General features: G+C 33.3%; 42 protein-coding genes, 1 tRNA gene and 1 pseudogene (2 of these 44 cut by a window edge). 14 read left to right on the plus strand and 30 right to left on the minus strand.

Translation table 11 applies throughout. From position 1 onward, the window contains the following. The 4 genes from BUA99_RS02580 to BUA99_RS02595 all read right to left on the minus strand — a co-directional run. Window positions 1-2,636 carry the 5' portion of a VCBS repeat-containing protein gene (locus BUA99_RS02580; protein ID WP_072987881.1) on the minus strand. It extends 685 nt beyond the left edge of the window, so the window shows 2,636 of its 3,321 coding nt (coding positions 1-2,636); the start codon lies at window positions 2,634-2,636; its stop codon lies off the left edge, out of view. A 165-nt stretch (window positions 2,637-2,801) separates the two neighbouring features. Next, window positions 2,802-4,385 carry a RagB/SusD family nutrient uptake outer membrane protein gene (locus BUA99_RS02585; protein WP_072987884.1) on the minus strand — a complete coding sequence of 528 codons (1,584 nt, stop codon included), beginning with the start codon at window positions 4,383-4,385 and terminating at the stop codon, window positions 2,802-2,804. Window positions 4,386-4,396: 11 nt separating this feature from the next. Then, entirely contained in the window at window positions 4,397-7,366 is a 2,970-nt protein-coding gene (locus BUA99_RS02590; protein WP_072987887.1) for a SusC/RagA family TonB-linked outer membrane protein, read from the minus strand. A 731-nt stretch (window positions 7,367-8,097) separates the two neighbouring features. Beyond that, window positions 8,098-10,104 carry a kojibiose hydrolase gene (locus BUA99_RS02595; protein ID WP_072988689.1) on the minus strand — a complete coding sequence of 669 codons (2,007 nt, stop codon included), beginning with the start codon at window positions 10,102-10,104 and terminating at the stop codon, window positions 8,098-8,100. A 306-nt stretch (window positions 10,105-10,410) separates the two neighbouring features. Here BUA99_RS02595 and BUA99_RS15545 point away from each other — a divergent pair, with 306 nt between their 5' ends. Next, window positions 10,411-10,617 carry a LacI family DNA-binding transcriptional regulator gene (locus BUA99_RS15545; protein WP_394333237.1) on the plus strand — a complete coding sequence of 69 codons (207 nt, stop codon included), beginning with the start codon at window positions 10,411-10,413 and terminating at the stop codon, window positions 10,615-10,617. A 965-nt stretch (window positions 10,618-11,582) separates the two neighbouring features. Continuing rightward, window positions 11,583-12,614, plus strand: coding sequence for a LacI family DNA-binding transcriptional regulator (locus tag BUA99_RS02605; RefSeq protein WP_072987894.1), 1,032 nt, complete (start codon window positions 11,583-11,585; stop codon window positions 12,612-12,614). A gap of 8 nt (window positions 12,615-12,622) precedes the next feature. Here BUA99_RS02605 and queG read toward each other — a convergent pair whose 3' ends face one another. From queG to BUA99_RS02655, 10 genes are all read right to left on the minus strand, one after another. After that, a complete protein-coding gene (queG, locus tag BUA99_RS02610) occupies window positions 12,623-13,543 on the minus strand; it encodes a tRNA epoxyqueuosine(34) reductase QueG (RefSeq protein WP_200778638.1) in 921 nt (306 codons plus the stop codon). Between the two features lie 92 nt (window positions 13,544-13,635). Next, window positions 13,636-14,658: a Holliday junction branch migration DNA helicase RuvB gene (gene ruvB / locus BUA99_RS02615; protein ID WP_072987900.1), complete on the minus strand. Its 1,023-nt coding sequence runs from the start codon at window positions 14,656-14,658 to the stop codon at window positions 13,636-13,638. Window positions 14,659-14,738: 80 nt separating this feature from the next. After that, window positions 14,739-16,535, minus strand: a complete 1,797-nt coding sequence (locus BUA99_RS02620; protein ID WP_072987903.1) for a cytochrome c oxidase subunit I — start codon at window positions 16,533-16,535, stop codon at window positions 14,739-14,741. 30 nt (window positions 16,536-16,565) lie between these two features. Next, window positions 16,566-17,726, minus strand: a complete 1,161-nt coding sequence (locus BUA99_RS02625; RefSeq protein WP_072987906.1) for a cytochrome c oxidase subunit II — start codon at window positions 17,724-17,726, stop codon at window positions 16,566-16,568. A 19-nt stretch (window positions 17,727-17,745) separates the two neighbouring features. Then, window positions 17,746-19,218 carry a cation-translocating P-type ATPase gene (locus BUA99_RS02630; RefSeq protein ID WP_072987908.1) on the minus strand — a complete coding sequence of 491 codons (1,473 nt, stop codon included), beginning with the start codon at window positions 19,216-19,218 and terminating at the stop codon, window positions 17,746-17,748. Window positions 19,219-19,245: 27 nt separating this feature from the next. Further along, complete coding sequence (locus BUA99_RS02635) at window positions 19,246-19,794, minus strand: c-type cytochrome (protein ID WP_072987910.1); 549 nt, start codon at window positions 19,792-19,794, stop codon at window positions 19,246-19,248. An 8-nt stretch (window positions 19,795-19,802) separates the two neighbouring features. Next, window positions 19,803-20,327, minus strand: coding sequence for a DUF3341 domain-containing protein (locus BUA99_RS02640; protein ID WP_072987913.1), 525 nt, complete (start codon window positions 20,325-20,327; stop codon window positions 19,803-19,805). Continuing rightward, window positions 20,320-21,723 (minus strand): NrfD/PsrC family molybdoenzyme membrane anchor subunit, encoded by a 1,404-nt coding sequence (gene nrfD / locus BUA99_RS02645; RefSeq protein WP_072987915.1) that lies wholly within the window; start codon window positions 21,721-21,723, stop codon window positions 20,320-20,322. Before nrfD ends, BUA99_RS02640 begins: the two co-directional genes overlap by 8 nt. A 37-nt stretch (window positions 21,724-21,760) precedes the next feature. After that, complete coding sequence (locus tag BUA99_RS02650) at window positions 21,761-24,817, minus strand: TAT-variant-translocated molybdopterin oxidoreductase (RefSeq protein ID WP_072987918.1); 3,057 nt, start codon at window positions 24,815-24,817, stop codon at window positions 21,761-21,763. Between the two features lie 29 nt (window positions 24,818-24,846). After that, window positions 24,847-26,184: a c-type cytochrome gene (locus tag BUA99_RS02655; protein ID WP_072987921.1), complete on the minus strand. Its 1,338-nt coding sequence runs from the start codon at window positions 26,182-26,184 to the stop codon at window positions 24,847-24,849. Between the two features lie 211 nt (window positions 26,185-26,395). Here BUA99_RS02655 and BUA99_RS02660 point away from each other — a divergent pair, with 211 nt between their 5' ends. After that, the gene (locus tag BUA99_RS02660; protein ID WP_072987924.1) at window positions 26,396-26,785 is read left to right on the plus strand and encodes a sporulation protein; all 390 of its coding nucleotides are present in this window, start codon (window positions 26,396-26,398) and stop codon (window positions 26,783-26,785) included. Window positions 26,786-27,439: 654 nt separating this feature from the next. Here BUA99_RS02660 and infB read toward each other — a convergent pair. The 3 genes from infB to rimP form a co-directional block, all read right to left on the minus strand. Further along, a complete protein-coding gene (gene infB / locus BUA99_RS02665) occupies window positions 27,440-30,355 on the minus strand; it encodes a translation initiation factor IF-2 (protein WP_072987927.1) in 2,916 nt (971 codons plus the stop codon). Between the two features lie 111 nt (window positions 30,356-30,466). After that, window positions 30,467-31,720 (minus strand): transcription termination factor NusA, encoded by a 1,254-nt coding sequence (nusA, locus tag BUA99_RS02670; protein ID WP_072987931.1) that lies wholly within the window; start codon window positions 31,718-31,720, stop codon window positions 30,467-30,469. Window positions 31,721-31,733: 13 nt separating this feature from the next. Then, complete coding sequence (rimP, locus tag BUA99_RS02675) at window positions 31,734-32,198, minus strand: ribosome assembly cofactor RimP (protein WP_072987934.1); 465 nt, start codon at window positions 32,196-32,198, stop codon at window positions 31,734-31,736. A 178-nt stretch (window positions 32,199-32,376) separates the two neighbouring features. On the opposite strand from rimP, the gene BUA99_RS02680 reads away from it, so the two are divergent. Further along, the gene (locus BUA99_RS02680) at window positions 32,377-33,201 is read left to right on the plus strand and encodes a universal stress protein (protein ID WP_072987936.1); all 825 of its coding nucleotides are present in this window, start codon (window positions 32,377-32,379) and stop codon (window positions 33,199-33,201) included. An 82-nt stretch (window positions 33,202-33,283) separates the two neighbouring features. Here the strand turns inward: BUA99_RS02680 and BUA99_RS02685 are convergent. Then, window positions 33,284-33,354, minus strand: a tRNA-Gln gene (locus BUA99_RS02685). A 237-nt stretch (window positions 33,355-33,591) separates the two neighbouring features. Here BUA99_RS02685 and BUA99_RS02690 point away from each other — a divergent pair. Both BUA99_RS02690 and BUA99_RS02695 read left to right on the plus strand, forming a co-directional pair. After that, on the plus strand, window positions 33,592-36,903 hold the full coding sequence (locus BUA99_RS02690; protein WP_072987939.1) for a glycosyltransferase family 117 protein: 3,312 nt from the start codon (window positions 33,592-33,594) through the stop codon (window positions 36,901-36,903). A 127-nt stretch (window positions 36,904-37,030) separates the two neighbouring features. Next, window positions 37,031-37,672, plus strand: a complete 642-nt coding sequence (locus BUA99_RS02695) for a polysaccharide deacetylase family protein (protein ID WP_072987941.1) — start codon at window positions 37,031-37,033, stop codon at window positions 37,670-37,672. On the opposite strand, the gene BUA99_RS02700 is transcribed toward BUA99_RS02695, so the two are convergent. From BUA99_RS02700 to BUA99_RS02710, 3 genes are all read right to left on the minus strand, one after another. Next, on the minus strand, window positions 37,673-37,969 hold the full coding sequence (locus BUA99_RS02700) for a thioredoxin family protein (protein WP_072987944.1): 297 nt from the start codon (window positions 37,967-37,969) through the stop codon (window positions 37,673-37,675). A gap of 74 nt (window positions 37,970-38,043) precedes the next feature. Next, window positions 38,044-39,279 carry a metallophosphoesterase gene (locus BUA99_RS02705; RefSeq protein WP_072987947.1) on the minus strand — a complete coding sequence of 412 codons (1,236 nt, stop codon included), beginning with the start codon at window positions 39,277-39,279 and terminating at the stop codon, window positions 38,044-38,046. A gap of 138 nt (window positions 39,280-39,417) precedes the next feature. Further along, on the minus strand, window positions 39,418-40,920 hold the full coding sequence (locus BUA99_RS02710; RefSeq protein WP_072987950.1) for a hypothetical protein: 1,503 nt from the start codon (window positions 40,918-40,920) through the stop codon (window positions 39,418-39,420). Window positions 40,921-41,235: 315 nt separating this feature from the next. Between BUA99_RS02710 and polA the strand changes: the two genes are divergently transcribed. Next, the gene (gene polA, locus BUA99_RS02715; RefSeq protein ID WP_072987952.1) at window positions 41,236-44,073 is read left to right on the plus strand and encodes a DNA polymerase I; all 2,838 of its coding nucleotides are present in this window, start codon (window positions 41,236-41,238) and stop codon (window positions 44,071-44,073) included. Window positions 44,074-44,231: 158 nt separating this feature from the next. Here the strand turns inward: polA and BUA99_RS02720 are convergent, their stop codons facing one another. Further along, window positions 44,232-45,257, minus strand: a complete 1,026-nt coding sequence (locus tag BUA99_RS02720) for a LacI family DNA-binding transcriptional regulator (RefSeq protein WP_072987954.1) — start codon at window positions 45,255-45,257, stop codon at window positions 44,232-44,234. Window positions 45,258-45,598: 341 nt separating this feature from the next. On the opposite strand from BUA99_RS02720, the gene rplM reads away from it, so the two are divergent. The 4 genes from rplM (at window position 45,599) to tsf (ending at window position 48,429) form a co-directional block, all read left to right on the plus strand. Continuing rightward, window positions 45,599-46,054 carry a 50S ribosomal protein L13 gene (gene rplM, locus BUA99_RS02725; RefSeq protein ID WP_072987957.1) on the plus strand — a complete coding sequence of 152 codons (456 nt, stop codon included), beginning with the start codon at window positions 45,599-45,601 and terminating at the stop codon, window positions 46,052-46,054. Then, window positions 46,054-46,440, plus strand: coding sequence for a 30S ribosomal protein S9 (gene rpsI, locus BUA99_RS02730; protein WP_072987959.1), 387 nt, complete (start codon window positions 46,054-46,056; stop codon window positions 46,438-46,440). Before rplM ends, rpsI begins: the two co-directional genes overlap by 1 nt. Before the next feature lie 194 nt (window positions 46,441-46,634). Further along, window positions 46,635-47,468: a 30S ribosomal protein S2 gene (rpsB, locus tag BUA99_RS02735; protein ID WP_072987962.1), complete on the plus strand. Its 834-nt coding sequence runs from the start codon at window positions 46,635-46,637 to the stop codon at window positions 47,466-47,468. Window positions 47,469-47,604: 136 nt separating this feature from the next. Beyond that, window positions 47,605-48,429 (plus strand): translation elongation factor Ts, encoded by an 825-nt coding sequence (gene tsf, locus BUA99_RS02740; RefSeq protein ID WP_072987965.1) that lies wholly within the window; start codon window positions 47,605-47,607, stop codon window positions 48,427-48,429. A 392-nt stretch (window positions 48,430-48,821) separates the two neighbouring features. Here the strand turns inward: tsf and BUA99_RS02745 are convergent. Further along, a pseudogene (locus tag BUA99_RS02745) lies at window positions 48,822-49,727 on the minus strand (IS1595 family transposase). A gap of 595 nt (window positions 49,728-50,322) precedes the next feature. On the opposite strand from BUA99_RS02745, the gene BUA99_RS02750 reads away from it, so the two are divergent. After that, the gene (locus BUA99_RS02750; protein ID WP_072987971.1) at window positions 50,323-50,916 is read left to right on the plus strand and encodes a DNA-3-methyladenine glycosylase I; all 594 of its coding nucleotides are present in this window, start codon (window positions 50,323-50,325) and stop codon (window positions 50,914-50,916) included. A 112-nt stretch (window positions 50,917-51,028) separates the two neighbouring features. Here BUA99_RS02750 and aat read toward each other — a convergent pair whose 3' ends face one another. The 3 genes from aat to BUA99_RS02765 form a co-directional block, all read right to left on the minus strand. Beyond that, window positions 51,029-51,667, minus strand: a complete 639-nt coding sequence (gene aat / locus BUA99_RS02755) for a leucyl/phenylalanyl-tRNA--protein transferase (RefSeq protein WP_072988692.1) — start codon at window positions 51,665-51,667, stop codon at window positions 51,029-51,031. A 102-nt stretch (window positions 51,668-51,769) separates the two neighbouring features. Beyond that, complete coding sequence (locus BUA99_RS02760) at window positions 51,770-52,147, minus strand: DUF3127 domain-containing protein (RefSeq protein ID WP_072988695.1); 378 nt, start codon at window positions 52,145-52,147, stop codon at window positions 51,770-51,772. Between the two features lie 29 nt (window positions 52,148-52,176). Beyond that, complete coding sequence (locus BUA99_RS02765) at window positions 52,177-53,052, minus strand: flavin reductase family protein (protein WP_072987974.1); 876 nt, start codon at window positions 53,050-53,052, stop codon at window positions 52,177-52,179. Window positions 53,053-53,225: 173 nt separating this feature from the next. On the opposite strand from BUA99_RS02765, the gene BUA99_RS02770 reads away from it, so the two are divergent. Continuing rightward, entirely contained in the window at window positions 53,226-54,374 is a 1,149-nt protein-coding gene (locus BUA99_RS02770; protein ID WP_072987977.1) for a sensor histidine kinase, read from the plus strand. Here the strand turns inward: BUA99_RS02770 and BUA99_RS02775 are convergent. From BUA99_RS02775 to greA, 3 genes are all read right to left on the minus strand, one after another. After that, the gene (locus BUA99_RS02775; RefSeq protein ID WP_072987981.1) at window positions 54,371-55,543 is read right to left on the minus strand and encodes a transglutaminase domain-containing protein; all 1,173 of its coding nucleotides are present in this window, start codon (window positions 55,541-55,543) and stop codon (window positions 54,371-54,373) included. The two genes, BUA99_RS02770 and BUA99_RS02775, sit on opposite strands and share 4 nt — an antisense overlap. A gap of 88 nt (window positions 55,544-55,631) precedes the next feature. Further along, a complete protein-coding gene (locus BUA99_RS02780; protein ID WP_072987984.1) occupies window positions 55,632-56,018 on the minus strand; it encodes an HIT family protein in 387 nt (128 codons plus the stop codon). A 109-nt stretch (window positions 56,019-56,127) separates the two neighbouring features. Further along, complete coding sequence (gene greA / locus BUA99_RS02785; protein ID WP_072987987.1) at window positions 56,128-56,604, minus strand: transcription elongation factor GreA; 477 nt, start codon at window positions 56,602-56,604, stop codon at window positions 56,128-56,130. A gap of 161 nt (window positions 56,605-56,765) precedes the next feature. Here greA and BUA99_RS02790 point away from each other — a divergent pair, with 161 nt between their 5' ends. Next, window positions 56,766-57,179, plus strand: coding sequence for a Rieske (2Fe-2S) protein (locus BUA99_RS02790; RefSeq protein ID WP_072987989.1), 414 nt, complete (start codon window positions 56,766-56,768; stop codon window positions 57,177-57,179). Window positions 57,180-57,233: 54 nt separating this feature from the next. On the opposite strand, the gene BUA99_RS02795 is transcribed toward BUA99_RS02790, so the two are convergent. Next, a protein-coding gene (locus tag BUA99_RS02795) for a TonB-dependent receptor (RefSeq protein ID WP_072987991.1) crosses the window boundary here: on the minus strand, window positions 57,234-57,671 show its 3' end. The gene runs 1,773 nt beyond the window's last position; 438 of the gene's 2,211 nt are visible here — the last part of the coding sequence; the start codon falls outside the window, past its right edge; the stop codon is at window positions 57,234-57,236.

Raw genomic sequence — 57,671 nt, forward strand, 5'->3', positions numbered from 1 at the left:
TCTACACATGTAATAGCATTCCAGAAACCATTATAATCACTAAGGTTTGATTTATAAGTCGTCAAGCGACGCCCACTATTCTTGAATATCATGGGAGAAGTCCAATCACCTACAATTATTAAATCTTTCTTAGCGTCATTGTCAACATCTTCCCATACGGCAGCTGTAATCATTCCTACCGCATTTATTTTGAATGCAATTTTATCAATGACATTTATAAAATTTCCTTTACCATCGTTTTCTAATAATAGATGTTTAGGGTCTATTCCATAGACACCAGCTACGCTTCTACTTGCAATAAAAACATCAATATCACCATCATTATCAAAATCATGTGGTGCAATTATAGAGACGTTGTTATTTGTCGTTGGAATATTCGCTTTACTTTTTAGAAAAATACCTTTTCCATTGTTCAAGTACAATCTATTTTTATAATTTGCCTTGTCCTCTTTTTCGTTTCCACCGGAACCTACTAAAAGATCTATGTCGCCATCATTATCTACATCAAAAAAACTTGCCGCTGTGTCTTCATAACTTGAATCGAGATCGAGATCTTTTTGAGAAGAAGCTGAAAAACCTCCTTTACCATTATTGAAATATATTTTCCCGCTTTGCCCTTTGGCTCCGCCAATAAAAACATCATCATTTCCATCACCATTAACATCATTAACAGCAAGTGAAGGTCCTTCTTGTGAAATCATTTTCGAAATCAGACCCTCATGATCAAAGTCTATATAATCGTTCTCTTTATGTGCTGCAAATGAACTTTTAGTTTCTGTGAATAATGGTTTGAAAGAATTAATTCTTGGAACAAAATCTAATTTAGCATCTCTAATCTTTAAGGTTTGAGTAGAATTATTTTTTAACTTATTTATGGTTTGAAATTTACCATTTGGCCATATTACACGCAACGAATCAATCTTTTTAGTTCCAATTCCAAAAGTCATCACATAATCAATAGACGATTGAAAACCTCTTGACGGGATTAGTTCCTGTCTCAAAATTTCATTAGCCGAAAAAAGTTCAACCACACTTCCGATCGCAAATCTATTTTGACCGTCTCCTTTTAATTTTATTTTTAAAAAGTGGTTGTTTTTGTTTTTCTCTGAATTATTGCGATAAACAAATGATTCCATATTCACGTTATTTACAACTAAATCTAAATCGCCATCATTATCTAAATCACCGTAAGCCGCACCATTAGAAAAACTAGGAGTATCAAATCCCCAATTCATCGCTTCATTATTAAAAGTTAAATTTTTATTATTTCTAAAAGCATAATTAACAATAGGAGTGGTTGGCATTTTACTAATAATAGTTTGAATTTCTTCTTTTTTACCAGTCACTACCATTTTTTGCATAAACTCATTTGCGAAAAAATCAACAAAATCTTGATTGGTTAAATCATTGTAAATTCCATTACAAACAAAAATATCTTTGTAACCGTCGTTGTCCATATCAAATAATAATGCGCCCCAACTCCAGTCTGTTTTTGCTACCCCAGCATAGTTTGCAATTTCAAGAAAATTTTTGTTACCAGTATTAATTTGCAGAGTATTTTGCATATATTGCGTGTAAAAATCAAGATTTATTTTTCTAGTAAATAAATCATAATTTTCAAAATTTGTGGTAGTTTTTAAACGATCATCCGGTTCTGGTAACATATCCGTTACAAAAATATCAGCTTTCCCATCATTATTGACATCGGCCATGTCAGCTCCCATAGAAGATTGACTTATGTGTGATGTCCAGTCTTGAATTTGCTCCGTGAAAGTCCCATCTTTATTATTTATATATAAATAGTCCCTTTCATAGAAATCATTTGAAATATAAATATCGGCATATAAATCTCCATTTACATCGCCCACAGTAACGCCAAGACCAAAGCCTATTAGACTGCCGTAAATTCCTGCTTCTTTACTTACATCAATAAATTTACCGTCATCATTGCGCAGTAATTTATCACCACCACCTTTTAATATTTGAGCAACATCCCAGTCTTTATCTCTTAACTCGCGTTTATTTGAATAATTGAGACTACTTACTGGAATAAAACTATTATTTAAAATATAAACGTCCAAGTCACCATCTTTATCATAATCAAAAAATGCTGCATGTGTGGTTATTCCCGTATCAGCTAAATTGTACTCTGCTGCTTTTTCAGTAAAAGTAGTATTTCCATTGTTGATGAAAAGTTCGTTTTTTTGTTGATCTCCTAAATTATTTCCTGCGTTACAAACATAAATATCAAGTAGGCCATCTGCGTTTAGGTCTACCATAACAACTCCTGTTGACCAAGTTTTGGTTCCCTCAACACCAGCTTTTTTAGAAATATCTTCAAATTCAAAATTTCCCTTGTTAATGTAAAGTTTATTTGTACCAAGATTTGAAGTGAAATACACATCTGAAAGTCCGTCATTATTGACATCTCCGATAGCAACTCCTCCACCATTATAAAAATTTCTATATTTAAAAATATTCATATCAGCACCGTTTTTAACCTCATTTACAAAATTAATCCCTGTTTTAGAGGCAGCTAATTTAGAGAACAAAGTATCATTGTTTGCTGAATTTTCTTTTGAACAATTTAAAAAGAAAAAAGGTAAAAGTAGAAATAAAAAAAAACGAATAAACATATTATATTTTAGTGTTTTAGTGTTTTAGTTGGAAATTGCGAATGTATGAATTGCCTAAATTATATAATATTGACACAAAAAAGAATAAAAATAGTTATAAAATAAAGAGGATAATAAATACCCTCTTTATGACTAACTCAAAAAACACCTTGTGATAAGAAAAAATTAATAACCAGGGTTCTGCTTTATATTTGCATTGAACAAAGCATCTGCTGGAATTGGAAACAAAATATATTTATTAGCTGAAACATATGTTTTTAATTCTCTAGCTTCTAAATATTTACCAAAACGAACCATGTCATTTCTTCTCCATCCTTCAAACCATAACTCTTTCCCTCTTTCTGTATAAATAGCAGCTAAAGTTGTTGGAACTGTACCAGCGACATTCGTTCTTGTAACTAACTGTGCAAGTTTTACAGGATCATTTATACCACTTCCCCCTCTTAAAATTGCTTCTGCCTTCATTAATAATGCGTCAGAATAACGCATAAGTACGTAGTCATTTTCAGGAGCACCTAAATCAGCTTCATCTGGAATATATTTTTGACTTCTAATACCCGCTGATTCAATCGCTTTAGCGTCTGATATAACAAGTTTTAATGCAGGAGTGAATATTAGCAAATTTCCTTTCCTATCTTTAAGATTAATTGTTCCGGCGGGCAAATTAGTATATGCAACACCATTTGCATCTTTATCTTTTCCTTCTGCATCACGATTTTTTCCGTTTTTCATTTGACCAACTTGAAAACCAACATTATTTCCAAATGCATTAATAATATATTGATCAGAATTTTTTATACGTCTATCATTTGGATTAAATCTGTTGTAGTATTCTGCTACAGTTGCAAACCCATTCCAACCATCAGGTGTCTGTTGATAATGCATACCCATTCTCCATCTTGACTGTATTCCACCACCAGAGGTTCCTCTCACATTTTTAGAAGAGAAAATAATCTCTGGTGAAGTATTGTTCGTTGGCTTGAAATTATCCCAATAATCAGTTGCCAATGAACTATTTATAGCATCAACATTAGTCACCACTTTTGTCATATCTGCAGCATCAAAAGTATATGGACCAGCAGGATCAACAGCATTAAAAACGCCTTTATTCAAATACAATTTTGCTAGTAAAAAATGCGCAGCATCTTTATTGACAAGACTTGCATCATTGATAATTCTAGCTGGCAGATTTCCAATAATAGCCTCTAATTCACTTATAACAAACGCAGTAGCCTCTTGTCTTGTCCAAACTTTTGGATCTGATTCTACTGCACTTCCGGCTTCTCTATATGGCACTTGCCCAAATAAATCGATAACATTATAGTAATAGAAAGCCCTCAAAAATCGAGCTTCAATAATTTGTCCTGCAGTACCATTCTCTATAACTAAGTTACAGTTATAAACTTGAGACAACAATGAGTTCCAAGCGTTTCTAATCTCAATATTATCGGGTGCCCATGTATGATTGTGCAATTGCCTCCACTTAGCGGCATCATCCCAGTCACCACCTCTTGTAGGTCCAACTAATGCATCAGTTGACATCTCATCTAGGGCAAACATCTTATCTTGATCTTGAAAACCGCGCAATCCTTCATTTGCAGTCTTTAAAAGTGAAGCAGTATTTACTGTTCCACCAGTTTCCTTGAGTACTACACCGTCTAATACTTCCTCGTCTAAATTTGTACAACTTACTCCTAGCACAATGGTACTAGTATACAAGATGCTTTTAATAATATTAATTCTTTTCATTGTTTTTTTTGTTAAAATGTTACGTTAAGTCCAAGTGATACACTTTTATCTCTAGGATAAGACAAATACTCCATTCCTGCTGAAGGCACACCGTTTAATGATTTATCAGTATCGACCTCTGGATCAGAACCTGAATAACTTGTAATTATAAATAAATTAGAAGCATTTACAAAGAAACGAGCTGATTTAATTCCGAATTTCTCCAATGAATTTACAGTATAACCAAACGTTAAGTTACCCATTCTTAAAAAATCTCCTTTTTCTAAATACTTAGTAGAAGGTGAATTTGGATCTGTTGCTGATTGAGGAGATGTTGCAGCTTCTAAAGTTGTATTTCTACCTCCAAGGAACGCTGATTTAAAAAAATAAGCATTAGTTGTGTTATTATAAATATAATGACCAAAAGCGCCATAAAATGAAGCACTCGCATCAAACCCTTTATAAGCTAAACTTGTAGTGAAACCTACATTAATTTTCGGTAAAGGCTGTTTGTCCAATAACTTTTTAGCAGCTCCACCTAAACTCGCATCGTTTCCATCTGCATCTGCATAAATCGAATTTCCATCTACATCATAGCCTCTCCACTCATACAAAAAGTAGGTATAAGCAGGAAGATTATTTGTAATTACCTGAGCATAAGCATCCGTTAATCCCTGACCGTTTAATCCTCCTGTGGCAACAAAACCAGTAAAGTTTCTTACTTCATTATTTAAGAAAGAAGCATTTGCAGAGATGTCCCAAGTTAAATCTTTAGTATCGATAACTTTATAGTTCAACGAAACTTCCACTCCTTTATTGATTAAATTTCCAGGTAAATTTTTAAAACGAGGAGATGGCGCTCCGGGCTGCGTCGCCGCTGCCGGGATAGGAAAAATTAAATCCTTAGTATCTCTTTGAAAGTAATCAACTGATCCGGATAACTTATTATTAATTAATTCAAAATCAGCACCAACTCCATATGATTTAGTTGTTTCCCATTTCAAATCAGCGTTCGAGTTTGTATCAACATTCAAGTTGCCATTATTACCGTAAGAGGCTCTAGCAATTGCAGAGTTTGGAGCAAATTCTTGATTTCCTGTAATACCGTAATTTGCTCTAATTTTAAAAGTATTTAAAAGACCCTCTTTATCCTCTATAAATTTATATCCCAAACCTACAGAAGGGAAATAATCATATTTATTATTTACTCCTAATTTTGTTGAGCCATCAGCTCTTAGGGTAGCAGTAAGTAGCAATTTTTTAAATATGGTAGCATTGATCCTACCAAAATAAGATTGTAATTCAACTCTATTTCTATAGGATGAAACTCTATATTCTCTTTGAAGACCTCCCTCAATATTATCAATCAAATTTACCTGGTTTATATTATAACCTTTCCCACTTGAAAAATTTCCGTCAGCATTATAATCATAGTAAGAATATCCAACTAATGCATCTAAATTTAAATTATCTCCAAAATCATTATTATAATTAAGTGTATGCTCAAAAGTCTTATTAAATTTATTTTGATTATTGATAAAAGCTGATCCATATTTTACCTCTTGAGTATCAGGATCAGTTCCTCTAAAGGCATCTCCTGAAATTATCATTGTCGGTAATAGTTGGCTTTTTCTACTAGAGGTTGAACTTTCAATACCAAGTAAAAACTGGTACTTCAGTTTACTAGTAATTTTCCATGTTGTATTAATACTGCCTAATAATTTATTCGTGTTAGTATAATCGTTATAAGATTCTAATAATTGAACTGGATTTAAATAATCATCTCCAACTACGTTAAAAGAGCCATTTGAATTTCTTATAGGAGAGGTAGGGTTCCAATATAAAGCAGTACCAATTACATTACCAATAAAACCAGCGTTATTTGACAATAATGTTGCTTGATCTTTTAATGATGCGTAAATAATTCTTGATTCAACTTTAACAGCGCCTCCAAAAAAGTCATTTGAATTGTAAAACGAAGCAGTATACCTGTCCAAACCAGTATTTCTTACGATACCGTCAGTATTAGAGGCTCCAAAAGATACTCGAGTATTAGAATTTTCCGTAGATTTTGTGAAAGACAAATCATGATTCATAACAAATCCGTTTCTCAATACGGCATCCTTCCAGTTGTAAGATCTTGATCCAAGATCAGTGCCTCCCGCAGCGGCAAACTGGTCTCCATTCATTACGTCTAGTTTACCAGATAATTTACTAAACTGGAATGAAGTACTATACGTTAATTGCGGTACGTTAGACTTCCCCTTTTTTGTGGTGATTACAATAACTCCGTTGGCACCACGAGATCCATAAATTGCCGTTGAAGAAGCATCCTTTAATACTGAAATACTTTCAATATCATTTTGATTAACAAAATTTAAAGGATTCCTTGAAGATGAGCTTCCAAGTAATTCTGCTCCTCCTGCTGATACATTTCCTCCATCTAACGGCACACCATCAACAACAATAAGTGGCCCATTACCAGAGCGAATAGATGAATTTCCGCGAACTCTAATAGCTACACCTGCACCGGGTTCACCACTTGATTGTGTAACTTGAACACCAGCAACTTTACCTCTTAACAATTGAGCTGGTGAGGGGGCTGCCACGTTGTCAAAATCTTTAGATCCAATTTGATCAACCGCACCAGTAGCATCTTTTTTTCTAACACTACCGTAACCTATAACTACAACTTCTTTTAATTCAGCTGAATCTTCTTTTAAAGCTACGTTTATAGTATTTCTTCCTGCTACGTCTACCTCTTGCGTTTTAAGACCTATGTAACTAAATATTAAAACGGCATTTGCACCCACATTTCTGATGGTGAATTTTCCATCGAAATCGGTTTGCGCACCGTTTGTCGTTCCTTTAACTAAGATAGACGCACCTGGCAATGGCCCACTTCCATCAGATACTGTACCAGACACATCTTGAGAATACGCCACACTTGTACAGAGCATCAATAGGAATGCCACTAAGGATTTTATTAAAATATTTTTCATACGTAGTAAATAAGTTGGTTAATAATTTTTTTTAATATTGGTTTGTTTACTTCTAATATCAAACATAAGGATAATATTAAGATAAATTTAGCATTTCATTAAACTATAACGTTTTCGCAACACCGAAAACGTTTTCGATTTAAGTATTAAAACTTTAAAAAATTATAATAAAAATTACATTAGCTACAAAAAAGTATTTAAAATTATAATAATACTCAAGTAAAATCTTTATTTAAGCTTTCGACATTACTATAACAAAGATTAGTACTAATATTTTTTTAAAATGATAAACATCTTCTCTTTTTACAACTTATATTGTTGTACATGCAGTTGAGAATCTAGTTAAAACTTTAAATATTCGCAGATAATAATAAATGATAAAATTGAAAATTGAATAAAAAACAACTGTATAAAAACTGAAAGAATAAGTAAAATTTTGATGAGTTAAAACTTGTAATTTTTACAACTTTTTTGAACAAGATGTCGAATTGAATACCCTTTTTAAATATGTTGCTTCACCTGCACATTATATCATATTACGAATTTTTATGCGTATCATCAACTTCAAATTATTTAAAAAAAAGTAATTTGCCAATTTGGGAGAATATATTACGCGAAATAAAATGAATGAAAAACTAGGCTAATTCATAAGAAAACGAGTTTAATTATTGTACTAAACCTGATTATAAATCACACAAAACGCAATCTAAAATAAATGAATCGTTTAATAATTATTTTATTTCAATTGTCTTATTATCAACACCAATTCCGATAATTTTTAAAGATTTCCATTGTTTTGGAAGCAATCCTTTGTTATATTTTAGTCCTGTATCTGTTAGTTCAACACCGCCAAAACCATAAATAACTGCTTGTAACATGGCGCCTGCACCAGTTGCAAAATAGGGATTATTACTATTTGCTGATTCTGAAAATACTCCAAATGGAGGACGACTATTAGGCAAGTACGCTTTTACAAAATAATCATAAGCTTTCTCTCTATTGCCTAAACGGGCATATAAGACAGATAGAACTCCCGATGCCATTGCAGGACCGTCTTTTTTATCGATTTTTTCTGCATAGTATTCAAGATCTCTCTCAATTTGTCCTTTATCGGTAATTACATTCAATGGATAAGCTAACAAATTCACATCTGCCTGTTTTATCATTTGTCCCTCGTATCCTTTATAATTTTGCGTAATACCATTTTTAGTATGAATTAACAATTTGTTACTTATGGTAATCCACTTTTGATTGATTGGCTCATTTAATATTTTGGCGGCTTTTATAGTGTTTTTTAAAGATTCAATTGCAGATGCGTTTGTAAAAGCATTATCATCCACGTGTTGAGCGTACTCATCAGCGCCTACAACGTTTAAGATTGAGAAACTACCATCTTGGTTTTCAACAACACGACTTACCCAAAAATCAGCTGTTTCTTTGAGTACTGCCCACTCTTTTCTTAACCAACCCTTATCCTGTGTGTATGCATAATAATTCCAGAATGCTATCGAAACATCAGCTGTAATATGCTGTTCATAAATGCCAGTTAATGCCCACGTTGGTGTAGCTTCTTCACCTGTATCATCTGATTCCCACGGATACATAGCTCCTTTGTAGCCATAAATAAAAGCTTTTTGTTTTGCTTTTTGTAAGCGGTCTGAACGATAATCTAAACATGATTTTGCCATCTCAGGTTGCATGGCCAAAAGTGTTGGATACATCCATAGTTCAGTGTCCCAAAATATATGACCGTTATACCCTTGTGAGGACAATCCCATAGGTGCAATGCTTTGTCTAGTGTCTGGTCGAATAAAGGAATATAAATTATATAACGCAAAACGCACACGTTGCTGCGCATCTAAATCACCTTTAATTTGGATATCTCCAGTGTTCCATAACTCTGCCCAAGCTTGTTTATGTCTATTTAAAAGTTTGTCAATTCCCTCTTGTAAAGCATATATCGGTTGTCTCTCCGATTCATTTAAAGGATCAGTAACATCCTTAGAAGTACAAATTCCTCCAGCTATAGCAAAACGATATTTTTTTCCCTTTTTCAATTTTTTTGTAAAACCAACTTCATTATTAGTTTGCTTTAAAGCCACATAATCTCCATCAAAAAGAAATGTAGTTGACGCGGCAACTGTGTATTTACCCGTTAAAGTTTTAGCGACAGTACCAAAAACTGGCATTAAATATTGGTTGTCTTTTAGTACACGAAACTGACTTTTAGCCTCTTTTAATTCGTCAGGAACTGTCATGTAATTATTAGCACTGATCTCTATATCTTTAGATGGAATGATTTCGACTATTGCCATTGCTGAAAATGGTATCGCTCTGTTAGCTAAAATTGTGTAATTAATAGTCGCTAAATCTTTAAATGAAAATAAAGTGGTGCTTGTTCCCTCTTTCATTGAGACAACTTGAGACCAATTACTAATATTATCTGATTTAATATCTTGATTATTAATAGTCAAACGTAGATTTAAAAATTCTATCCCGCGCACAACTCTACTGATACCATTTTCAGGGCTTCCATCATATACACCATTCAAAATAATTTCTTTTGTTTTTAGCGGTGTATCATCTGTAACAATTCCTATTTGGCCGTTTGCCATAGATACTCCATAATAATTTTCTCTTGAAGTGGCTAATAAATGCCACTCGTCTGACTTAGTTTGACTAAAAACTAAAGGGCCAATTAAAAGAAAGAAAAATAAATATTTATACGTTGATATCATAATTGGATTATTTAATTTATTAAATTCAAACATAAATAATATAATCTGTAAAAAACTTGTTGCACATCTATATCACTATTATTATATCTCGAAAACGTTTTCGAGCATTTATGATTTGAATAAAAAATCTTTACATTGCTGAAAAAATAAAATAATTCGTGAAAATTGCTTTTAATTGAGAATTTATTTAATCAGCTTTCTACATGTTAAAGTACAGTCCATAAATTGTAAATTCGTTTTTGAGATATTTCCAAATTTTGCTATTATTGTTTAGAAAATAATACCAACAATCCAACTCTTAAAGAAATTGCAGCTCACCTAGGAGTTTCAACAACAACCATCTTAAAGGTTTTAAAAGGATATGGTGACGTAGGCCCTCTAACAAAAGTAGCAGTTATGAATATAGCTAAGAAATTGACTTATTCTCCTAACAATTTTAAAGTAAATTTAAGAGCAAAAGAGTCAAAAACCATAAGATTAATAATTCCAGTGCTTGCGCACTACTTTACCTAAAATATAATAAAAGGAGAACTAACTGCAGCAGAGAAAAGAGATTATTTAGTTCTAATTTTACAGTAAAATAAAAAATTTGAATTCGAAAAAAACAAATTGAATTATTAATAAATAAAAGAATAGACGGAATATTGATGTCTTTTTCCAATAAATTAAACAATTAGACACTTAAATCCCATAATTTTACAAGGTGTACCATTAGTTCTATTTGACAAAATTGCAAAACTAATAAATTGTTCTAAAGCGAATTGTAATGACAAAAAAGCAGCTTCCGATACAATTTGCTGTATAATAATAAAGTTCACAAAAAAATTGCCCATTATTGAAGTTCCTGTCTGCATCTCAATGCAATTGATCAATTTTTAGGATGTAAAAAAGCGCTAGAGGACAATAACCTTCAATATGATTCATTCATGTTTATTTGTGATCATAATGCCAATTTTCGAGATGGCTATGAGAACGCTAAAAAAGTAACTGCTAAACATCCTGAGATAGATGCAATTTTTGCCGTCAAGGATTTAGTAACGATCTGAATTATTAAGTATAGTAATAAAACTAGAATTTTATACCTTACCAAATTATAGTTTTAGGATTTACCAATAGGTTTACGTCAAGCATGGTAGGTCCTAAACTTTCAATAATTAATGAACTTGGGTGTGAAATAGATAAAAAAGCAGCTACATTTTTTTTGATAATATAAATTTAAAACGACACTATTGACTAGCGGTTTTTAATTTAATTAGAAACTCACATTCACAAACGAGAGTTATCGTACATATTTGAAGTTTTATAGCTTGGAATGAAAATATTACCTTTAAAATAAAATTAATTTACAATGAATATTATCTAAATAAATTAAAATCAATATTTTCGTCAAGTCGTTAGAAGAAAATTGTTTACGCACTTCACTAACAATTAAACAAAGATTTACTAATTTTCAACATTTAACTGCATATAATTGATTTATGAAAGACATCACTCTCAAAGAAATTGCATTTCAATTAGGTATTTCTATTACAACAGTTTCAAAAGCACTTAAGGATTATCCAGATGTAAGCCCGCAAACAAGGAACGCTGTAAAAAAGCTTGCCCAAGAATTACATTATACACCCAACAGTTTTGCAGTAAATTTGCGAACCAAAGAATCAAAAACAATTGGATTAATCGTACCTGAACTGGTTCATCATTTTTTTTCAAATGTCGTTAATGCAATAATCAATGAGGCAGAAAAAAATGGATATTTAGTAATAATTTTACAATCTAATGAGAGTTTAGCTTTAGAAAAAAAACAAGTGGAACTGCTTATCAATAAAAGAGTTGATGGAATAATAATGTCGCTTTCTAACGACTCTAATAATGACGATCACATAAAAGGTATTTGTGCAAGAAATATCCCGTTTGTAATGTTTGATAAGATTTCAAAATTATCTACCTGTTCCAAAGTTGTCATTAATGATCAAAAAGCAGCTTTCAATGCCGTCCAGCATTTAATTGACATGGGTTGCAAAAAAATAGCGCATATTAGAGGACCAGCAAATCCACAAAATTCAGTAGATCGCTTTATCGGTTTTAAAAAAGCACTTGAAAAAAATAATATTGTTTTTGATCCATCTTTAGTTTACACATGCGAAAATGTAAGTTTTGAAGAAGGGAAACACTTTGCTGAGCAAATTATTAATGACCATAAAGACATTGATGGCATTTTTGCAATTACTGATTTAGTTGCTGTTGGCGTTTTAGCATACCTTAATGAAAAAGAAATAAAGATCCCAGCTCAAATAGCTGTAATTGGATTTAGCAATTGGTTTATGTCTCAAGTACTTTCTCCAAAATTAAGTACAGTTGATCAACCTAGTCGAGAAATGGGAATTGAATCATTTAATTTATTGCTGGAAGAAATGAACTGTCACAAGGAGGGAAAAATATTTAAACCAAGAACGATAGAGCTAAAAACAAGTGTAATTATAAGAGATTCGACCATGAAAATAGTGATTTAGTGACGAAACTATGTTAAAAAGTCGATATTTCTTTTTATACCCTGAAATTTAGCACGTTTTATTGGCGAATTTTTAAAAACAGCTTTAAACGTTTCTTCAGTTATCTCGATCCAATCTTTTTTTGACATAGATAAAATTTCAGAATTAGCATTAAATAATGGCTCAGAGTGCGGTTTTGCAAACCTATTCCAAGGACAAACATCCTGACAAACGTCACAACCAAAAGCCCAATCATTAAACAGTCCTTTCATCTCGACAGGAATATTTTCTTTTAGCTCTATGGTAAAATAGGAAATACATTTACTTCCATCTACCACATAAGGGGCAACAATAGCTTGTGTAGGACATGAATCAATACATGCTGTACAACTTCCACAGTGATCCGTAACAGCATGATCGTATTCTAATTCAAGATCAATTATAAGTTCAGCGATAAAATAAAATGAACCTACTTTTTGAGTCAGTAAATTACTATTTTTTCCTATCCATCCTAGTCCGCTTTTCGCGGCCCATGCTTTATCTAAAACTGGTGCAGAATCAACGAATGCCCTGCCAGAAACTTCACCTATAGAGGATTGAATTGAAAATAAAAATTCTTTTAATTTATCTCTGATAACCAAATGATAATCTTCCCCAAAAGCATACTTAGATATCTTATACGAATCAACGTTCTGCAATTGATGTGGATAATAATTAAGTAATAAAGATACTACGCTTTTAGCATCTTCAACAAGCAATGTAGGGTCAAGTCGCTTGTCAAAATGATTTTCCATGTATGACATTCCACCATTTTGATTGTTATTTAACCATCTTTCCAGGCGTGGTGCTTCTTGTTCTAAAAAACCTGCTTTCGATATTCCACATGATAAAAATCCAAGGCGTTTAGCCTCAGATTTGATAAAATTAGTATGTTTTTGTTTAGAATTTATGACAATTTATAATATTGGAAATTAGCAAAAAATCCAGTTAGCTCAATTAATATAAGAGAAAACAAGTCTCTTCAATCTTAAAGATAATCAATTTAAAACAACCCTCCTTGAATGTTAGTATTTGATTTACCTAAATGTTTATAAGCCTTTTCAGTGACTTCACGACCTCTAGGAGTTCGCATGATAAAACCTTCTTGAATAAGAAAAGGTTCGTATACTTCTTCTATAGTTTCACTACTTTCTGATACAGCTGTCGCCAATGTAGATAGACCAACTGGACCACCTTTAAATTTATCAATAATGGTGTTTAAAATTTTATTATCCATATCATCTAATCCATAAGCATCTACATGCAATGCTTTTAGCGCATATTTTGCAATTTCGATATCTATTGTGCCATTCCCTTTTATTTGAGCAAAATCTCTTACTCTACGTAATAACGCATTTGCAATACGAGGAGTCCCTCTACTTCTACCAGCAATTTCTATAGCCGCTTCAATCGAGATTGGCATTTTAAATATAGAAGCGCTTCTTTCCACAATTGTAGTTAGAAGTTCAGTAGTGTAATATTGTAAACGCGAAGATATTCCAAAACGTGCCCGCATCGGCGCAGTAAGCAAACCGGATCTTGTCGTAGCGCCAATTAAGGTAAAAGGATTTAAATTAATTTGCACTGTTCTCGCATTTGGTCCCGACTCTATCATGATATCAATTTTAAAGTCCTCCATCGCTGAATATAAATACTCTTCTACTATTGGACTTAAACGGTGTATTTCATCAATAAACAAAACATCTCTCTCTTCAAGATTAGTTAGTAGGCCAGCTAAATCTCCCGGCTTGTCTAAAACGGGGCCTGAAGTAATTTTAATTCCAACTTGTAATTCATTAGCAAGGATATTAGCTAAAGTAGTCTTACCTAACCCAGGAGGCCCATGAAATAATGTATGATCAAGCGCTTCATTTCGTTGATTAGCTGCTTGTACAAATACTTTTAAGTTTTCCAATACTTGATCTTGACCAGCAAAATCATCAAAAGACAGCGGCCTTAATTTTTTTTCAAGATCAAATTCCTCACTATTAAAAGCGTTTGAAGTAGGGTCTAAATTTTCATTCATAAAACAAAGATAATGTAAAGTTAGAAGTAAAAAAAAATGCCTTCCAGAATAGAAAGGCATTTTAAAAATATTATCTTGATCTAGTGGTGTAACACTTCTTCACCAGGTTTCATAGGTACATTTTGTGGCACAAAATCAACATCGTGATGAGGATTGCTATAATCGTAAGGCCATCTATAAACTACTGGTAGAGCGCCGGGCCAGTTACCATGAATATGTTCAACAGGAGCTGTCCACTCTAACGTGTTTGATTTCCAAGGATTCTGCACTGATCTTTTTCCGTAAAAAATACTAGCGAAAAAGTTGTACAAGAAGATTAACTGGAATGCACCACCAACTAAGGCAAACATTGTTATTAATACATTTACATTTTGTAAGTCGTCAAATAGTGGAAAGTTAGTATTTGTGTAATAACGTCTTGGTAATCCGGCTAATCCTATAAAGTGCATAGGGAAAAATACACCATAAGAACAAACTGCAGTTACCCAAAAATGTATGTAACCTAAATTCTTATTCATCATTCTTCCGTACAGTCTAGGAAACCAATGATAAACACCAGCAAACATTCCATACAAAGCAGATATACCCATTACCAAGTGGAAGTGAGCAACAACAAAATACGTGTCATGAACATTGATATCTAAAGTACTATCTCCAAGTATAATACCTGTTAAACCACCAGTAATAAACGTCGAAACCATACCAATAGAGAATAACATAGCGGGGTTAAATTGTAAATTCCCTTTCCACAAAGTCGTTATCCAGTTGAAAGCTTTTACTGCAGATGGAATTGCGATCAAAAGTGTTGTAAAAGTAAATACTGATCCCAAAAAAGGATTCATACCAGAGACAAACATGTGATGACCCCACACAATCGTGGATAAAAATGCAATCGCCAGTGTAGAAATAATCATCGCTCTGTATCCGAATATTGGCTTACGAGCACTAGTAGCTAAAACCTCAGAAACAATTCCCATTGCAGGAAGAATCACAATATACACCTCAGGGTGACCTAAAAACCAGAATAAGTGTTCAAACAATACCGGCGAACCTCCTTGATAATGTAACACTTCACCAGCAATATATATATCTGACAAGAAAAATGACGTACCAAAACTTCTATCAAATATTAGTAATAAAGCTGCTGACAAAAGCACAGGAAACGACACCACTCCAATAATTGCAGTAACGAAAAAAGTCCAAATTGTTAATGGAAGTCTAGTCATAGACATGCCCTTAGTTCTTAAATTAATTACTGTAACAATATAATTCAATGAACCCATTAATGACGATGCAATAAAGATTGCCATAGAAATTAACCAAAGTGTCATTCCAGTTCCTGAACCAGGAATAGCTTGTGGCAATGCACTTAAAGGTGGATAAATTGTCCAACCAGAAGATGCAGGCCCCGCTTCAACAAATAATGAACTTAACATGATTACTGCTGATATAAAAAACAACCAATATGAGATCATGTTCATAAAACCAGAGGCCATATCTCTTGCGCCAATTTGAAGTGGAATAAGTAAATTACTAAAAGTTCCACTTAAACCCGCCGTTAAAACAAAGAACACCATTATAGTTCCATGAATAGTAACGAGTGCTAAATAAATATCATTAGCCATAACTCCGTTTGGAGCAAACTTATCGCCAAGTAAAATATTGAATATTTTAAATGATTCCTCAGGCCATGCTAATTGCATTCTAAATAGTAATGACATCAATATACCGATGACTCCCATGAATATACCAGTAATTAAGTACTGCTTGGCAATCATCTTATGATCTGTACTAAATATATATTTAGTAATAAAAGTTTGTTTATGGTGGTGTTCGTGCTCGTGATCCATTGCGTGATCGTGACCTTCTGCTGACATATATCTTTACTTTAAATTTTCTTAATATTATTATTTCATTGCCACTTTAGCAACAGTTGCAGTATCAATAGCTTTAGTAGAGTCTGACTTGATTTCCCCATCAACTGCAGTAGGAGGAGCGTTCGCTTCTTTAACCTGATTTACTAATAAAGCTTGTTCACTTAACCATTTTTTGTAATCTTCAGGAGTGTCAACGATAACTTTCATTTGCATATTGTAGTGTGAAGCTCCACATATTTTGTTACATAAAAGTAAGAAATCAAATGTATAAGGATCAAGCGCAGCCTCCCCTTTTGCAACAAGACCAACACTCTTCTTTGTTCTCAAATCATTAATGTGCGCTACTTTTTCTATCATATACGGTAACTCTCTGTACTCATCAGTAGTTAGTACAGGCGTAAAAGCAAATTGAGTAATCATACCTGGAACAACATTCATCTGGGCTCTAAAATGCGGAAAATACGCAGAATGTAAAACATCTTGAGATCGCATTTTGAATTGTACTTTTTTACCTTTCGGGATATGCAATTCAGTTGTTACCACAATATCATCTTGAGAATAAGGATCCGCCATATCCACACCAAGACTATTCACACCTTCAATCAACCTAACATTTGCTTTTCCTAAAACATTATCCTCTCCTGCATATCTAATTTTCCAATTAAATTGCTGCGCATATACCTCAATAATAATTGTATCCTCATCTTCATCAACAAACATAATATTTGTCCATGCGTACAAGCCGTACAAAATTAAACCCGCAAGAACAACAGCCGGGATTCCACTCCATATCGCTTCAAGCTTATTATTATCTGCAAAATACAAAGCCTTTCTGTCTTTTTTACCTCTGTATTTGAAAGCGAAATAATGCAATAATACCTGAGTAATAGCCTGCACAATAAAAATCAAAAGCCAAGTAATATTCATCAAACGATCAACCTCAAAACCATGTTCCGATGCTGGTGTATGAAGAACTAAAGGACCCCACTTAAATAAACCGTAAATTGTGAATATGTATAAAAATGCTAAAAAACCAAACATTAAGTAACCTTGTACATTGTTATCCTCATCAGTAGCTACTTCTGAACGATCAGGGTTTGATCCAACTTGCGTAAGGTCGAATATTTTAGTCAATTGCCATAAAGCAACAGCTAATAAAACTAAAACTATAATTACCAACAAACTTGTCATCTGTTATTTACTTTAAATATTAATAATGAAAATGTTTACTCTCTTCTATGAAAGGATTTCTTTTTGGCAATAATGGCACCTTAGTCATAGCAGTGAATACAATATAAATGAACAACCCAAGGAAGAATAAAACTGACGCTATTTCAGAAATACCAATAAACCATCGATCACCAACTGTTCCAGGCATAATCATTATAAAGAAATCAAGATAATGACCAATTAAAATGACAACCCCAGCCATAACAAGAATCCAGCTTATTCTTTTAAAATCTGTGTTAATTAATATTAGTAATGGAAATACAAAATTCATCACAACTGCTCCAAAAAATGGCAAATTATACATCTCTATTCTAGTGATATAATAAGTCACCTCCTCAGGAATATTTGCATACCAAATAAGCATGTACTGTGAAAACCATAAGTATGTCCAAAAAACGCTAAAACCAAACATGAATTTTGCAAGATCATGAATATGACTTGTATTCACATGTTCTAATGCCCCTTGAGACTTAAGATATAATGTCACTAGAGCTATGGTAGTTATCGCACTCACAAAGAAGCTAGAGAAAACATACCATCCAAACAAGGTACTAAACCAGTGGGGATCAATTGACATAATCCAATCCCACGACATTATCGATTCGGTTACAATAAAAAATACTAAAAATATAGCCGAAAGTTTAAAATTCTTTTTATAAAAAAGATTATCATTAGCATCATCTTGAGCCAAACAGTTTTTTCTTGAATAGTATCTGTAAAGATTCCAACCTATTAAAAATATCGCTGCTCTAATTATCCAAAATGGAAAATTTAAATATCCTGCTTTGTTTGCTATGAGTTTATCTGTTGCAACTACTTCAGGATCTAACCATACGAAAAGGTGATTTAAATGAAAACCACACAGAAGTAAAAAGATAAAGAATATAATTGAACCAATAGGCAGATAAGCAGTGATCCCTTGCATAACTCTAAAAAGTACAGGAGACCATCCAGCTTGAGCCACTTGCTGAATAGCATAAAATGCCAAAACACCGAGTGAAATAAGCATAAAAAATATACATGCGACATAAAAAGCAGACCAAGGTTTATTTTGTAACTGGTGCAAAACATGAGTCAAGTGTTCCGTATGTTCTTCTTCTGCAGTCAATACATGAGCTTTTTCTCTTCCGGCAGTTAAATCAGTTAAAACTAAAACTTCATTTTCTTTACTAACTTTTGTAGAATCATCTGCGGTTGTAACTCCTTTATTTGAAACCACAACACTTTTATCAATAGATGCTTTTTCATCACTTGAGGAAGTTTCATGATGCTCATTCTTGCTAGCATCATCGTGATTTGAATCGCCATGACCACCATGACTTTCTGCTGCAAGAAGCTTCTCAACCTCTTGAATATCTTTAGGTGCAGCATAAAAACCATACCCTATACCTAAAATCCCTAAGGTCATTAAGATGAAAGACAGTGTTTTTAATTTACTTGAAAATGTATACATATCTATTACGATCAGTTTGTTCAACAATTATAATTTTTCTTTAAGCTTTACAACATAAGCAGCAACTAACCAGCGTTCATGCTGATTTAACTGATTTGAATATGCTCCCATGGAATTTAATCCGTAAGTCATTACATGATAAATGCTACCTTCATTAATCACTCTATCTTTATAACTCGGAATACCTAATAATTTACCTTGAGTAACTAACTTACCTTTACCATTACCCTCATTACCATGGCAAATCGCACAGTAAATTTCGTACAACTCCTTAGCCTTTGCAAAATCTTTCTCTACTATAGTATCTAATGGTGACTTCGAATTTAGCTTTGCAAGATCGTAACCCTCTGTTGAGTTTTCAAAACCATAAGGAACGAAACCTCTTTTAAGAGAACCATCTGCAGGAAGTTGTCCTTCTTTACCATTCTTAAACGCAGTAGACTCTGAATAAGTATCATATCCAATATGTTCATACATATTTGGAAAATACTGATAGTTTGGCGCAGTAGTATTATGGCATGACGAAACTAAAATCGAAATTCCAAATAGAAGTGTTATTTTATATATGCTTTTCATATCTCTAATTAATGCTTATCTATTACTTTAACTTCTATTGCTCCCGTATTTTGAAAAAAAGTGATTAACTCTTCCTCATTATCTCTTACAGCCACTTCCATTAAAAAATGATCATCTGTTGTTCGTACGTCTGGATTTTCTGCCTGTTTAAAAGGCCATAATTTACTTCTCATATAAAAAGTAATTACCATCAAATGCGCTGCAAAAAAAACTGTAAGTTCAAACATAATTGGAACAAAAGCTGGCATATTTTCTACGTAACTAAAACTTGGTTTTCCACCAATGTCCTGAGGCCAATCTTGAATCATTATGTAGTACATCATCCACGTGGCAAATGCTAGACCAACACATCCATATAAAAAAGAACAAATAGCTAATCTTGTAGGCGCAAGACCCATAGCCTTATCCAATCCGTGAACTGGAAAGGGCGTGAAAACTTCTTCAATATGATGACGAGCTGCTCTAGTTGTTTTAACCGCGTCCATCAAAATATCATCGTCATTATAAATGGCGTATATTACTTTATTACTCATGGTGTGAATCTTTATTTGCTTCTCTTTCTCTCTTATAATTTTCTCCCGTAGCTTTCAAAATTGTTTTTACCTCCGCTTGTGCAATTACTGGGAAAGTTCTAGCGTATAACAAAAATAAAACAAAAAAGAAACCAATTGTACCTATAAAAATACCTATATCAACGAACGTAGGAGAAAACATCGTCCATGAGGACGGTAAATAATCTCTGTGTAATGAAGTAACTATAATAACAAAACGTTCAAACCACATTCCTATGTTTACAACAATTGAAATTATAAACGAGAACATGATACTTGTTCGCAATTTTTTAAACCACATGAACTGCGGGGAAAAAACATTACAAGTCATCATTGACCAGTAAGCCCACCAATATGGACCTGTCGCTCTATTTAAAAAAGCGTATTGCTCATATTCTACACCTGAATACCACGCTACAAATAGCTCTGTTATGTAAGCAACACCTACTATTGAACCAGTAATCATAATTACAATGTTCATTAATTCAATATGTTGCACTGTTATATATGCCTCTAAATTAGACACTTTTCTCATAATAATAAGCAAAGTATTTACCATTGCAAACCCCGAGAAAACAGCTCCTGCAACAAAATATGGAGGAAAAATGGTAGTATGCCACCCAGGAATTACAGATGTAGCGAAGTCCATCGAAACAATTGTATGTACCGAAAGAACAAGAGGAGTAGCTAAACCCGCAAGAACCAATGAAACTTCTTCAAAACGCTGCCAGTCTTTCGCTCTACCGCTCCAACCAAAACTTAAAATTGAATAAACTCTTTTATTAAATGGTGTGATAGCTCTGTCTCTTAGCATTGCAAAATCGGGTAGTAAACCTGTCCACCAAAACACCAATGAAACAGATAAATAAGTTGAAATTGCAAAAACATCCCATAGTAATGGAGAATTAAAGTTTACCCATAAAGAACCAAATTGATTCGGAATAGGAAGTACCCAGTACGCTAACCAAGGACGACCCATGTGAATTATTGGAAACAACCCCGCTTGAATGACTGAAAATATGGTCATAGCTTCGGCTGAACGGTTGATTGCCATTCTCCACCGCTGACGGAAAAGTAGCAACACTGCAGAAATTAAAGTTCCTGCATGTCCAATACCAACCCACCAAACGAAATTGGTAATATCCCAAGCCCATCCAACAGTCTTATTTAATCCCCAAGTTCCAATCCCAGTTGAGACGGTGTAAATGATACAGCCAAGTCCCCAAAGGAAGGCTATTAATGCAATTGAAAATACAATCCACCAATGTTTGTTTGCCTTTCCTTCAACAGGTGCGGCTACATCTATAGTTACATCGTGATAAGATTTATCACCTATAACTAAGGGTTTTCTAATGGTTGCTTCGTAGTGAGACGACATAATCCTTTATATTGATTCTTAATTAATTTACTTTGTACTAGGTATTTCTAACTTTAACGTGATAAATCACATTTGGTTTTGTTCCAACATGCTCTAAAAGATGATACATCCTGTCATCTGCGACTAATTCTGTAATGACAGCATCAGTATCGTTTATATCTCCAAACTTCATTGCTCCTTGTGCACAAGCATTTGAACAAGCAGTCTGAAATTCACCATCAACTACTGGTCTTCCTTCATTTTTCGCTTTCAAGATAGTGGCTTGTGTCATTTGGATACACATAGAACATTTCTCCATAACACCACGCGAACGAACATTTACATCTGGATTTAGTACCATACGACCTAAGTCATCATTCATATGATAATCAAATTCACTATTTTTATTATATAAGAACCAGTTAAAACGACGTACTTTATAAGGACAGTTATTAGCACAATAACGAGTACCAACACATCGATTGTAAGCCATGTGATTTTGACCTTGACGTGAATGTGATGTTGCAGCAACAGGACATACAGTCTCACAAGGTGCGTGATTACAATGTTGACACATTACCGGTTGAAAAGAAACTTGAGGATTTTCGCCAGCTTTTTCCATTTCATTGAAAGTTGAAAGAGAACTACTTAAACCTGATATATTTTCTTTTCTTTCGTTATCACCTGCAAACGTATCTTCCGAAGAATAATACCTGTCGATACGCAACCAATGCATATCACGACTTCTTCTAATTTCCGCTTTACCAACTACTGGTACATTGTTTTCAGCATGGCACGCAATCACACAAGCACCGCAACCCGTGCAAGCATTCAGATCTATCGAAAGATTAAAATGATGCCCTACAGATCTATCAAAAGGTTCCCATAAATCGACTGTAGTCGCTTCAACCTCTTTGTGATCCAAAGAAACCACTGGTTGTTTATTCCAAAACTCAGGTTGTTTTGTATTAAAAATCTCTAATGACGTTTCTTTAATAATATCTCCTCTACCCATTAAAGTTTTTTGACCTTGAACACATGCAAACTCGTGCTCTCCACCCGCATTTTCTAATGTAATATTTTGAATATTATCGAAATTTTTATATAACGGGTAAGCATTCAATCCTACTATCATTTCTTCTTTCATCGCTGATTTACGACCATAACCAAGAGCTAAACCAACTGTCCCAACAGCTTGTCCTGGTTGAACTATCACCGGAACATTCTCTAGTTTTAATCCGTCAACTGTTGTAATTGTGGCATAACTTCCGTTCAAACCACCGTTTGCAACAATTTCATTTGACATTTCATATTTATCAGCATCTGCTTTAGAAACAGTTAAATAATTATCCCATGAAACTCTAGTTATTGGGTCAGGAAATTCCTGTAACCAAGGGTTATTGGCTTGTTGTCCGTCTCCTAAACCTGTTTTAGTATACAAAACAAGTTCTAAACCTTTTCCACTTTTTGACTTTGCTAAGGTAGTAGCAGCACCATTATAATCAGCTGAACCCACTGAAATATTTACACTACTTCCAACAAAAACACCATCATGCAAAACTTGATTCCATGTAGAACCAGCTATTATTTCTGATGAGTTTAATTTTATATAGTCATAAAAAGAACCTGTTTCACCATTCAATGAAAGCAAAACATCTTGAAATTGTTTAGTAGTAAAAAGAGGTCTGATTGTAGGCTGAGTAATACTGTAATTACCCTTAACAATGCTTAGATCGTTCCACGACTCTAGATAATGAGGAACTGCGGCAGCGATTGTGCTGATAGAAGCAGTTTCATCATCTTTTAATGAAAAAGAAACAGATGTTTTAACCTTTTTAATACCTTGGACAAATGCCGTACTGTTTGGTAAAGTGTAAACAGGATTAATACCGCTCATAATTAATGTATGAACTTTACCAGCGTTCATATCAGCAACTAGCTGTGAAACCTTAATATTAGATCCCTTTCTAATTTGTCTAACACCTGATTTAGCAAAACCATCACTAGATAAAATTTGATTGATCGCTATAACTAAAATCTGTGCATTTTTATCTTGTATGCCAGATACTATCAAGCCTTTAGATCCTGCCGCCTTCAATTGTTGACCGACTTTAGTAACCTCTGCTTTGAATTCGGGATCTAAAGTAACTGCAACACTAGAATTAGAAACAATATTATATATATGAACTAACGCTTGTTTTTGATTAGCGGTTGACATCGCAAGCCGTTTGTCAGCAGCAGCACCAGAAAGTGTCACATTTGACTCCATTTGGAAATGACGAGACATTCTACCGCCTTTTGGAATTCTGCCCTGCGCATAACCGGCAGCGTATCCCCCACCTTGCCAATCTCCAAGAAAATCAGCACCAACTGAAACAATTAATGAAGCCTTTGAAAAATCATAATTAACTAGAGCTCTTTCCCCATATACAGTCTCAAAAGCATCTAAAGCCTCCGATTCAGAAACAGCATCATAAATTACATGCTTAGCATTTGGATTTTTACCCAAAAATTCACTTATTAATTTTTCAGTTGAGGGACTGGCTAGCGTATTTGTAAAAAGAACAACCTGACCTCCTTTTGCAGAAGCATCAGCAATACTCAATTTTATTTTTGAATCTACTGAGGACCAAGTTGAAGCTTTACCATCAATTTTTGGCTCTTTCAAACGCATACTATCATATAAAGAAAGTATAGAAGCGTGAATTCTTGCATTCGCACTGAAATTAGCACCTTCGATTGTATTATTATCTATCTTAATCGGACGCCCTTCACGTGTTTTTACTAATAAATTAGCAAAATCAAAACCGTCAAAAACAGACGTTGCGTAATAATCAGCAATTCCCGGGATAATCTGCTCTGGCTGTAGAACATAAGGTATTGATTTGTTAACAGGACCCTCGCAAGCTGCAAGCGTTGCCGCTGCTGTACTAAAACCAACGTACTTTAAAAAATCACGACGTGTAGTTGATGAGGATGCCAAAGCATCAATATTTCCTAAAAACTCATCAGTAGGAATCTCCTCAACAAATTCGTTATTTTTAAGCGCCCCAACAATAGAACTACTTTCGTCTAGTTCTTCAACACTTTTCCAGTATTTTTTGTTTGATGACATATATAAATATTAAAATCTTAATAAATTAATTAATAATGGCATTTACCACATTCTAAACCACCCATTTGTGCGGCAGTTAATTTCTCAACACCATATTTTTTAGAAAGTTCCTCATGAATTTTAGTGTAATATTCATTTCCTTCCATTTTAACTTCTGTTTTTCTGTGACAATTAATACACCATGACATCGTCAATGGAGCAAATTGCTTTTGAATTTCATACTCTTGAACTGGACCATGACAAGTCTGACATTCAACACCAGCAACATTAACATGTTGTGAGTGGTTAAAATAAACAAAAGATGGCAAATTATGGATTCTTACCCATTTAACAGGCTCAGTTTTACCAGTATACTTTTGATTCTCAGCATCCCAACCAACAGCCTTGTATAGCTTTTGAATTTCATTATCATAAAAGGCCTTAGAATACTCAGGTGTAGCTGTGGTATCAGAAACTTCAGCAATACTTTTATGACAATTCATACATACGTTCAATGACGGAATACCCGAATGCTTACTAACCCTTGCAGAAGAATGACAATAATTACAATTGATTCCATTACTTCCTGCATGAATTCTATGTGAATAATGAATAGGTTGAATAGGCGCATAATCTTGATCAACTCCTACTTGCATAAGAAAACCATACACAAAATACGCACTAGCTAAAAGCAAGAACACCGAGCTAATCAGTACTAAAAACTGATTACGCGCAAACGCTTTCCAAATTGGAGTCGTTGGAGTCTTCGGCGCAACTTCAATACCATTGGCTTTAGCTACTGTGGTTAAAACTTTGTTTACAAGAAAAAGCATAACAACTAGAACTATCATAACCAAAGCTAGGGCGCCCAGAATAATGTTGTTAGACATTCCGCTATCTGCAGGAGCAGCACCAGGAAGAACTTCTGCACCAGCAACGGCAACAGGAGCTTCCATCTTTGGCTCAGATGTGTATGCAATAATATTATCAATATCAGCATCAGACAACTGCGGAAAATTAGACATTACCGCTTTATTATACTCCTCGTAAATTTTGATAGCCGCAGGATCTCCAGATTTAATCAATTCAGAACTATTTCTAATCCACTTGTACAACCATGGCATATCATGTCTATTTATCACTCCTCTTAAAGCAGGACCAGTCGCCTTCGCGTCTAGTTTGTGACAAGCAGCACAATTTCCGTTAAACAATTCTTTACCTTTTATAGCATCGCCTGCACCTGCAACAGCAGGAGCAGCGGCCACATCGGCTACTGCAACAACAGGAGCTGCCTCCTGTGCAAATAAACTTAAAGAAAAAATTACCGATAAGGTCAAGCCTAAGAGTAATTTCCTTGTGATCGAATTATGGTTACCCACCTTTTTCATATTGTATAAATATTATCTACTAAAAATTGGCACAGTTTTTTCAACAGTTTTACTGGACTGGTCCTTCTTTTAAAACTTGTACAAAAATACGACTAAAGAACTATTCTTAAAACCCAAAAATTGTCTTAATTTCAATTTATATTTATTCTAAATAACGCAGTCATACGTACCTAACTTATTATATATTATTTTTGCGTAAAACAATCACATTATGAGAAATTTAGCTTTAAAAAAAACTAGCTTAACATTTATATTCCTTTCTCTTTCCTATTTTGAAGCAACGGCGCAAGAAGGCATCATAACTTTAAAACAAGATTCTAAATTTGAACAATTCCTAAATGAAAGAAGAAAAATCGTAGTTTTACCTACTATTAATGAAAATTACCAAATTCAGATATTCAGCGGTGAGAGCGATAAAGCAAAATCAATACTTGCGGAATTTCGCCAAGAATTTAAAGAAACAGACGGATCAATTTACTTTTTTACTCCGAATTTTAAAGTTTGGGTGGGAAACTATAAAACAAGAATTGAGGCTGAAAAAAATTTAATTACTATTAGAAAACAATACAGCAACGTGCTACTAATCAGACCTTCAAAATAAGAACAGAAAATCTTTCTGCAATTGATTTCTATGTCCGAAATTAAAAATAAGCACAAACAAAAATAACATTTTTTAATTTTTAAATCTACAAACCACTTTCTACCGACGTGGTTAATAGGTTTAAAAATTTGCAATAAGCTCGATAACCTTTTAGAGATCGAACAAAATCTTAAAAAAAAAATTTTTTTTTAATTTCACAAAGTATCTCGAGGACCAAATTAAGCAAAAGAATATTTATTTACATCGCAAAAGCCTTATCATAATAAGTACTATCTTATTAAGTGATTAACTTACTAAAATAAAAAGCAACTATTTTATAAATGATTCTAAAACAAAATTATCAAAATATGATGATTAAAATTTATTATAAGAATTAAATTTTAAATATAAGCATGATCCAATACTGATAAATTAAAACCATTATTAAAACTGCGCTACCAATCATTATAATCAGCTTGGTTGTAAAAACTTACTCCAAACAACCATCAGTCATCAACCCTTTTAAATCAAAATTTGTATTCCCTGCAAAATATAATTCCACCTAAAAAAGGAGAAATTCTGACTACTACCAATAACCCAATAAAAAGTTAACAAAAAATATTAAAACAAAAAAAATCCCGACGAATCGGGATTTAATTAATTATCAATTAAATTTTATTTTAATTTTTTCTTAATTGCAACCTCATGATAGGATTCAATTACATCACCTTCTTCAATATCGTTATATCCTTTTACTTGAATACCACAATCATAACCTTTAGCAACATCTTTCACATCGTCTTTGAAACGCTTTAATGCTAAAAGTTCTCCTGTAAAGACAACTACACCGTCTCTAATAATACGCATTTTAGCATTTTTAACGATTTTACCATCCATAACCATTGAACCTGCGATTGATCCCACTTTAGAAATTTTAAATATCTCTCGAATTTCAGCTGTTCCAAGAATTTCCTCTTTCATTTCTGGTGCCAACATTCCTTCCATCGCATCTTTCAAGTCATCAATTGCCGCATAGATAATAGAGTAGTAACGAATATCAATTTCTTCCTTATCTGCTAACTGTCTTGCATTTCCAGCGGGGCGCACATTAAATCCAATAATGATTGCATCGGAAGCAGAAGCTAACATAACATCAGTCTCTGTAATTGCTCCAACACCTTTGTGGATAATATTAATTTGGATTTCTTCGGTCGATAATTTTGAGAACGAATCAGATAATGCTTCAACCGATCCATCAACATCTCCTTTAAGTATAATATTCAATTCTTTGAATTGACCTAAGGCGATTCTACGTCCAATTTCATCAAGTGTAATATGACGTTGTGTACGAACTGACTGCTCACGCATTAATTGAGAACGTTTAGATGCAATTTGTTTTGCTTCCTTTTCATCTTCAAAAACATTAAATTTATCTCCAGCCGTTGCTGCACCATCAAGTCCAAGTACAGAAACCGGTGTAGATGGGCCTGCAATTGTTACAATATTTCCTCTTTCATCATGCATGGCTTTTATTTTTCCATGATGTTTACCAGCTAACATATAATCCCCAACCTTTAAAGTACCATTTTGCACTAAGATAGTTGAAACGTATCCTTTACCTTTATCTAAGAATGCCTCTACTACAGTTCCTTGTGCTGACTTATTTGGATTAGATTTCAAATCTAAAAGCTCTGCTTCAAGTAAAACTTTTTCTAATAACTCTTTAACACCTGTTCCTACTTTTGCAGAAATATCATGCGATTGAATTTTTCCGCCCCAATCTTCAACAAGTAAATTCATACCTGCTAATCTTTCTTTAACTTTTTCAGGATTAGCATTCGGCTTATCGATTTTATTAATCGCAAATATGATAGGTACTCCTGCTGCTTGAGCATGGCTTATCGCTTCTTTTGTTTGTGGCATGATGTCATCATCAGCTGCAATTACAATGATAGCAATATCGGTAACTTGTGCACCACGAGCACGCATTGCTGTAAATGCTTCGTGACCTGGTGTATCTAAAAATGCAATTTTCTGGCCATTGTCTAAAGTTACTCCGTATGCACCAATATGCTGTGTAATTCCTCCAGATTCTCCTGCAATTACGTTTTCTTTACGAATATAATCCAGCAAAGATGTTTTACCATGATCGACGTGCCCCATAACAGTTACAATCGGAGCTCTAAAAACTAAATCCTCTTCTCTGTCTTCAACAACCTGAATTGCTTCCTCAATATCTACGGTAATAAATTCAACTTCGTAACCAAATTCATCAGCAACGATTGTTAATGTTTCTGCGTCAAGACGTTGATTCATCGTAACCATAATTCCAAGTGACATACAAGTACCAATAACTTTAGTAATTGGTACATCCATCATTATAGCTATTTCACCAACTGTTACAAACTCAGTAACTTTGATCGTTTTGCTTCCTTCATCAAGAGCCCTTTGTTCATCATCAGATTTCTGACGGTGGGTATCTCTTTTATCTCTTCTATATTTAGCCGCCTTAGACTTACCACCTTTACCTTGCAGTTTTTCTAGCGTTTCTCTAATTTGATTTTTAACTTCTTCTTCTGTAGGCTCTACTTTCGCAACAATTGCTGGTCTATTGCCTTTCACAAAACCAGGTCTTGCACTACGATTAGCATTAAACCCACCACCACCTACATTAGGTGTAATCTTGTTAGGATTTGGCGCACCTGGAACTCCTGGTACGGCAGGTGGTCTCGGAGCTCCTGGCTTAGGAGCAATCCTCTTACGTTTATTTTTATTGGAATTGGCTGCAGCCGAACCTGGAGCTCCTGGTTTATTAGGAGTAATCTTTGGCTCTTCTTTTTTCTTTTTAGGTTTGTTGAACTGAGACAAATCAATAACTTGACCTGTCAAAGTAGTTCCAGATAATTTCTGATACTGCGTAGTGATTGTTTCATCGATCGGTGCTTCATCTGCTTTTACAGAACCATTTACCACTTCGGCTTTTGGAGCTACCGGCGTTTCTATTACAATCTCAGTTTTCACATCTTTTATACCAGCAATTGGCTTAACCACTTTCTTTTCAGGAATGATTTTTACATCTGCAGGTGTTTCTTGTATTAGCTTTTCTACTGCAACTTTTTCGGAAGTAGCCACAACACTAATAGCGGGCTTAACTTCTTCATCCTTCACAACCGCAACTTCTTGTTTTTCAACTGTTTTTGTGCCTTGTATGACTGTAGGCTTCTTTGGATTGAGGTCAATTTTACCTACTTGAACTGGTCCTGTAATAACTGCTCGCGCTTTTATCACTTCCTGTTTTTTCAGTCGATCCTCCTCGATCTTACGTTTATCTTCAATTTCTTTTTCGCGTTCTAAACGCAAAGCCTCTTTTTCCTTTCTTTTTTCTTCTCCTACTTCTTTAGAAGCTTCCTTATTCCCTTTGTCACCAGCAAACTGACCGCACAAGACATTGTATATATCATCAGAAATTTTTGCGTTCGGGTTTGCTTCAATAGCAATTCCATTATCTTTTAGATAATCCACAGCTCTTTCTAAAGAAATATTCAATTCCCTCAAAACTTTGTTTATTCTAATAATTCTCTCTTCAGACATAAAACCTTTTTATTATTACCTTTTTTGTTATTCCTCACTTTACTTTAACTCAATACCTATTGAATTAAATTTTATTGTAAAATGGCATGTATATAGTTGAAGAATTGTTGACTAACTGTCAAATTCTTCTTTTAATATTCTCATTACATCTAAAATCGTTTCCTCTTCTAGGTCTGTTCTTCTCACTAAATCATCTACATCTTGCTTCAAAATACTTTTAGCAGTATCTAAACCAATTTTTGCAAACTCTTCAATAACCCAGTCTTCAATTTCATCTGAAAACTCAGTTAACTCAACATCATCCTCATCAGCGGTTGCACCAGCAACATCTCCTTCTCGAATGACATCTAGCTCATAACCAGTTAGCAAACCAGCTAATTTAATATTATGTCCACCACGACCAATTGCTTTTGAAACCTCTTCCAATTTCAAAAAAACTTCTGCTCTTTTCGTTTCTTCATTTATTTTAATTGAAGACACCTTAGCTGGACTTAAAGCTCTGGTAATAAACAATTGAATATTACTAGTATAATTGATAACATCAATATTTTCATTTCCTAATTCTCGAACAATACCATGAATACGCGAACCTTTCATTCCCACACATGCTCCAACAGGATCAATCCTATCATCATAAGAATCTACAGCTACTTTTGCTTTCTCACCTGGGATTCTCACGACTTTTTTAACCATAATTAAACCGTCAAAAACTTCTGGAATTTCTTGTTCAAACAACTTTTCTAAAAACTTCTCAGAAGTTCTAGACATGATAATTTGAGGTTTGTTTCCTTTTAATTCAACGCTTTCAATAATTCCTCTAACATTGTCACCTTTACGGAAAAAGTCGGAAGGAATTTGTTTCTCCTTTGGTAATATTATTTCATTACCTTCATCATCAACTAAGATAACAACTCTAGGACGGACATGATGCACTTCAGCTGTGTAAATGTCACCTACTAAATCTTTAAATTGTTTGTAAAGATTAGTATTATCGTGCTCATGAATTTTAGAAATTAAATTTTGTCGCAAAGCCAATATTGCTCTTCTTCCAAGATCAATCAATTTTACTTCTTCAGAAACTTCTTCCCCGATTTCAAAATCCGGCTCTATTTTTCTAGCGTCAGTCAAAGTTATTTCTAAGTGATCTAAATCTAAGTCGTCATCAGCAACGATTACTCTTCTTTGCCAAATCTCCATATCTCCTTTATCAGGATTTATAATGATATCGAAATTATCATCTGATCCGTATTTTTTTTTCAATGCATTTCTAAATACATCTTCTAAAATTGCCATAAGCGTTACACGATCAATAAGTTTATCATCTTTAAACTCTGAGAATGAATCGATTAATGCTAAGTTTTCCATGCGAATTCTTTAATTAAAATGTTACTGTAACAATTGCTTCTTTTATACTTCCGTAAGGTAATTTCAATTCTTTTTGAACCGTCTCTTTACCTTTTCCTATTTTTTTTGGCTCTCTTGCTTCCCACGACAAAATTACAAAATCATTATCAGCATCAACTAGTTCTGCTTCAATAATTTCTAAATCAGTTTTAACAATCAAAGTACGCCCTATATTTTTCTTATACTGCCTAATCAATTTTAATGGCGATCCCACTCCAACTGACGCCACTTCTAAACTGTAATCTTGCTCCTCTCGATCTAAATGAGCATCTAGAAAACGACTAACATCAATACAATCCTGTAAAGCAACGCCATTATCGCCGTCCAAATTTACTGTAACTTTAAAAGCATCAGTGATAATGAGGTCAATTAAAAAGATGGTTGGCTTTTCTAAAAGACAGTCAGTCAATGCCGAATTTACTTTTTCTTTAAATGTCATAATTTTTATAAAAAGAGGGGACTTAGTAGTCCCCTCATTATCTAGATTTTAATAAATAACGGTGCAAAGATAGTGTTTTTTTTCATAAACTAAAATATTCAGTTGCCGTAAAATAAATTCATACCTTTATTAAGCTAAAAATTTCAAATTTTTTAATTTCATTTAACCCTTTTTATTTATGAAACGTATTTTAGTTCCTAGTGATTTTTCTCAATATGCCGAAATTGCTCTCCAGACAGCTGCTTTAATTGCAAAAAAAAACAAAGCGGAAATATTTTTAATTCATTTACTAGAAATGCCAAGTGAAACACAGTATGAACTATCAAATGAAGTTGCTACTCCTGCACTTGTATCACTGACTGAAAAAGCTAAAAAACAACTCACAAAAATAGTTTCGCAAGATTATTTACAAGGAATCACTATCTACCATTCAGTACAAATCGAAAAAGCGTCCAGCGGAATTCTTTCCTTTTCTTCAAAAAACAAAATCGATTTCATCATAATGGGTTCTAATGGAACCTCAGGAATTGAGGAAATATTAATTGGCTCTAATGCCGAAAAAGTAGTGCGACTTTCAAATGTTCCTGTCTTAATCGTCAAAAATAATATCGACGTCTATAAATTTGACAATTTTGTTTTTGCATCTGACTTCTCGAAAGGCATAAAAAAACCATTTAAGAAAATGCTACAATTTTCAGAAATATTTGATGCGACACTTTCACTAGTAATGATATGTACGCCAAATAGTTTTAAAACTACCATTGAGGCTGAAAAAACAATGAATAAGTTTGTTAAAAAACACGATATTAGAAATTACTCGTTACATATTTTTAATGACACTAATGTCGAGAATGGCATTATTAACTTCTCCAAAAAAGAGAATGCGAACTTAATTGGAATATGTACGCACGGAAGAACGGGATTAGCTCATTTTTTTAATGGAAGCATCAGCGAAGACATCGTGAATCATAGTTCTTTACCAGTAATTACTTTTAAAATTTAATATTTCTGATTTGTAATATAGAACGTTTTCGATTTAAAAAATTTACTCCATAAAAAAACCCCTCTACTTGAGGGGTTTTCTGTTGGTCTACTAGGACTCGAACCTAGAAAGACTGCACCAAAAACAGTTGTGTTACCATTACACCATAGACCAGCATTGCTGCTAAGCGAGTGCAAATCTATAATAAATTTTAGTTTGTACAAACTTTTTTAATCATTTTTTAAAAAAATGATCGTCTTTTTTAAAATTGACATTTTAAATATTACAAAAACTATTAACAATCAAGGGTTTATTAAATTACTTTAGTTTTCGAGAAAATTTTGTTAATGACTACAACCTTAAACAAAAAAACATTTTCTTTGCAATTGATAAAAAATTAAAATTTAGTACATGGATAAAGTATCTTTCAATTTCAATAAGTGGAATACAATCATTGGTTGGTTTACATTTGGAATCGCCTTATTAACTTATACTTTGACTGTTGAACCTACCATGAGTTTTTGGGATTGTGGTGAATATATTGCTACCGCTGCAAAACTGCAAGTTGGACACCCGCCAGGAGCACCTTTATATCAAATGATTGGCGCTTTTTTCGCGATGTTTGCTGCTGATGACACTAAAATTGCTTTAATGGTGAATATGATGTCTGTATTTTCAAGCGCTTTTACAATACTATTTTTATATTGGTCATCCTCTATAATTTTACGCAAATTAGTTGTTCGGTTTGCAAATTTAGAATCCCCGAACGCAACTAATAATCAACTTACTACAAGCAACAACATTGTGATATTAGGAAGTTCATTAGTAGGTGCATTAGCATACACATTTTCTGATAGTTTTTGGTATAATGCAGTAGAAGCCGAAGTTTATGCAATGGCCTCGTTATTAATTGCACTCTTATTTTGGTTGGGATTACGCTGGGAACAAGACATGCACGAACCAAGAGGAAATAGATGGTTATTAATGATTTCATTAGTTATAGGACTTTCTTTTGGTGTTCACTTTATGGCGCTACTGACCATTCCTGCGATAGGATTTTTATACTTTTTTAAAAATTATAAAACAGTAACAATTAAAAATTTCCTTATTGCTAACATAGTAGTAATATCAATTTTATTATTTATTTTTAAACTATTACTTCCGCTGACGATGGGATTCTTTGGTCAAACTGAAGTTTTTATGGTAAACAGTCTAGGATTACCTTTTGATTCTGGGACTATATTTGTTACTATAGCATTGATTGCATTGTTTTATTTTGGACTTACTTATACCCGAAATAAAGGAATGGTGACTTACAACACCTTGATTCTATGCATCCTTTTTATTTTAATAGGATTTTCTACATGGATGATGTTACCTATACGTGCAAATGCTAATACCGTAATTAATGAAAATAAACCTTCGGATGCACGTGAAGTACTCGCTTATTATAATAGAGAGCAATATGGCGTAAATCCTTTGTTTTATGGTCCACAATATACTGAAGCTTTTGGCGGTTTAGACAAAGACAAGCCATATTTAGACAAAGCACCTAATTATGAAAGGGATTACAAAACTGGTAAATATGTAATTGTAAATAATTTCAAGAATGCCGACCAAAACACTGATGACATTCACAAGACGATTTTACCGCGAATGTGGAGCGGTGATCACATGGAAAATTATATGAATTTCACAAATCCTCCTGAATTCAAAATCAATCCTAAATATGATTACGATGAAGATTTGGCTAAATACGGTTTGGATGCCAGTCAACTAAGCGAGGAAGACTATAATAAGGCGATCGCTCAATTAAAAAGCGAAACTGAAAAAACAATAAACGAATTTAGACAAGCTTATGCTCAAAAACAAATTGACAATGAAGGCTATATTAAGTTTTTAAAAAGCTATGGAGATTACCTAATTGTAGACAAACCAACTACTATAGATAACTTAAGTTTTATGGTTGAATATCAGTTTGGATACATGTACTGGAGGTACCTGATGTGGAATTTCGTGGGTAGACAAAGCGATGATCAAGGAAGATACGATTATCTAAATGGGAACTGGATTAGCGGTATATCATTTATAGATAGTTTACATTTAGGAAGTCAAGACAACCTTCCATCAGATGTTTTGAATAATAAAGGACGTAATGTGTATTTCTTTCTTCCGTTTATTTTAGGATTAATTGGATTAATGTATCATGCTAATAAAGATTTAAAAAGTTTTTATGTGCTGCTAGCTTTATTTCTATTTACAGGAATTGCCTTGAAGATCTACTTAAATGAAAGACCATTTGAACCAAGGGAAAGAGATTATGCCTTAGTGGGCTCCTTTTATGTATTTGCAATATGGATAGGTTTTGGGGTTTACGCATTATACGAAAGTGCAAGAAAATACATCGCTCCAAGAATTGCTGGCCCTATAATTATTGTTGCTAGTTTACTTGCTGCACCTGTTCTAATGGCTTCTCAAAATTGGGATGACCATGACCGCTCTGGAAAATACACCGCTTTATCGATGGCAAAAGCCTACTTAGAATCTTGTGATGCTAATGCTATTTTGTTTACCATTGGTGACAATGATACTTTCCCGTTATGGTATGCTCAAGAAATCGAAAACATAAGAACTGACGTGAAAATTGTGAATACAAGCTTATTCATGACCGATTGGTACATTGATCAGATGAAAACGAAAACGTACGAATCAGACCCATTACCTATATCATTTACTCATGATCAATATGTAGGTGACAAATTAGATTATGTTGCTCATATACCAAAAGTTGATAGTCGTTGGGATATCAAGGATTTAATTACTTTTATAAAGAATCCAAAAGCAACTGTTCAAATGCAGAATGGACAGACGATTCATTTTTACCCAACAAATAAAATACGAATTCCTGTTGATAAAAACACAATTATCAAAAATAAGATAGTAGATCCTAAATATAATGATTCAATAGTTCCTTATATCGATGTCGATATAAAAGGAAATGCACTATATAAAAACAGATTAATGATGCTTGATATAGTTGCTAATAACAACTGGAAACGTCCTATTTATTTTAGTGGAGGTGCGTTTGATAACGAAGATTACATTTGGATGAAAGAATATCTTCAATTAGAAGGTATGGTTTATAAGTTAGTACCCGTTAGAACAAAATTACCTAAAGATGGTAGTCCCCTTGAAATGGGTCAAATAGATTCAGAAAAAATGTACACCAAAGTTATGAAATGGGATTGGGGCAATAGCGAAAGTCCTAATATCTACCATGATACTGAAACAAAAAGAAACAGTATAACTTACAGAACTAATCTTTCTCGATTGATGAATCAGTTAATTCTTGAAGGTAAAAAAGATAAAGCTAGAAACATTATTAATCTCGCAATGACTAAGATGCCACTTGAATACTTTGGATATTATTCACTCTTAGAACCTTTCGCAGACGGATATTACAAATTAAACGATAAAGTGAATGCTCAAAATCTATTAAAACAACTAATTGGTAAATACCAAGAAAATTTAAATTATTATGGCCAATTAAAAGCTTCAGAACAAAGCGGTATTGCCACCACCATAATAATCGATATTGAACGTTACAGAAGTTTACTGCAAGTAATGAAAGAGAATAACGATATGGATTTTTACAATAAAAATAAAATTACTTTTAACACTTACATTAAAATGTTTGAGCGTTTCGAGCGTGAGAAAGAGTAATTAGAGTTGAAGTAGTTTAGTTAAAAAATGAGTTAATCAGAAAACTGTTATCATTTCAGTTGCTAATTAGCTCATTTTTATTTTATAAACCAGTTTTATACGTGATTGAATCATATAAATTATTAGTATGAAACTCTATTGGATCAAGACGCATTGGATTGTCAAAAAGTTATTTCACAATTATATTTGGGATGTTTCCAATGAAAACAAAACAGTTTACCTAACCTTTGATGATGGTCCAATACCAGGAGTTACTCCTTGGGTTATAAATCAATTAGAAAAATACAATGTAAAAGCTACTTTCTTTTGCATAGGTGATAATATTTATAAACACCCCGAACTATTCGAGGAGTTAATTGCTGATGGACATTCAATAGGAAATCACACCTTTAATCATTTAGACGCATGGAAAACTCAAAAATTTGAGTACCTAGATAATATAAAAAAATGTGAAGAAATAATCTTTTTAAATTCTAAGACAGCAAACAAATCTAAAATATTCAGACCACCTTATGGCAAAATTAAAAGAAGCCAGTCAAAAGCAATACGAAATTTAGGATATAAAATAGTAATGTGGGATATTTTAAGCGCCGACTTTGATCAAAAAATTTCTAAAGAAGAGTGCCTTGCAAATGTTTTATTAAATATTGAATCAGGAAGTATAATTGTTTTTCATGACAGCATTAAAGCATTTAGGAACCTTGAATATGTGTTGCCAAGAACATTAGATTATTTGAAGAATAACAATTATAATTGCAAAGTTTTATAGCTAGAATTGCTCTTGAACGATACTAATTAAAGTATTTGCGTCTACCTCTCCTGATTGCCTCCAGATCATTAAACCTTGCTTGTAGATCATTAATGTAGGTAGACCTTTGATGCGAAGAGCATCAGCTAATTCTTTATTTTTATCAACATCTATTTTAATAACTTTTGCTTTATCACCAAGCGCAGCGGCCACATCTTTTATGACAGGATGCATAGATACTGAAGACTCGTTCCACTCTGTGTAAAAGTCTATTAAAACTGGAATCTGAGTACTTATAAGCTCTCCAAATTTTGACATACAATCAAAAATTTATTTTTTACTATTTACTAAAAGTCTTTGTTTATTGTTACAAATGTAGCATTTTTAACGTATTATGCTACATTTACTCCTTTTTTTAGTTCGATTACTGTTATTTCAGGCATAATACCTACTCTCCCTGGATAAGCATGGAAACCAAATCCTCTATTTACATAAACGTACCGACCTAAGTTTTCATATAATCCAGCCCATTGCGTATAGACATATTGCGCTAAGCTCCACTTGAAATAACCAGGTATTTCAATCCCAAATTGCATTCCATGTGTGTGACCAGATAGCGTGAGCTGGTAATGCTTAGCATCATGTTGCACTACTTTATCCCAGTGTGATGGATCATGACTCATTAATATTTTAAAATCTTCTTTTTTTAATTGTCCTGCAGCTTTATTTAAATCTCCAGCTTGTTTAAAATTGTGACCCCAGTTTTCTACGCCAACTAATGCAATTTTATCCTCACCTTTTTGAATAAAAGTATGATCATTTAATAATAATTTAAAATTAATATCACCATACAATTGCTTGATTGCTTCAAAATTTTCCTCTTTTGCTGCGGCAGTTGGCCACGTTATATATTCGCCATAGTCGTGATTGCCTAAAACTGAATATTTACCATAGTCGTGCGTTTTTATTCTATTAAAAGTTTCAATCCATGGATGCATTTCTGTTGCATGTGTATTTACAATATCACCAGTAAGCAAGATCATATCAGAATTTTGTTCATTCACTAAATCAATCGCGTAATTAATTTTATCTGGATTATCAAAGCTTCCACTGTGAATATCTGAAATTTGAGTAATAGTAAAACCATCAAAAGCATCAGGCAAATCAGGAAAAAAAATACGCTGTTTGATAACTTTATAATTATATTTTCCAACAGTTATTCCATAAATCAGCGACAAAAAGGGAATTACTGCCAACCCAAGGCCTATTTGGCTTACAAATTTCCTCCTAGCAGTAAAAAAATCAGCGTTTTTATCATCATTTATAAAGTGATTAACGATGCCGGCAACTAACCTAAAAATATCTTCGCCCATCAACACAAGCGTAATGATTAATTTGGGTACATATACCAGCAATAATAACGCCATCACAAACATTGTTTGTTGAGTTTGCCCAACACTTCTGTCAAATTGAAGCAAGGAGTAAACAATATAAATTATAAAAAGTACACTAGTAATTTGTATAGAAAATAATAGTGGCCTTGATTTTATTACGGTTTTTAAGACTTGAAAAGTGTAAAGCTCAATTATGAGAAGTGTAGAACAAAGAAATGCGATGCGAAATATCATTAGGATATAATTTTGCACAAAATAACAAAACAATTAGTCAAAATATATTTTTATTAGTTAAAATTTAACGGATGATTTATGTAAGACTATTTAAAAAATAAAAAGTCAAAAAATAAGATTTCATGTGACGATTCAATATTATTGCATAGAGACATTCACCGAACGAATAGTCATATTTTTATCATTTCCTAAAATTCTTTCAGAAAACAGTTCTATATAATCACCGCTATTCATCTGGACGTTAGCTAGAATTGGAATGTTTTGAATAAATCCAGAATTTGCATCAATGAAGGATTCTGATGAAATTATCCTTGAAACTAATAGACCAGCAGCATTAAATCGCTGAAAATAAAAAATATAGTCAGTGTTACCTGATGAACCAGAAGCTTCAAATGCAACTGAAGCAGCAATTGTAAAACTTCTGCTTTTCTTACCTAAGTACGCTAAACGATTACTTGTTGATGAGGTAGTTATTCCCATGCGATAAAGATTACTAGCAATTGTAGTTCCTGGAATTTTTACTCCCTGATTCAAACTCGGATGATTAAAAACTGGAGCCGTTAAAGTTCTATTTAAATAAATATTCCCTGAAGCTGCAGCGTCAACTTCAGTGGGAATACCTGCGCATCGAACTGACCAATTGTTATTAAAATTATAGCCTAGATAAGTTGCTGGTGTGTATCCTCTTATATATCCAGCGCTGTTAGAACCTGTAAAAACTACAGATTCCATAACTGCATCGCCGTTGATAATTGGGTTTGATGACACGTCAAAACCTATAGCTGTGCCATTAACTTCACTAAAACCGCCTTGTTTTTGAATTAAGCCAAATGTCCCCTCAATTTTTTCAAACGTTCCCGCATTATTGCCAAACCAACCCATATTGCTTAATAAAAGTTTACTTATTGTATTAAAAGTAAATCCATTCGAGTTTCCAGCGTACTGAACAATACTTAAAAAAACAAGCGAGAAATTCTCTATTGTTCCCACATTCGCGGAGTTTAAAATAATGGAATCTCTAAAAATCAAATTTTGATTTCCACCACCATTGATATTAAATACTTTTCCAGCAGTGGCAGTCAAAGTCAAAACTCTTACAGATCCTCCTGTTGTACCTACAAATAAATCTCCTGTCGCCTTGACAAGTTTATCGTCTCCGGAGTCAATTCCTATAACATAAGAATTATTTAGCTCAATGGGTAAATCCACAGCAATAGTTCCATTAATTTCATAAGCAGTTCCAGAATCTAAAAGATACTTACTACCACCACCAGCTGCTTTCTCAGCAGCCAAAACAGTTGCTAAAACATCGGTAGATTTAATTCTCTTGAATTTATTCCTTCCGCCACTAAAATCACTACTGATTCTAGTCCAATTTACTGCTGTAGTATTGTAATGAAAGAACGATTTTAAATCGGTGTCATAAACCATTAAACCATCAGCTGGAGAAACTATAGCTGTCCTTTGAACACTTGTCATTCTAGGCGTCAACATCCCTTGAGTTGTAGAAGTAACATCAAGTACAGAACTTGCATTAGGCGTTACAGTTCCTATCCCAACTTGTGAATAAATAGATGATGTAATCATTAAAAACAAGACCCCAAAAAAACAACCCTTAATTGAAAAGTAACTCTGTGTCATAACTGAAATATTGAGAATTTATAATAAAGAATGATTGCAACCAAAAAATTACTTTGTAAAAGTAAATACAATAATCGATTAAATGCTTTTAAAATCGATAAAATACATTTATTAAACATTAATGTAGCTAAAAATTTATAATAATTATAATTTAACAATCGCTTATAAAAAATTATAATCCTACAACTTTAGAATAATTCACTACCTTTTACTTCTCACCACATGGACAAATGAAATCCACTTATAAATCTTTTACTGCTATTCATAAATGTCTTTCAAGTTTTGTACTTTTGAAACCCATTCAAAATTACACTCATGACACAACAAAAACGTCTTTATCTTTTAGATGCTTATGCACTTATATTTCGCGGTTATTTTGCTTTTATCAAAAATCCCCGCATCAATTCCAAAGGGATGGATACCTCAGCAATCATGGGTTTTATGAATTCCTTGATGGACGTTATTAAGAGAGAAAGACCAGATCATTTAGCTGTAGCATTTGATAAAGGGGGAAGCCAGCTCAGAAATGATATATTTCCAGAGTATAAAGCGCACCGTGATGCCACACCTGAGGCCATAAAAATTGCTATTCCTTATATTCAAGAGCTATTAAGAGCTATGCACATCCCTATAATAGAAGTTGCAGGATTTGAAGCAGATGATTTAATTGGGACCTTAGCTAAACAAGCTGAAAAGGAAGACTTTCAAGTTTTTATGGTTACACCTGATAAAGATTTTGCACAATTAGTCTCTGAAAACATTTTTATGTATAAACCTGCTCGAATGGGTAATGGCATCGAAATTTGGGGAATTCCACAAGTACAAGAAAAATTTGAAGTTGAAAGACCTGAGCAAGTCATCGATTTTCTAGGAATGATGGGCGATGCCGCTGATAACATTCCCGGACTGCCTGGCGTAGGCGAAAAAACAGCTAAAAAATTCTTGAAAGAATATGGCTCAATGGAAAATCTATTAGCCAATACACATCAATTAAAAGGTGCTATCAAAGACAAAATTGAAGCTAATGCAGCATTAGGATTGCTATCAAAAAAACTGGCTACTATCCTACTCGATTGTCCCGTAACTTTTGACGCAACTGATTTTGAACTTTCAAAGCCTGATATTGAAAAAACAGATGAATTATTCAACGAATTAGAATTCCGCCAAATGAAAGCGCAATTCGATAAGTTGTATAATCCCTTGACTTCCGAAGGAAGTACAGAAAGCGATATAGAAACGTTAAAAAAAGTTACAGTTAAAAAATCGAATGAAGATCAATTTGATTTATTTGGTTTTTCTGATGTTGCCACTGATGAATCGCAAACAAATTCCTATTACGATACTTTAGAAACTACCGATCATAATTATCAAATAATTCAAGGCGATTTAGGAGTAAAATTATTTTTACAAAATTTAAACAATCAAGTATCTGTAAGTTTTGACACTGAAACTACAGGACTCGACGCATTAAATGCCGAACTGGTTGGGATGTCATTTGCATCCGAAAAAGGAAAAGCATTTTACGTTCCGTTTCCGGAAAATAGAGAAGAGGCTCAAATTTTAGCTGATAAATTCAAGCCATTTTTTGAAAATGATAAAATAGAAAAAATTGGCCAAAATTTAAAATACGACTTAAAAGTAATCACAAAATACGGTATTCAAATTAAAGGAAAATTATTTGACACTATGATCGCTCATTACTTAATTAATCCAGACATGCGCCATAATATGGATGTTTTAAGTGAAACCTATTTAAAGTACACCCCTAAATCCATTGAAGAATTAATAGGCAAAAAAGGTAAAAATCAAAAATCCATGCGAGATGTTTCCATAGATGAAATTAAAGAATATGCCGCTGAGGATGCTGATGTAACCATACAATTGGCCGCTATATTTAGCCCGATTTTGGATAAAGCGGATACTAAGAAACTATTTGATGAAATAGAAATTCCCTTAATACCAGTTTTAGCTGCAATGGAACTAGAAGGCATCAATCTTGATGTTGCTTTTCTAAAAGAAATGTCAGTAGAAATGGCAAAAGAAAGCGATGCTTTAGAACAAAAAATCTATGAAACTGCTGGAGTAACATTCAACTTAGCGTCTCCAAAACAATTAGGTGAAGTTTTATTTGAAAAAATGAAAATTGGTGGTGCCAAGCAAAAGAAAACTAAAACAGGTCAATATGCCACTGGTGAGGAAGTTTTATCCTTTTTAGCCAATGAAAATCCTATAGTAAAAGATATTTTAGAATGGCGCCAAATGATAAAATTGCAAAGTACTTATATTGATGCTTTACCTAATCAAGTCGACGTGTTGACCGGTCGTGTGCACACTGATTATATGCAAACAGTTGCAGCTACAGGTAGATTGAGTTCTACCAACCCTAATTTACAAAATATTCCTATACGAACAGAAAAAGGACGCTTGATACGAAAGGCGTTTATTGCTCGTGATGAAAATTACACCCTCCTTTCTGCAGATTACTCGCAGATTGAACTAAGAATTATTGCCGCTTTATCTGGTGAGGAAAATATGATTGCCGCATTTCAAAATCAGGAAGACATTCATAAAAGTACGGCTGCAAAAGTATTTAATGTCCCCTTAGAAGACGTTACTAAGGAGCAACGTAGCAATGCAAAAACGGTTAATTTCGGGATTATATACGGCGTCTCTGCTTTTGGCCTTTCTAATCAAACATCGCTTTCACGAAAAGAAAGTGCCGATTTGATCGATGCCTATTATTTGACTTATCCAAAACTGAAAGCATATATGGCTAGTCAAGTGGACTTTGCAAGAGAAAACGGTTATGTACAAACGGTTTTAGGAAGACGTCGTTATTTAAAAGATATTAATTCTGCAAATATGATGGTAAAAAGCGGCGCAGAACGAAATGCTGTAAATGCTCCTATACAAGGTTCAGCTGCTGATATTATCAAGATCGCTATGATTAATATTCATAAAAAACTCATTGAAGAGAATTGGAAATCAAAGATGCTATTGCAAGTTCATGATGAACTGGTGTTTGATGTTCACAACTCCGAATTAGAAAAAATTCAACCAATGATTAAGCACGAAATGGAAAATGCTTTTATACTGGATGTTCCGCTAGAGGTTGAAATAGGAATGGGAAGAAATTGGCTGGAAGCGCATTAAAAATAGTGGTCATTAGGCAATGAGAAGTGTTTAGCGAGAAGTGAGTAATAGCGAGAAATATGCCAATAGCATTCAAATCATCACCTAAATACGATTCTTTAAAAAATATCATCATATTGTAATCAAAAAAAATCCATCTTTACGATGGGTTTTTTTGATTACAACTTTCTTGTCGACTCTCTTTCCTTAAGTTTAGTTTTGATAACGACCGTTTCGTATGGAACATAATCTTCTTTCGATTCTAATCTATCAATTAATAGTTTAGCAGCAACTTCGCCTATCTCTATTCCGTGTTGACTCACTGTTGTCAGTCGAGGTGATAATCTTCTCGAAGCAAGAATTCCATCAGCAAAACCTATTATAGAAAGTTCCTCGGGGATCTTGTATCCTTTTTTAAGACCTATTTTTAATGCTGCCACAGAATCTGTTTCATCTAATGCAAAGATACCGTCAATTTTCATATCATCCAGAATTCCATCAATTTTACTATTCAAATCCTCTTCGGAATCAGTTCTCAAAATAATATCATTGTTTATTGCAATACCGTTTTTTTCTAATGCTTTTAAATAACCTTCTGCTCTCAATTTACCTACACTTAAATTATCAATAGAAGAGAGTAAAGCAATATTTTTGCAACCCAGATCGATTAAATGTTGTGTAGAGTTGATAGCTGAATCAAAATCATCTACTATGACTTTATCACAATCAACGCTTTCTGCTATTCTATCGAACATTACGATAGGAGTACCATCGTTAATAATACTAGAAAAATGTTCATACTCATGATTTTTCTGAGCTTCTTCAGAGACAGAAACTATAAAACCATCAATTGTTCCATTACTTAACATTTCAAGTGTATGTGCTTCTTTTTCAGCTGATTCATTAGAAATACACATGATAACATTATATCCTTTTGCATCAGCTACTTTTTCGATACCGCTGAAAACCTTAGCAAAGAACGAATTTAAAATATTAGGGATGATCACTCCAATTGTCTTTGTTTTTCTGTTTTTTAAATTTAATCCTATAACGTTCGGTTTATAATTTTTGAGTTTAGCATACTCTTTAATTTTCACTTTAGTTACCTCACTAATCTCTGGACTATCATTAAGGGCTTTTGAAACAGTTGAAACAGAAACATTAAGTTCTTTTGCGATTTGTTTTAAAGTAGCTTTAGCTTTCATAAAGAAATTTTATTGTAGTTGATAAGTGAGTTAGAAACAAAATAAGATTGTTAAAACAAATATAGGGGTGATTTATAAAAATACCTACTAAAAAACAGAATTTACACCACGATAATGAGAAAACCTTAATGAATTTAAGAAAAAGTAACGTCTTGTAAAAGTTACAATACAGAAACATCAGAACTAATTATACAAATTCTTTAATTTTTTAATAATATACATTTGATAATCAGCACTAACGGAAACTGAAAATATTCTTTTAAGCTATTTGCATTTAAAATAATTAATTGTACTTTTGCAACCCCTTTATAGGGGATGGAATGTTTAATTAAAATAATATTATGGACGCATTAAGCTACAAGACAAAATCAGCAAGCAAAGCCACCGTTACAAAAGAGTGGATTGTTGTTGATGCTGATGGGCATAACTTAGGACGTATGGCTTCAAAGATCGCAATGATCTTGAGAGGTAAGTACAAAGCAAGTTATACACCGCATGTTGACTGTGGAGATAACGTAATTGTTATCAACTCAGAAAAAATTAACCTTACAGGTAACAAAATGGACGAGAAGACTTACATTCGTCACACAGGTTATCCAGGAGGACAAAGAACTTTAACTGCTAAAGTATTGCAATCAAAAAACCCTGCATTACTAGTAGAAAAAGCAGTAAGAGGAATGTTACCTAAGAATAAATTAGGAGCTGAACTTTTCAGAAATTTAAATGTTGTTGTAGGTTCTGAGCACAAGCAAGGTGCACAAAAACCGAGAACAGTTAACCTTAACGATCTTAAGTAATGGGAGTTATTCACAAAATCGGTAGAAGAAAAACCGCTGTTGCACGTGTATATGTTTCGGAAGGAACAGGAGTAATCACTGTAAACAAAAAAGCATTCGAAACTTATTTCCCAACTGCAACTTTACAGTACAAAGTATTACAACCAATGTCTATGACAGAAAATGTAACTAACTTTGACGTTAAAGTTAACGTTTACGGAGGTGGTTCAACTGGTCAAGCAGAAGCTGTGAGAATGGCATTAGCACGTGTTATGTGTGAAGTGAACGCTGAAAACAGAGCTGTATTGAAACCACAAGGTTTATTAACGAGAGATCCAAGAATGGTTGAACGTAAGAAATTCGGTCAGAAGAAAGCTCGTAAGAGATTCCAATTCTCTAAACGTTAATATTACCTGTCTTATTCAAATAGAACCAGACATCATCAATTTATTGAAATTAAAAAACACAGTTGTTGTTGCTCTCCTATCGAGGTAGGAAATAGTTTAGCATCTAAATAAGCCGAAAGTCTTAAAGTCGAAAGTCTTAAAGTCGTATCAAAGAAGCATATTGCTAATCAACAGAACGTAAACTAGAACAAAAAATGGCAAACAAAATAGAAGTTAAAGACTTACTAGAAGCAGGTGTTCACTTTGGACACATGACTAGAAAATGGGATCCAAACATGGCTCCTTACATCTATATGGAACGAAATGGTATTCACATTATCAATCTATATAAAACTGCAGCAAAAATTGAAGAAGCAAATGACGCTTTGAAAAAAATCGCTGCATCAGGTAGAAAAATATTATTTGTTGCTACCAAAAAACAAGCAAAAGACATCGTTGCTGAAAAAGCAAAGGCTGCAAACATGCCTTACATCACTGAAAGATGGCCTGGTGGAATGCTAACTAACTTCGTAACTATTCGTAAAGCTGTTAAAAAAATGGCTACTATTGATAAAATGAAGAAAGATGGCACATTCATGACACTTTCTAAGAAAGAACGTTTGCAAGTAGATCGTCTTCGTGCTAAATTAGAGAAAAACTTAGGTTCAATCGCTGACATGTCTAGACTACCAGCTGCTTTGTTCGTAGTTGATATAAAAGCGGAACACATCGCAATAAAAGAAGCTCAAAAATTAAACATTCCAGTTTTTGCAATGGTTGATACAAACTCTGATCCACGTGAAGTAGAGTTCGTAATTCCATCAAATGATGATGCTTCTAAATCAATTGACAAAATTTTAACTTTAGTTACAGCTGCAATTGTTGAAGGGCTTTCTGATAGAGGTTCTGACAAAGAAGGTGAAGCGACTACAGAAGTTGCTGCTCCTGCTGCTGAAGCGGTTGAGGCTGCTCCTGCTGTTGAAGCTGCTCCTGTTGTTGAGGCTGCTCCTGCTGCAGAAGCTACTGCTCCAACTGCAACTAAAGAATAAAACAAATTTTAAATTCCAAATTTTAAATTCCAAATTCCATAAAGATTAATAACCACAAGTTATTAGTTTATTAAAACTGAAATTTGAGATTTAAAGGTTGGAATTTTTACTTTTATAACATTTAACACAATATATTATGGCAACAATTACTGCTGCAGACGTAAATAAATTAAGAACAGCTACAGGCGCAGGTATGATGGACTGCAAAAAAGCCTTAGTTGAATCAGAAGGAGATTTCGATTTAGCGATTGAAAACTTACGTAAAAAAGGACAAAAAGTAGCTGCAAACCGTTCTGATAGAGAATCTACAGAAGGTGCTGCAATCGCTGTTGTAAATGCTGATAAAACTGCTGGAGTTGTGATCACATTAAACTGTGAGACTGACTTCGTAGGTATGAACGAGAGCTTTGTAAAAATGGCTACCGAAATGGCTAATCAAGCATTGAGCTATGATACTCTTGAAGCATTTTTAGCATCAGACTTTAATGGAATCACTGTTGCTGACAAATTAATCGAGCAAACAGGAGTAATAGGTGAAAAATTAGAAATCAGAACTTTTGAGAAATTAGAAGGTGCTTTCGTTGGATCTTACATTCACTCCGGTAACAAGATTGCTACTATCGTAGCGCTTTCAGCAAAAGTTGATGGTGCAGAAGAAGCGGCAAGAAACGTTGCTATGCAAGCTGCTGCTATGAATCCAATTGCTTTGAATGAAGCTGGAGTTGATGCTGCTGTTATTGAAAAAGAAATTGAAATCGCTAAAGATTTGTTACGTCAAGAAGGCAAACCAGAAGCAATGTTAGAAAACATTTCTAAAGGAAAAATTCAACGTTTTTACAAAGACAACACTTTAATAAATCAAGATTACATTAAAGATAGTTCTATGAATGTTGCTTCTTATGTAAAATCTGTTGGTAAGGATCTTATCGTTACAGGTTTCAAAAGAGCTGCTTTAGGATAACCTAAAACAAGTTTTAAAATATAAAAGAGCGATTTAAAATTCAAATCGCTCTTTTTTTTGTGCCATATATTTCCCAATATATTTCATCCTTTTCACCTCGTATCTCTAACAAAAATACTCCTAATAAACATTAAAAATGTTAGTTAGAGAGGAGTCGAGAACCACCAACGCCTCTAGCCTAAGCACGATATAATAAAAATAAACTAGACTATATTTTACAGGGTTACAATATATAACTTTCATGACAACCTTTTTTATTATAAATAAAACCAATATCCGCAAACATTAGAAAGGTTTACGTCTAAATATTAGCCTTTGATTGGCAAAATTCGAGCACTGATAAATAGCGACTATTTAGCATTATAAAAAGACTAATGACTCTCCGCTTTTAGTCATAATTCTGTAATGCCTGCTATCACTAGTCTATCGAAGAGTTTGTCTCCAAAATATCTTCGATTTAGCTTATAAACAAACTCATTTAGATATAATTGCAGGTATTTTCCTTTTATTTTGTGATGATTTCCCAGAAAATTTCGCTTTGCATTGCTAATTGCGATATGAACCCAGCGTAATGTTTCTTTTGTTGTTTGCTTATCTGATTTTTCAGTAACGTATATTTCTACATAATCTGAAATATCAATATAGGAAGTACTTTTGTCTGAGAAAACAACACTTTTCTCTGAAATTGATTCTTGAATTGTTTCATTAATCTGTTCTGAAGTATGGTCTGTAAGTACTTTTGCTTTGAAATATCTACAATGACTTGATTTCTCTCCAGTTTCGATATCTTCTAAAGGAGCAGATTCTGCTGTAATTGCGACATTGGATTTCCCCACAGCTCCACGACCTCTAATACCTTTTTCTTGTTCAATCTCTGAAGATTCAATTGTAAAATAACCTTCGTCAAATTCTATCATTCCTTCCAAAGTATAACGAGAATCCCTATTGCCCAGTGCTTTTCTAAGTTTATGAACCATAGCCCAAACAGGCTCATATCGTTTCAATCCAAGTTGAGTTTGAATTTCTTTAGTTGAAAAACCTTTCTTCGTTGCTGTCAGTAAAAACATTGTTTTGTACCAAATTAAAAAGGATAAATTAGAACTTTGCATTATTGTTCCGCTTCTCAACGAAATTCTTTTTCTACATTCTTTGCATTCATAACTCCATCTGCTTTTTATCCAGAAATGTTCCTTGCATCCACATTTACATTGCACTCCAATTTTGTCTCTTTACTCTTTAAAGTGGTTTCTCCATGACTCTTCACTTTCAAAATTTGCCGTAAAACTGAATAAATTCATGATGATTTTTTTTATAAAAATAAGGTGAAATTTTAAATTATGAGTGATTCCGGAGAATCATAAAGACTATTATCTAGTTAAAATAAAAACAACCAAAATGAAAAAATTAAGCATTTTATTTTTAACAGTAATTACTCTATGATTAACTACTTCACGTTGTAATTGTGATTATAACGATTCTGGATTAATTGAAATAAAATAGGAACTCTATAAAGCAGGTGGAATTATCGATAGTCAATAAATGTTAGTTAAAATACCGTCAAGCGAAAGTCCTTATGGGAAAGATAGTTTTGAATTTGTAAAAATTGGCGTATTAAATGATTTCTATTTTTGAAATCTTGATTCAGATTATACAAAACCAACTGAAACTGGTGTAAACGCAAAAAAGGACAATTAATTAAACATCTAATACGCAAGTGAAGCTGGTACAGATTATGATATTTTAAAATTAACCACCTCCATAATAGGAATTAAAGAAACAGGTCAAGAAGGAGCTTACATAACAGTTTTCAAACGTAAATAATTCATTTCTACTCATTAAACTAACCTCAAATCATCACCGATTTAAGGTTTTTTTTTATCTTTAATCAAAAAAATGCAACACAAAACAAGATGTGCATGGTGCTTATCCAGCGACCTTTACAAAAGCTACCATGATGAAGAATGGGGAGTTCCCGTTTATGATGACCCTACTTTATTTGAATTCCTAATACTAGAGACATTTCAAGCAGGATTGAGCTGGATCACCATTCTAAATAAAAGAGAAAACTTCCGCAAAGCCTTTGACCAATTCGATTATAAAAAAATAGCCACTTATAACGACGATAAGATTTTAGAATTATTGCAAGATGCTGGAATAATCCGTAACAAACTCAAGGTATATTCGGCTATAACCAACGCGCAAAATTTTATTAAAATCCAAGAAGAATTTGGCAGTTTTTCTAAATACATTTGGTCATTCACTGATGGAAAACCCATTCAAAACAATCGAGAATCATTAACCGATGTTCCATCTGCTACACTACTTTCTGATGTTATTAGCAAAGCTTTAAAAAAAAGAGGATTTAAATTTGTAGGTTCCACAGTTATCTATGCTTACATGCAAGCCACTGGAATGGTTAATGATCATGTAGCAAATTGCTGGAAAGCTAGTTTTTTGCCCCAGATGGAAGTGGAAAGCCCAGACTGAAAAGACTATTTTTTTAAGGCAGAAAAGAGCGCCCGATAGGAAGCTCCTTTTGTGAATTTAGAAAAAAAGATTTTGAAGGAGGACTTGTAACAAACAGCTGGATTAGGCCCTACTAATTTTCTTGAAGAATTTTCATAAATGCATTTCGCTCAATTTCTCTGCATCCCAAGCTTTCAAGATGTGGATTATACACTTGGCAATCCACTAATTTATAGTTTTCCTTTTTTAATTTTTCTACCAAAGCGATGAAAGCAACCTTTGAGGCATTTGAAACCAAAGAAAACATACTTTCACCACAGAACACTTGTCCTAAATCAATCCCATACAATCCGCCTACTAACTTATCATTTTGCCATACTTCGACTGATTTAGCAATACCTATTTCATGAAGTTTAACGTACGCTTCAATCATATCATTGGTAATCCACGTTCCATTTTGACCATCGCGTTTTACTTTTTGACAATTTGATATTACATCTCTAAAAATTTTATTAAAAGTGACGGTAAAACTGTTCTTATTAAGAATATTACGCATGCTTTTAGAAACAATTAATTCATCAAGAAATAAAACCATTCTAGGATTTGGCGACCACCAGAGAATAGGATCTCCTTGCTCAAACCATGGAAAAATACCGCTTTTATACGCTAGTAAAAGTCGCTCTACTGATAAATCTCCACCAATAGCCAGAATACCATCACGATTGGCTTGTGAAACATCTGGAAAATATAAATTTTTAGACAGATAATACAAATTGACTTTTTTAAATGGCGACTTAATAACAAAAAAAACCAAATTCCAATTGTAAGACAAGCTCAATTTGGAATTTGGTTTTTATTATATAAAAAATTTATTTTAGAATGGCAAATCGTCTGCTTCTTCTTCATTTAAGTTTGTTGCTGGCGCAAATGCCTGTGCTGCAGGCATAGGAGGTATTCCAGCAGAAGGAGCTTCTCCTTGTAACTTAGCAATTCTCCATCCTTGGATTGTATTAAAATAGACAGCCTCTCCTTGTGGATTTGTCCATTCTCTACCTCTCAAATTGATATCAATTTTCACTGGTTCACCTACTTGAAAACCATTCAATAAATCACATTTATCCTGAACAAATTGCACAAGAATATGTTGTGGATATTGCTCATCAGTAGTAACAACTATGTCTCTTTTTTTGAAACCTCCTGATCCAACTTCTTTAGTTTGATCGATCATTTTAACTTTTCCTGTAACTTCCATCATCTCTATTTTTTATTGTTTGGCTCTATTTATTTTTTTGCTAAAAGCACTTTCCAGGCTGTTAGCACCTCATTTTTAATAATGTATTCCTTAGCAAGCTGGAATTTCTTCAATTCATCATCAGCACTTAAAACATCTTTAACTTCAAAATTATCTTTTACAAATATAGCAATTTCTTCTTCAGTTGGCAAAGCTTCAACGTTTCCTAACATACCTAAATCATTCCCATTAAAAATAGTGCACTGCTTTACAAAATTAGGAATTAAATCTACTCCTATTCCTAAAGTAGAAACCGGTTTTGGAACTTCAAAAAGACCTTGATTAGATCTTGAGTACCAATTTCCGCCTAATCTAGAAACTAAATCAATTTTATATTGGTCAATTACACCATTTTCATCTAAAATATTTTCATCAATATGGATCCGTACCACTTCACATAAAATTAGATTGCCTGCTCCTCCTTCTGTTCCTAAAGGTATAATTTGTGTTACTTTGCATTCAAATTGCACTGGTGCTTCTTTTACTCGAAAAGGTTTTACGACCTCAGATCCAATTGGCGTTAAACCAGATTTTATAAATTCATCAACACCATCAGCATATTCTGTGCTGGCTAGAGAAATTTGCTGTACCATGTCATAATTTACAACATTAATAACAACTTCACCAGTAGCCTCAGCATTACTCAAAGTGTGTTTTATTGTATTATCTCTCACTCGGCGAGCTGGAGAAAAAACAAGAATGGGTGGATTTGCACTAAAAACATTAAAAAAACTAAACGGAGAAACATTAGGATTTCCTTCTAAATCAATTGTGCTTGCAAAAGCAATAGGTCTTGGACCTACTGAACCCTGTAAATAACCTTGCAATTTTACTGTTCCAATTGTTTTTGGGTCAATCGTGATCATAATTTAATTTTATTGTTTCTCATACAAAAGTAATAAAATGAATTTAGTTTCGAAGATTGAAACTTAATATTACAGTCATTAAATTAATCTAAATTTCCTAAAACAAATTCTTCAACTGAAACTGAAATAAATCCCTTAGAATTTAGTTATATTTAGCAATTAATATTCTATTTATGCAGTTTTCTGACAGAAGAAATTCAACTCGTTGGATTATCATTTTTGCTTCCTTTTTAATAATTTCTCTAATCCTTTGGAACACTTATACTTTTTTTCAAATTTTTAAAAATGAAGAGCGTTTAAAAATGAACCTTTGGGCTGAAGCCCAAAAAACATTAATCAACGCTGGCGAGACTACAGATGTTGGATTACCGCTTCAAATTTTTAGTAACAACACTTCAATTCCAATCATTTTAACCGAAGATGAGCAAATCATAAATACCGTTAATATTGATGAGGCAATTGTAAAAAACAATCAAAGAGCTGAATCCTTCTTAACCGATTTAAAAAATGAAAATGAGCCTATTGTGATAGAATATGTTCCTGGTAAATTCCAAAAATTATACTACGGCAATTCTGAGCTACTCAATAAATTAAAGTATTATCCCGTTGCATTAGTTCTAATTATTGTTCTGTTTGGTGCCTTAGTTTATAATTTTTACAAAAGCACAAAAATGGCAACGCAAAATAAACTTTGGGCTGGTATGGCAAAGGAAACAGCGCACCAAATAGGAACTCCGCTTTCATCATTGATAGGCTGGGTTGAAATTCTAAAAACGGAGGATGTAGGTGAGAGTACAACTATAGAAATCGAAAAAGATATTGAACGTTTACAAACGATAACGGATCGCTTTTCAAAAATTGGATCGGAACCAAAATTAGAAACAAAAGATATCATTTACGAAACACAGCAGTCCTACGATTATTTACAATCTCGGTTCTCAAAACAAATTGAATTTTCTTTTCAAGCACCAAGTTTTCCAATCATGGTTTCTTTAAATCCTACTTTACATAGCTGGACAATTGAAAATTTAGTCAAAAATGCAATTGACGCAATGAAAGGAAAAGGCAAATTAGCATTAGAAATTTTTCATGAAGGCGATTATGTAAAAATAAATGTAAGGGATACCGGAAAAGGGATTCAAAAAAAGCAATTTAAAGCCATTTTTGAACCTGGTTTTACTACTAAAAAAAGAGGTTGGGGCTTAGGACTTTCGTTGACAAAGCGAATTGTTGAAGAATATCATAAAGGAACTATTAAAGTCATAGTCTCCGAGATAGGAAAGGGCACAACGATGCAAGTTAGTTTAAAAAAACAAGTTTAATTCAAAGGAATTCCAAACCACGATGATTTTGAAAACATCGTTTTTCTCACTAATTTTGATTTACTCAGATAGCTTTCAACAAATTCTAAATGTTCCTCAGCTTGCGCCGCAGCATTAGAAATATTTTTTTTCATCGCGGCCACTTGAGCCTCATTTTCCTCGACCACAGATCCCACTTTATAAATATCATCTAGGCACTTTTTCAATTTTTCTTTTGGAAGTTGGATCATTCTACTTATTTCTGCATCAGGAAAGCTAGGTTTAAATTTGTTATTTCTGTAATAAATAAAATCATTTAATAAAACCACGGCCTCATTCATCTCACTTACAATTGCATTAAGTTTTTCAATGCTAATATTATTTCGCAAATTACCTAACTGCTCCTTTTTTCCTTGATAGCGCTCCGCAATCATCCCATTTTTTAATCCGTTTTTCTGAATTCTTTCCGCAGCCTCAAATAATTGATCTGTTTCACTCAACGATACATATTTAGCGATCTCGTTCTCAAAATCAAAATACTTTTTAACTTTATTAATTTGGGTTTTACCTGCATAAAATTCTGCGTTAGTAACGGGATAGTTTAAAAATTGCCATAAATAATCAAATGGAATATGCGAAACGATCATCTTAACAGGATCAACTTTAAAGTAGCTATTATTCAGTTTTTTAAAAAATTTTCCTTTGTTTACATAGCCTGAGCCCCAAGTTGGGTCAAAAACATACCATTTATTGTCAATTTGTACAGCATTCCATGCATGAGCTAGATCTCCAACTTTACCTTCTTTCTTGGTATATCCATCAATCACGTAGGATTGAATTCCCATTTTGCTGTTAATATCATTAAAAACTTCAGCATAATGAATACAAACTCCTTTTTTAGACTTTAAAGTTCCTTCAATTTTTTCTTGAGTGCTAGTGCTAAAATCAATAGCAAACATGTTAGCAACATCGTAGCTTATGCTAGAAGCTGTCCAATAAAAAGAGGCTCGCACTTTATCTGTTTCATTTTTAAAATGAGAATCAATATAATTCGCTATTGCAGTTGTATTTACGGAAGAATTTACCGGAATAAGTGCCATTTGACTGTCTATTGCAGCATAATCTGCGGTGGCTTGAGCAAAACTTGACGCAAACAGCGAAAAGAGAAACAAGATGTATAGATTTTTCATAATATCGTATAAAAATAAAACAATAAAAGGGAGAAGTTTTCACTTTCTCCCTTTCAACGAAAAGTATATCAATTTATTTAATGCATTATTATAAATTGCTTGTAATTATTTTAGCTAATGTTTCAAATTCTAATTTGGTCATTGAAACTTTGTTTTGGAAACGCATTTCATCCATCTCATTCAACGGAATTAAATGCACATGTGCATGTGGAACTTCTAATCCTATAACCGCCATTCCAACACGTTTGCACGGTACCGATTTTTCTAACGCAACTGCAATTTTTTTTGAAAACTGCATTAAACCTAAATACAACAAATCATCTAATTCAAAAATTTTATCGGTTTCTTGCTTTGGAATGCAAAGCGTATGTCCTTTTGCATTAGGATTTACATCTAAAAAAGCCAAAAAATTTTCATCTTCTGCTATCTTGTAACACGGAATTTCTCCGTTTACTATTTTAGTGAATATTGACATTTTGTTGTTAGTTAATTGTTGAACTGTTTTACCGCTAATTATTTTATGCCTCAACGACTATTAAAAAGTTAATCTTTGAATTACTTAACCCTAAAAACCTTTTATTCGTTTAATCTCTCGAAATTTCTAATATTTCAAATTTCAAAACTCCATTAGGAACTGTGATTTCGGCAAATTCACCAACTGATTTTCCTAGTAAACCTTTACCTATAGGAGAAGTTACTGAGATTTTCCCCGTCTTTAAATCGGCCTCACTTTCTGCTACTAAAGTGTACTTCATTTCCATTCCATTTGTTTGATTTTTGATTTTCACATTAGACAACACTAAAACTTTAGAAAGGTCTAAGTGCGTTTCATCAATCAATCGAGCGTTAGAATGCACCTCTTCTAGTTTTGCAATACGCATTTCTAGCATCCCTTGTGCTTCTTTAGCAGCGTCGTATTCAGCATTTTCGGATAAATCACCTTTATCTCTAGCCTCTGCAATATCAGCAGATGCTTTTGGACGCATAACGCTCTTTAAATGGTCCAGCTCTTCCCTTAATTTTTTTAACCCTTCAGCGGTGTAATACGATACTGTACTCATAACTTCCTACATTATAAAATAGAAAAAATCCCATTAAAACGGGATTTTTTTCCACTATGATTTTACTATTTTTTTTTCGTTTATAAATATATGTTAATCATATATAATTCAAAGTTAAATAAATTAAATTTGTTTCACTAATACTTTTACACTATTTTAAAATGAAAAAATATTCCTTCTTTTTATTGTCTATTATACTATTAATTTCATGTAGTGAGCAAGGAATTAGAAACAACAATCCCAACTTGCCAAATTACGCTGTACTAATCGATTTGAACCTCAACTTACCTGAATATTCCAGCCTCAAATTTGTAAGCAATGCTGTTTTAATTCCAGGTAAAGGAGTGCGAGGAGTTGTAGTTTTCAATACTGGTAGTGGTTATAATGCTTTTGATGTAGCCTGTCCTAATCAAGCTTTATCTTCCTGCTCTACTATGACAATTAAAGGAATTAACCTGCTTTGCCCTTGCGATAATGAGGAATACAGTTTATTTTCTGGTCAAAGTAAATTACAATATCCTTTAAAACAATATCGCGTTCAAGTAAATGGTGAAGTGTTGAGGGTGTATAATTAAAAAAGGCTAGAAGTTCATAAACTCCTAGCCTTCTTCAATAAAGTATACTTCTAACTAAAACTTCAACGTCAATCCTACTAAAAAGTTGATTCCTGCTTGTGGATAATAACCTGCGCCTTCTATTGTGGCAATCGCTGGCGGATTAGAATAATCATCATCGAAAGTGTAGAAAAAACCATTAGAAACATATTTATAATCAAATATGTTATTTACTAAAGCTGAAAGATATATCGATTTGAAAATTGATTTTGGAATAATCTCATACGAAACATTCAGATCGTTTGTAAAATAGGATTTCAGTTTAGATCCTTCTGAATCAATGTTGGCCATGTATTGCTCTCCTACAAATTTTGATAAAAAAGAAACTTGAAGGTTCTTTATTGGAACATAACTCACGATATTCCCCGCAATAAAGTCAGGGGAAAAAGCAATATTAGTGTTTCCTAAAGAAGTTAAAACACCATCTCTTTTAAAGAAGAAATCTTTATTTTT

It is taken from the genome of Flavobacterium segetis (assembly GCF_900129575.1).
In the GTDB taxonomy this organism is placed as follows: domain Bacteria; phylum Bacteroidota; class Bacteroidia; order Flavobacteriales; family Flavobacteriaceae; genus Flavobacterium; species Flavobacterium segetis.

What these genes read in the sequence shown, in the direction of transcription:
- BUA99_RS02585 (WP_072987884.1), bottom strand. Translation starts at nt 4,385, where the DNA reads ATGAAAAGAATTAATATTATTAAAAGCATCTTGTATACTAGTACCATT.
- BUA99_RS02590 (WP_072987887.1), bottom strand. Translation starts at nt 7,366, where the DNA reads ATGAAAAATATTTTAATAAAATCCTTAGTGGCATTCCTATTGATGCTC.
- BUA99_RS02595 (WP_072988689.1), bottom strand. Translation starts at nt 10,104, where the DNA reads ATGATATCAACGTATAAATATTTATTTTTCTTTCTTTTAATTGGCCCT.
- BUA99_RS02605 (WP_072987894.1), top strand. Translation starts at nt 11,583, where the DNA reads ATGAAAGACATCACTCTCAAAGAAATTGCATTTCAATTAGGTATTTCT.
- ruvB (WP_072987900.1), bottom strand. Translation starts at nt 14,658, where the DNA reads ATGAATGAAAATTTAGACCCTACTTCAAACGCTTTTAATAGTGAGGAA.
- BUA99_RS02620 (WP_072987903.1), bottom strand. Translation starts at nt 16,535, where the DNA reads ATGTCAGCAGAAGGTCACGATCACGCAATGGATCACGAGCACGAACAC.
- BUA99_RS02625 (WP_072987906.1), bottom strand. Translation starts at nt 17,726, where the DNA reads ATGACAAGTTTGTTGGTAATTATAGTTTTAGTTTTATTAGCTGTTGCT.
- BUA99_RS02630 (WP_072987908.1), bottom strand. Translation starts at nt 19,218, where the DNA reads ATGTATACATTTTCAAGTAAATTAAAAACACTGTCTTTCATCTTAATG.
- BUA99_RS02635 (WP_072987910.1), bottom strand. Translation starts at nt 19,794, where the DNA reads ATGAAAAGCATATATAAAATAACACTTCTATTTGGAATTTCGATTTTA.
- BUA99_RS02640 (WP_072987913.1), bottom strand. Translation starts at nt 20,327, where the DNA reads ATGAGTAATAAAGTAATATACGCCATTTATAATGACGATGATATTTTG.
- nrfD (WP_072987915.1), bottom strand. Translation starts at nt 21,723, where the DNA reads ATGTCGTCTCACTACGAAGCAACCATTAGAAAACCCTTAGTTATAGGT.
- BUA99_RS02650 (WP_072987918.1), bottom strand. Translation starts at nt 24,817, where the DNA reads ATGTCATCAAACAAAAAATACTGGAAAAGTGTTGAAGAACTAGACGAA.
- BUA99_RS02655 (WP_072987921.1), bottom strand. Translation starts at nt 26,184, where the DNA reads ATGAAAAAGGTGGGTAACCATAATTCGATCACAAGGAAATTACTCTTA.
- BUA99_RS02660 (WP_072987924.1), top strand. Translation starts at nt 26,396, where the DNA reads ATGAGAAATTTAGCTTTAAAAAAAACTAGCTTAACATTTATATTCCTT.
- infB (WP_072987927.1), bottom strand. Translation starts at nt 30,355, where the DNA reads ATGTCTGAAGAGAGAATTATTAGAATAAACAAAGTTTTGAGGGAATTG.
- nusA (WP_072987931.1), bottom strand. Translation starts at nt 31,720, where the DNA reads ATGGAAAACTTAGCATTAATCGATTCATTCTCAGAGTTTAAAGATGAT.
- rimP (WP_072987934.1), bottom strand. Translation starts at nt 32,198, where the DNA reads ATGACATTTAAAGAAAAAGTAAATTCGGCATTGACTGACTGTCTTTTA.
- BUA99_RS02680 (WP_072987936.1), top strand. Translation starts at nt 32,377, where the DNA reads ATGAAACGTATTTTAGTTCCTAGTGATTTTTCTCAATATGCCGAAATT.
- BUA99_RS02690 (WP_072987939.1), top strand. Translation starts at nt 33,592, where the DNA reads ATGGATAAAGTATCTTTCAATTTCAATAAGTGGAATACAATCATTGGT.
- BUA99_RS02695 (WP_072987941.1), top strand. Translation starts at nt 37,031, where the DNA reads ATGAAACTCTATTGGATCAAGACGCATTGGATTGTCAAAAAGTTATTT.
- BUA99_RS02700 (WP_072987944.1), bottom strand. Translation starts at nt 37,969, where the DNA reads ATGTCAAAATTTGGAGAGCTTATAAGTACTCAGATTCCAGTTTTAATA.
- BUA99_RS02705 (WP_072987947.1), bottom strand. Translation starts at nt 39,279, where the DNA reads ATGATATTTCGCATCGCATTTCTTTGTTCTACACTTCTCATAATTGAG.
- BUA99_RS02710 (WP_072987950.1), bottom strand. Translation starts at nt 40,920, where the DNA reads ATGACACAGAGTTACTTTTCAATTAAGGGTTGTTTTTTTGGGGTCTTG.
- polA (WP_072987952.1), top strand. Translation starts at nt 41,236, where the DNA reads ATGACACAACAAAAACGTCTTTATCTTTTAGATGCTTATGCACTTATA.
- BUA99_RS02720 (WP_072987954.1), bottom strand. Translation starts at nt 45,257, where the DNA reads ATGAAAGCTAAAGCTACTTTAAAACAAATCGCAAAAGAACTTAATGTT.
- rplM (WP_072987957.1), top strand. Translation starts at nt 45,599, where the DNA reads ATGGACGCATTAAGCTACAAGACAAAATCAGCAAGCAAAGCCACCGTT.
- rpsI (WP_072987959.1), top strand. Translation starts at nt 46,054, where the DNA reads ATGGGAGTTATTCACAAAATCGGTAGAAGAAAAACCGCTGTTGCACGT.
- rpsB (WP_072987962.1), top strand. Translation starts at nt 46,635, where the DNA reads ATGGCAAACAAAATAGAAGTTAAAGACTTACTAGAAGCAGGTGTTCAC.
- tsf (WP_072987965.1), top strand. Translation starts at nt 47,605, where the DNA reads ATGGCAACAATTACTGCTGCAGACGTAAATAAATTAAGAACAGCTACA.
- BUA99_RS02750 (WP_072987971.1), top strand. Translation starts at nt 50,323, where the DNA reads ATGCAACACAAAACAAGATGTGCATGGTGCTTATCCAGCGACCTTTAC.
- BUA99_RS02760 (WP_072988695.1), bottom strand. Translation starts at nt 52,147, where the DNA reads ATGGAAGTTACAGGAAAAGTTAAAATGATCGATCAAACTAAAGAAGTT.
- BUA99_RS02765 (WP_072987974.1), bottom strand. Translation starts at nt 53,052, where the DNA reads ATGATCACGATTGACCCAAAAACAATTGGAACAGTAAAATTGCAAGGT.
- BUA99_RS02770 (WP_072987977.1), top strand. Translation starts at nt 53,226, where the DNA reads ATGCAGTTTTCTGACAGAAGAAATTCAACTCGTTGGATTATCATTTTT.
- BUA99_RS02775 (WP_072987981.1), bottom strand. Translation starts at nt 55,543, where the DNA reads ATGAAAAATCTATACATCTTGTTTCTCTTTTCGCTGTTTGCGTCAAGT.
- BUA99_RS02780 (WP_072987984.1), bottom strand. Translation starts at nt 56,018, where the DNA reads ATGTCAATATTCACTAAAATAGTAAACGGAGAAATTCCGTGTTACAAG.
- greA (WP_072987987.1), bottom strand. Translation starts at nt 56,604, where the DNA reads ATGAGTACAGTATCGTATTACACCGCTGAAGGGTTAAAAAAATTAAGG.
- BUA99_RS02790 (WP_072987989.1), top strand. Translation starts at nt 56,766, where the DNA reads ATGAAAAAATATTCCTTCTTTTTATTGTCTATTATACTATTAATTTCA.